The sequence below is a fragment of the Marseilla massiliensis genome (assembly GCF_016899855.1).
Lineage (GTDB): Bacteria > Bacteroidota > Bacteroidia > Bacteroidales > Bacteroidaceae > Prevotella.
In genome coordinates, this window is the sequence record NZ_JACJJG010000019.1 from 1 (window position 1) to 40,974 (window position 40,974).

Sequence of the window (40,974 nt, forward strand, 5' to 3'; positions counted from 1 at the left end):
GGCAACAACACCCCGGAGACGGCGCACGCCGGGAGCGGCGAACAAAAACGGCTGTGGAAAAGAAAAAAAACGGTGGGGCATGGAGGAAATGACAATGGAAGATAGTATCTTTGCTGCGATTTTGTCAGGCGGCCCCGCGGGGCAGCCTGACAAAGACCGGGAATGTAAAGTAAAGCAGCACATTTCCCGATGCGATGTCAACTATTCCAGTACCTCTATCCAGAGTGTGTAAAATAATGTAGTTTATTTAAACAAAAACTGTCAACCTATTTCAGGAAAAGACAGTCGTAAACAAGTCGTTTCCCAAAATACGGTCTTTTACCTTATAATTGATGGCCTTTTACAACATGAAAGACCGTCTGTTGCAAGCCCAAACATGCCGTTTTACGTAATGTCGCATATTTCATGAATAAGTGGTATGCCAATCTTTCGTGTATGCGCAGACATGCTTGGGCCGTCCGCAGTAAACGTAAAGGCCGCTTAAACACACCGTTAGGACGGCTCTCTTTGTGTGTATCGGTGACTGTCGTACCAGCTCATATTTATTTATAAATATGTTATTACTTGCATGTATTAAGAAAAATTGCTAAATTTGCAGGCTAAATAACTAATAGTAAACTTTTTATAAAAGATGAAAGCATTTGTTTTTCCCGGACAGGGAGCACAATTTGTCGGTATGGGCAAAGACCTGTATGACAACAATCCTTTAGCAAAGGAACTTTTTGACAAGGCCAACGATATTCTTGGTTACAACATTACCGATATCATGTTCAACGGAACGGACGAGGAACTCAAGCAGACAAAGGTTACCCAGCCGGCCGTATTCCTCCACAGCGTTATAAGTGCGTTGTGCATGGGAGATGATTTTGCGCCCTCGATGGTTGCAGGCCACTCTCTTGGCGAATTTTCTGCGCTCGTAGCTGCCGGTGCGTTGAGTTTTGAGGATGGCTTGAAACTGGTTTATGCCCGTGCTATGGCAATGCAGAAGGCATGTGACGCTGCTCCTTCGACAATGGCCGCCATTATCGGCTTGCCGGACGAAAAGGTAGAGGAGATATGTGCTGGGATCAATAAGGAAGGACATGTATGTGTGCCCGCAAATTTCAACTGCCCTGGCCAGCTTGTTATTAGCGGTAATATAGAGGCTATCAACGAAGCATGCGAGAAGCTGAAAGCTGCAGGCGCAAAGCGTGCTTTACCACTGAAGGTAGGTGGCGCGTTCCACTCTCCACTTATGCAGCCGGCAAAGGATGAGCTTCAGGCTGCGATAGAAAAGACGGAGTTCAACACTCCTAAATGCCCAGTTTACCAGAACGTTGACGGCAAGCCGCATACGGATCCGGCAGAAATAAAGGCAAACTTGATTGCCCAACTTACAAGCTCGGTAAAGTGGACATCATGTGTACAGTCAATGATTGCTGACGGTGCAGATGACTTTACAGAATGCGGACCTGGCAAAGCTTTGCAAGGCATGATTGCCCGTATAGACAAGAATGTAGCCGCTCACGGAATTGCTTGAACTAATTGTTAAATTAATAACTACAAAAGAGTAAGCAGAGACATGTGGCAATCATTCCTGCTTACTCTTTTTGTTTGATAAATATGGACCATGGAAAATGACAAAATAATAATATATCAAGTCTTTACACGTCTGTTGGGAAACCGTATGTGTAATTGTAAAGAGAATGGAACCTTGGCTGAAAACGGTTGTGGAAAGTTTGGTTTCTTTGACGGTACAGTTCTTCGAAGAATAAAAAAATTAGGCGTGACACACGTTTGGTACACTGGTGTGATAAGGCATGCTTCGAAGACGGATTATTCGAGATTTGGAATACCGAAGCAACATCCGGCCGTAGTAAAGGGTAATGCCGGCTCTCCGTATGCCATTGTGGATTATTATGATGTTGATCCAGATTTGGCCGACGACGTTAATAACAGAATGGGTGAATTCGAGTCGCTAGTAGAACGTACGCATAAAGCCGGTCTGAAAGTCATTATGGACTTTGTTCCAAATCATGTGGCAAGGCAATATAAGTCGATAAGTAAACCTGTAGGAGTTGTCGATTTAGGGGAGAATGATGACAAAAATATGGGATTCTCACCGAAAAATAATTTTTATTATTGTGTGAACACGCAGTTTGAGCCTTATTTCGACTTGAATGATAATGAAGGGATACCATATTATGAATACCCTTCCAAAGCTACGGGTAATGATCATTTTGACAATCATCCGGGGATGAACGACTGGTATGAGACAGTAAAACTTAATTATGGTATAGACTATTGTGATGCAGGTGGGCGTTCATCTCATTTTGACCCAATTCCGGATACATGGCTAAAGATGCTTGATATTCTTATGTTTTGGGCCGGAAAGGGGGTTGATGGTTTCCGTTGTGATATGGCGGAGATGGTTCCTACTGAATTTTGGTCATGGGTAATTGAAAAGGTAAAGTCCAAATATCCAGAGTTGTTATTTATTGGGGAGGTATACAATCCGTCTTTGTACCGAAGCTTTGTTTCAAGTGGTTTCGATTATCTGTATGATAAAGTGGGTATGTATGACTGTTTGTGTGGAATAATGAGAGGTGCATGTCCGGCTAAAGCCATAACATGGCAATGGCAAAATGTTGACGACATAAGCGGACACATGCTTTATTTTCTTGAGAATCATGATGAAGTTCGTCTCGCAAGTGATTTTCTTGCAGGAGATGCACGTAAAGGAATACCAGCCTTGATTGTTAGTTCCTTGATGAATAGAAATCCTTTTATGCTTTATGCCGGTCAGGAATATGGCGAGCGTGGAATGGACAAGGAAGGTTTTAGTGGTTGTGACGGACGCACTACAATTTTCGATTACTGGACGGTTCCCGCTTTATATAAAGGTTATGTAAATAGAAGAAAGCTGACGCTAGGGGATAAATATATAGAGGAAAGGTATTCGCGTATATTGAATTTGGCTAAAACTGAAAAAGCGATCCGTTTTGGGGCTTTTTTCGATTTAATGTACGCGAATGAAGAAAATTACGCATTTGACACATATCATCAATATGCGTTCTTGCGCAAGGCTGATAACGAAGTTATATTGGTTGTCGTCAATTTTTCTGACAAGGATGTCGAATGTGGAATACGTTTGCCCCGTCACGCGTTTGATTATCTTGATATGCCTGAAACCGTTGTCAGGGCATATAACATATTTTCAGATGATGAACCTGAGTGTTTTGACCTAAAGGCTGATGATTTAGTTAAAGTTAAAATCAAGGCTTATGATGGTGTTGCATATAAATTTTATATTGAAAATAATTGAGGTTTGTGATGGAAGATAAGTTCATTTTAAATTCGCATAACAAGGAAGAGTTCCCTCCAGCACATACTGCAGAACATCTGTTAAACCAAACTATGATAAGGATGTTTGGTTGTGAGAGGTCGAAAAATGCTCACATCGAACGTAAGAAAAGTAAAATTAGCTATATTCTTGACCATAAGCCAGACCGCAAGGAGGAAAAAGAGATAGAACGTAGAATGAATGAACTTATTGCGGAGGATTTACCTGTTACGTTCGAGTTTGTTAATAAAGACAACGTGCCAGCAGACGTTTCATTGGATAAATTGCCAGATGATGCATCTGAAACGATACGTTTGGTACATATCGGCGATTATGACGTCTGTCCTTGTATTGGTAAGCATGTACGTTCAACGTCACAGATTGGACGTTTCGAGATGCTTGGAACTAATTGGGATGAAATAACACATTCGTTCAGGATACGTTTTAAAATCATTCAATGAATGGAAATTCATTTTCATCCTCGTTTACGCAAAGATGTCGTCTTCTAAGTAAGAAAGACGACATCTTGTTATGATTTGCAATATGATACTTTGACAATATCTAATTAAATGAATTGTTGTTGTGGCATGCGATACTATTGTGCAGCCTCTATTTCGTAATTGTCGGGTTTTATTGCTGTGAAATGAAAATCGTTAGTGCTAACGCTTTTTATGTCGTAATTGCCAGCCTTGACGTATTTATTTTTCATTTTTTGGTATTTCTTTTCTATGTCCTTGCGTTTAAGAGCAAAACTGATAACGCATGTTCGATGTTCAAGACCTAAACTGGTGAAATAGTTTTTCAGTTGGTATGAATAGTTGTCACGGCTTACAAGAAAATCGTTTTTGTCATTAATCCAGGCACTGTCAATTTCTTGAATATCTGTAAAATAAACAGTTGAGTCGTTGAATGACGCTGCAAACCCGAAAGCATAAAGTTTTGGTACACACTTTAATTTTGCTGAAGCATTAATTGTCCAGCCACATATTATCATAACGGCAACGGCCATTATGAGATTCTTGTATGATTTCATTCTTACAAATTTGATTATTATCCTTAATTCTATCGTTTATACCTATTGTCCAAGGTATGACTTTAATAACTTGTTTTTAGTACTGTGGCGTAAGCGTCTTATCGCCTTTTCCTTGATTTGACGTACACGTTCACGTGTCAATCCATATTTGTCGCCGATCTCTTCGAGTGTCATTTCTGGCTGGTTAATACCGAAAAATGCTTCTATAATATTACGTTCTCGTTCATTCAGGGTTTGTAAAGCCCGATTTATTTCTTCACGCAATGATTCCAGTACGAGCTTTTTGTCTGCCATTGGTGAGTCATTGTTCGGTAGTACATCAAGAAGACTATTATCCTCGCCATCTGCAAACGGTGCGTCTACGGACACATGTCGGCTGCTTACCTTCATCGCTTCTTCAATCTTGTCTTGCGGTATATCCACGTTGTCGGCGATTTCGTCAATGCTTGGACGACGTTCGTGTTCCTGCTCAAACTTATTGAGTACACGATTGATTTTATTTACTGAGCCGACCTGATTCAATGGCAGGCGTACTATACGGCTTTGCTCGGCGATGGCCTGAAGTATGCTTTGGCGTATCCACCATACGGCATATGATATAAACTTGAAGCCCCTTGTCTCGTCAAATTTTTCGGCAGCTTTTATCAAGCCAACGTTACCCTCGTTAATCAGGTCAGGCAAGCTAAGGCCTTGATTTTGATATTGCTTCGCTACGGAGACAACAAATCTTAAATTGGCTTTTGTCAATTTTTCAAGCGCCTTGCGGTCGCCTTGTTTTATACGCTGAGCCAACTCAACCTCTTCTTCTACACTGATAAGCTCCTCATGGCCTATTTCTTGCAGGTATTTGTCCAACGAGTCACTCTCTCGGTTGGTTATTGATTTTGTGATTTTCAGTTGTCTCATTGCGTATAAATTTAAAGTATTTGCAAAAATAATGATTTTCCATTTAAATAGCAAATATTTTCTATCTTTTTATTTTCAAAAAATATTTATCGATTTGATAAAATAAAAAATCCTCATCCGTCAATTTTAATAACTTGAAGACGGATGAGGATCAGTTTGTTATTTAGTGTTTATCAGTCATTTTGCAGAGGTACTGCGAAGTAAGCTTTTTTGCCTGTAGGATAAATGCCTTGTATGTAAAGTACCGGCTCCTTGCTGGTCGAAGCTTCTCTTACAGCCTTTTGCAGGTCAGAGATGGTTGTCATTGGTATGTCGTTTACTTTCTGGATGATGAATCCTTTATTAATTCCGGCGTCCTTAAGGGCTCCGTTGTTGATTCTCATCACTACAAGTCCATTGTTTATGTTGAGCTGTCTCTTTTCCGAGTCGTTGATTTCACGGAAGTTCCCACCGAGAACGTCAAGGTCGGCATGCTTTACGACATCTGTATTGCCCTGTTGGTTTTTAAGGGTAAGGGTTGCGGTTTTGCTCTTTTTGTTGCGTAAGTATGTTATTGTAATCTTGTCGCCAGGGCGTTTGTTTGCCAGATACTCCTGTAGTTCGGCCATTTTCTTGAGTTTCTTGCCGTCAACAGCAGTTATGACATCGCCTTTTTGCAGACCGGCTTCGGCGCCAGCGCTTCCGTCTTCAACGTTGTCAATATATATTCCTTCCATTGTGCCAAGGTCAACTTCTTTACCTTCTTCTTTCATTTTGTCATAATAGTCGTTGGCGTTGATGCCTTGTATTCCGATCATGGCTCTTTGCACGGTTCCGTACTGTTTGAGATCTGCTACCACTTTATTCATGATGGTGGTCGGTATGGCGAAACCATAACCAGTGTAGCTTTGTGTCGGTGACACCAGCATGGCGTTTATTCCAACAAGTTCACCTTGCGTGTTAACAAGTGCGCCGCCGGAATTTCCAGCGTTAATGGCTGCATCTGTCTGGATGAACGATTCAACTCCGTTTGCGCCAATCGTACGTGCTTTGGCGCTTACAATACCAGCAGTAACGGTTGAGTTAAGATTGAATGGATTGCCTACGGCTAAAACCCATTCACCGACTTTCAATTTGTTGCTGTCGCCGATTGGCAGGGTGGGAAGATCTTTAGCGTCAACCTTTATCAGGGCGAGATCCGTCGTTTTATCGGTACCTACGATACGTGCCGAGAATTCACGGTTGTCGTTTAAAGTTACCGTAAGTTCATCTGCACCCTCTACAACGTGGTTGTTTGTCACGATGTAGCCATCTGCCGATATTATTACTCCGGAGCCGGCACCTTCGCGTTTAGGGGTTTGTACTTTACGCTTTGTTGTTCCTCCAGGATTGCCAAAGAAACCAAATGGGTCGAAGAAGTCTCCGAATGGGTCAGACTGCATTTCCACAGTCTGTATTTTGCTGTTTTGCAGATACCTGATGTGTACTACGGCAGGCAGAGCCTTTTCAGCGGCATATGTCAGGTCGACCGGTTGCCCTGGCATGCTGTTCACGTTATTGGTGTTTGCGTTCACCTTAATGAAAGCTCCTGCTGAAAATGCGATTGCGATAATGCATATCGCAGATACAAAATAGTTAGATAACTTTTTCATTTTCATTTATGTTATTTTTGATTGATACTTTCATTTTGATTTTCATGTCTGCAAATTTAGAAGCAAAAAATGTTAATCAGTCATTTTGTCCATCATATTTGTCCTCTTTTAACACTAAAAATGTCATCGTTAACGGCTCTTAGTGGGAAATAGATATAATTTTACATTCGTTTGAAATGGAGAAAATATGTTTTGAATGTGAATATATCAAAACTAAATGTGCCAATGTCATGCGATAGATGGTCTTTTGACAAATAAAAAGACGTCAGTCATCAGCCAAAAGGCCGTCTTTTGTGATGCAAAAAACGGCCTTTCGTAATTTGTTTGGTTTTAATGTATTATATGTGTTGTTGTGACTTGTCAGCAGAAGCATTTATGTGCGTTCAAAAAACTTTGTTACGTGCCGTTGTGTCAGAACTCGAAAGAAGCCCTTACATTGATTTGTCTGCCAGTAAGATAGTTAGGTACGGCATATTGCTGGTTTGTCACGTCGGTTACCCAATAATATGAGTTTACGTTGTTAATGCCCAAAAGGTTCAGGCAATCAACACCAAGCCAGATGTTTTTGAATATAGACTTGCGTTCTCGTTTGTCATTATCGAACAGGCGGTAACTCATTCCTATATCCGCACGTTTGTATGCCGGAGCTCTAAACGGCATAGTGTCAAGGCTGCGGTGGGGCGCTCCGAACGGCAGTCCGTCGGCATAGGCCAGTCTCAGTGACATCCGCCAGCGGGTAGTTCCCGGGAAATAGTCCGTAAAAAACAGGTTTAAAGCATATCTTTGGTCGGTAGGCATAGGTATGCTTTTGCCGTTTATGTTTATTCTTGTATTCATTAATGACAGACTGACCCACGAGTCGGTGCCAGGTACGAACTCTCCGTACAACTTTAAGTCCAATCCCATGGCATGGCCACTACACTGCTGGCTGGCATCATATACTATTTTTAAGTTGTCCACGGTGTATGGTATGATATTAGACAATGCCTTGTAATACGCTTCAGCCGTAAATTTGTAAGGTCTATTTTTCATCTTGAAACGATAGTCGAATCCAGCAATGAAATGTATTGAGCGTTGGCTCTTTATGTCACGATTAAGTGTTGCATATGTTATTCCGTTGACCGTTGTTGTATCACGAAGTTCTTTAAAGAATGGCGCCTGATAGTATATGCCAGTGGCAAATCGTAATGTTACGTCGTGGTTGAACGCAGGTATGATTCCAAGTGATACTCTCGGACTTATTATGCTTTCTTTATTGAAGTTCCAATGGCTGAACCTTATTCCGTAGTTCAGAGTGAAGAAAGTATGTCCGCCACGGCTGGTGAAGCGCCATGTATCTTGCGCATATGCTTCAATGCGGTTGGCATCCAGGCTGTTGCGTGCGTTAAGCGAATATATCATATAAAGGTCTTCACCGGTATGTGGTATGCTGTAACCACTTGAGTCACGCATTTCATATTCCTTGCTGTTTTCCTTTATACTTTCAATTTTGTATGTTAACCCGGCTTCGATGTCGTGTTTTTTTGTTTTATGGTTAAATGTGAGTTTCGCGCTTTTGACCGTTGCTTCAAGGTAGTTGCGGGCATGCTCCATGTAAGTTCCTACTCCAAGGTTTTCGCTCGTTTCTGTCTGTGTCAGCCAATATTGTCCTTGTATGTCGTATTTTTCCTGCTCATTTGTGTGGAATGCTGCTGCGCTGAGCGATAATTTTGTATTTTTTCCGAATTTTCTCGTTATGCTCAGTGAACCGAAATATGTACGGAATATATCTTTTTCCTGTCCGTCAAAGTATACCCTGAATGATTTTACGTTTTCCATTGTACCGAACCTTGTCTCCCTGTCTTCCGGGTAGAAGTTATAATGATTCTCGGAAATATCGCCCAACAGTTCTATTGACCATCGGTCACTCGGCTCGTATGTAAGGTAAGTTTGATAGTCAAGGAAGTTCGGTTGGTATTCGCCTTTTGTTTCAAGTGTTCCTAAAAGGTATTTGTTTGTTTTATATCTTATTCCGTTACTCCATGAAATTTTTTTTGTGCTGAAGCCAATATAAGCACTTGCACCTAACAAACTGGCAGATACGTTAGCCTCAAATTTTTTAGGTCTTTTGTATTTTATGTCAAGTACTGAAGACATTTTGTCTCCATATTTTGCTTCAAAACCACCAGTCGAGAAACCAACAGACTCGACCATATCAGGGTTGATTATGGATAAACCTTCTTGTTGGCCGCTACGTACAAGGAACGGACGGTATATTTCTACATTGTTAATATATACGCTGTTCTCGTCGAAGCTGCCGCCACGTACATTATATTGTGATGAGAGCTCGCTGTGAGTGGACACTCCGGCTTGTGACTGTATCATTTCCTCTACGGCATTTCCTGTTACACTTGGAGCGTTTTTCATGTCTTTTGTGTCCAGTTTCTGTGTGCTTCCCATTTGTCGTTTTTCTTCCGTAACAGTTACTCCTGCGAGTTGATTATCATCATACAACTGTATAAGCAGGGTCTGTTTACCTTTAGGCCGTCGTAGAACGCGGGTCTTTGTCTTGTAGCCAACCATGGAGAATCTTACTACAATACTGTCGCTTGATTGTAGTTTCATTGAAAATTCACCTTTAAGGTTGGTCATCGTCATTTTTCCTTGTTGGACAACTGCTACGGTTGCGAGTTCAACCGGATTCATTTCGCTGTCAGTGACCCTTCCTTGGAGCGTAAATGTCTGTGCTTTTATACCTGTAAAGCATAAAAGCAGCATTATTATAATGATGTTATAGCGTATTCTTGTCATTTGGTATATAACGAAGGATAATCGTGATTATTGTAATAAATCAGTCATTTACTCCCTATAACACCATGACAGAAAGTCGTTGATCCATTTTATTGAGCACCTGAACCATCGGTATGTACCGACTGGTTTGCCACCGAATCCAAGTATGAATTCACGAAATTTATTTTTCTTAAATGGCAACCCTACGTCCATGAAGTATATATGTCTGTAATGTTGTTGGTGAGCGTGTTTTATCGCAGCCCATACAGTGGCGGCGTTTGCTTGCTTTCTGTGTAATTTATGTTTTGTAGCGAGATACCACAGATAACAATTGTCGTCTGAATACACGCATAGGCAACCGCCGGTAACCTCACCTTTATAACGGGTGGTGAAAAAGTTGCAGTTGTTGCTTTTGATTAATTCGGTAAATAGTTTTGAATCAGGGATGTAACGCCTTATTTTTAGTGTTATATAATTTTTCAGGATTCTAAAGAATGCGTAGAAATCTTCTTTTGACTTCGAGATGCCTGCTGTTATACCGTATCGCCGTGAGTTGGTTATGTATTTTTTCATCTTCGGTGTAAGACGTCTTGTCGGACTCATACTGTGCAACGAGTTATGTATTTCCATCCAATGTACAGGAAAGAAACCATTGTTCCTGAACAGACGGTAACCGAACATTTTTGAGCTTAAATCGCTGAATTCTATATACAGGCATAAGTTGCGCCGTAGTTTTTTTATAGTTTCCTTGAGCATTAGCCCGAAAATGTTTTCTTTGTCGTATCCCGGTTTATATTCCCCTTCACCATAAACACGGCCTTGAGTAAAGAGGTACGGAGGAAGTAACGACCCGCGTCGACGTAACATCACAAGCATGTGGGCAACAATGTCGTTACCGTCATAAGCTATCGCCATGTATGGTTTTTGTCCATGAGTGTTTTCCATGACCCGGAACAGTTCTTCACTATGGAAGAAGTTGCGGCACTGCATTGGCGGTAGTTCTTCGCTTTTAGATATTATGACAACTTTAGTTTCGTTCATAGCGCAAAAATAATAAATCTTTTCTAAAAAACAATAAGTGTTCCACAAATTGAATTATAAATATATACCTTTGCGGTTAAATTATAAGCTTTGATAAAATTCGGGATATAATGGGAGATTTCATTAACTTGATTCAGAAACGACGGAGTTGCAGAAAATTTGCCGAAGGTGATATAAGTGCGGACAATGTCCAGTTGATATTACGCGCAGCCTTGATGTCTCCCTCCTCACGTAACCGTCAATTATGGGAGTTTGTAGTAGTCGATGACGGTATCCTGCTTGACAAACTTGCGGACTCAAAAGAAACCGGGGCTCAGTTTTTACGCCAGTCGGCATTTGCTGTTGTTGTATTAGGCAATCCTGCGGATAATGACTGCTGGATTGAGGATGGCTCAATTGCCGCTTATTCCATGCAGTTGCAGGCTGAAGACCTTGGACTCGGTTCTTGTTGGGCGCAAATGAGAGGGCGCAGCCTGTCAGACGGTACGTCTGCCGATGACGTTATTCATGGAATTCTGGAGATACCGGCTGAGATGAAGGTATTATGTGTTATCGGGTTTGGTCAAAAGGGAAATGCTTGTTCTTTACGTGATGAGGATACGTTGAAATGGGAAAACGTACATATAAATAAATATTGATAATGAAGATTGTTATGATAGGCGCCGGTAATCTTGCAACTAATTTAGGCAAGGCTCTGCTTGATTCCGGCAATGATATTTTGCAAGTTTACAGTAGGACCCTTCGTTCGGCCTCTGCTTTGGCGGGATTGTTGGGCGGCTCTCCTGTTACGGATTTTGGTTCGATTAGTAACGATGCGGACGTTTACATCGTGTCTGTAAGGGATAACGTCATTGCGGATATCGTCCCGAAACTATGCAGGGGGCGTGAAGAAAAGGTGTTCTTACATACTGCGGGAAGTGTACCGATGAGCCTGTTTGAGGGAATGGCCTTGCATTTTGGCGTACTGTATCCAATGCAGACATTCTCGAAGAGTAAATTATTGAATTTTAATGAAATACCATGCTTTGTTGAAGGAAATGATGATTTTGCCTTCGAGACAGTGAACAGCCTTGCAGGCAGTATATCGTCAAAGGTATATCTGCTAAACTCCGAAGCACGGAAACACTTACATCTTGCGGCTGTTTTTGCTTGTAATTTTGTTAATCATTGCTATTCCATATCATCTGATATATTGGCAAAGCATGATATCCCGTTTGATGTAATGCTGCCTTTGATTGACGAGACAGCGCGCAAGGTACATGTGATGTCGCCCAAAGAGGCGCAAACAGGTCCGGCAATAAGGTACGACCAGAATGTTATCAGGATGCAGTCGGACATGTTGAGGAACAATCCGCTCATCAAACAAATTTATGAATATATGAGCGTAAGTATTCATCATACGTATAAAAGTGAGGGAGAATAGGACATGATAAATTATGATTTGAGTAAAATCAGGGCCGTTATTTTTGATGTCGACGGTGTCCTAAGCGCTGAAACTATACCGTTGCATCCGTCAGGCGAGCCAATGCGTACTGTTAATATCAAGGATGGATATGCTATACAGTTTGCCCAAAAACAAGGACTAAGAATCGCGATAATGACCGGAGGCACAACTGAAAGTGTGCGCTTGCGTTACGAACATCTCGGTGTTGAGGATATATTCATGGGATGTTCCGTGAAAATAAAGACTTATGATGAGTTTATCAAACGTTACGGCCTGAAAGATGACGAGGTTATTTATGCCGGTGACGACATTCCTGACTATGAGGTTATGTGTCGTTGCGGTTGTCCATGTTGCCCTTCCGACGCATGTCCGGACATTAAGTCAATAAGTAAGTATATCAGCAGGCATGCCGGGGGCTATGGTTTCGGGCGTGATATTATAGAGCAAGTGCTTCGTTCACAAGACAAGTGGCTTAACGATTCCAAGGCTTTTGGATGGTAATGTGCAGGTAAACTGTTTATAAAATGCGTTTTTTCATGAAACAAAACATGGCCTTTAGCTTAATAAAAGACCGTAAATTACGACGTAAAAGGCTGTCGTTTGGATTTGAAAGAATTGTATGTTTAAATGCTTATGATTTAGTTTGAATCAGCATGTGATTCTGTTTGAATATATACAAACAGGCAGATAAATGTAATTGTTTTTAAACCATAGCTTGTTAAGGGTGAGGATATAAAGAATAATTTTAAAATGAAAAAAGAGTATCATCTCATTTTAAGCAGTAACAGTCCACGTCGCAAGGAGTTGCTTGCTGGCCTGGATTTAGATTTTGAGATTCGGGTTTTGTCAGGCGTTAGTGAGTGCTATCCTCCAGATTTGCCTGTTGATGAAATAGCTGAGTACATTGCAAAGGAAAAAGCAGAGGCTTATAGAAGCGGGTTGAACGGTGACAATCTTGTAATTACCGCCGATACTGTAGTAGTGCTTGGCGACAAAGTTCTTGGTAAGCCGAGGACATTGGACGAGGCAAAGGATATGTTGCGTATGTTGAGCGGGCGGACCCACCGTGTTGTTACGGGGGTATGCCTTAGCACGGCAGATAAACAGAGGAGTTTCTCCGTGGTGACAGAAGTCACGTTCAAGACCCTTTCGGATGTTGAGATAGACTATTATGTTGAGAAATACAAGCCTTTAGATAAAGCTGGAGCTTATGGAATCCAGGAATGGATAGGTTATGTTGGCGTTACATCAATCCGTGGAAGCTATTTTAATGTAATGGGATTGCCTGTACAGCGCATATATGACGAATTGCAGAATTTCTGATGTCGCATTGCCGTCATTAAGTGTTTCGAGCATGTATCATCGGCATTATTCGGCTATTTATTCGTTAATTACGTAATAAGTAAGTAACTTTGCACAAAAATTTTATAATTAGATGAATTCAGCAGAATTATTCAGATGGGTGTTGGAGAACCTTGATTATTGGGTCGTAACCATTTTTATGGCCATTGAGAGTTCTTTCATACCGTTTCCGTCAGAAGTAGTAGTGCCGCCAGCAGCTTGGAAAGCGATGGCCGACGGAAGTATGAACATCGTTCTTGTCGTAGTGTTTGCTACACTCGGTGCTAATGTTGGTGCGTTGTTTAATTACTATCTCGCACGTTGGTTGGGGCGACCGATTATATATAAGTTCGCCGATAGCCGTATAGGACACATGTGCCTGATTGACCGTAAAAGCGTGGAACATGCAGAGCAATTCTTCCGTGACCATGGAGCGGCCTCAACATTCTTCGGCAGGTTAATACCGGCTGTACGCCAATTGATAAGTATTCCGGCAGGTTTGGCACGTATGCGCATGGATCATTTCCTGCTTTATACGACCCTTGGTGCTGGCATCTGGAATTCTGTTTTGGCGTTGATAGGTTATTCTATTTACCGGTTTACGGATCTAAAGACAACTAACGATGTATATCTTTTAGCTACGAAATATAGCCATGAAATAGGGTATGTACTGTTGGCTTTGGCTGTTGTTATCGTCGCGATATTGGTCTATAAGGGATTGAAAAAGAAATAAACGGAATCAGTTTATACGCATTAAGGCCGCCAATACATTCTTTCCAATGACAGGAATCATGTATTGGCGGCCTTGTTTTTATAAATTTCAAGATGTTAAGTTGCAGCCAACTTACTTATCTTCATTCTTTATCTTGTCCGACATGTATTGGTAGTAATCTTTAGGATCCATATTTTTGGGAAACAGTTTTCCTAAGACAAGTTTTGCGTCTTGAGGCGTATATCTTGCTGCTTTGTCAAGATTATTCAGGAATTCGTCCCATTTGCATAATGAATAGCAGCATGCTGCATAGTAAGCATAGCCGTCATGCCAGTTTTTATTACTTTTGAAGAGCATGCCGAACATCTTGTAGGCCAGAATGTTATCACCGCTTTCAAAAACAGTTATTGCTATTTTTGTAAATATATTAGGTGAATAGCCTGACTCTTTCATGGCTTGCATGAAATACTTTTTAGCCTCCAAGAAGTGTCCGTTACCTATCAGCAAATTGCCTCTGTATACAAGCATTTCGTTGTGATCGCATGAGAGATGGTCTGTCTTATCCATTATTTTCATGCTTTCGTCAATCCTGTTGAGGCGGCAAAGGGCAAATGCCCAGTCCTTATATATGTCCACAAGATTAGGCGATTGAGGCGCTGACAGCCTTTCGGCTTTTTCAAAATGTATTGTGGATTCTTCGAACTTGTCAAGAAGGAGATAACAGAAACCTATAAGCATTTCCCCGTTTTCGTCTGTAGGGCATAGTTCGGAATAGCGAAGGTAATACTTTAATGCTTCTGTATAGTTCCCAAGATTGTACAGCCCGTTGGCCTTGTTCAGCAGGGCGGTGGCGTTTTGCGGATTGATGGCTATTGAGTATTCGCTGCTTTGTATGGACTCTTCAATATTGTTGCTGAAGAATTGGGCCGAAGCAAGTGAATTCCAATATTGAGTTGAAAACGGGTCATTGTCAATAAGGTTGTTAAACAGTTCCTTGCTCTTTTCATAGTCTCCACGTTCCATGAAAATTCTTGCAGCTTGTTCCTTATATTCAACGGATTCCGTATCCTCCGACTTTGCCAGCCACATTTCGGCTTCATTTACGGAGTCATAGTCGATGAAAAGCGCAGCCACGTCAATCGCATAGAAATCCTTGTCCTCATCGTCAACATCGGAATAGCGCTCTTCAAGATATGCATCCGCTTGTTTTACCAACCCTTGGGCCAGCAGGATTTCAGCCTTCATATAGAAATATTCCAAGTCAGACTTGTCTTCAATCATTTCCGTGAAGTATTCAGCCTGCTCGACATTATTATGCTCTATGAGCTCAAGCCTTGCCTTGAAAAGTAGGGGGGCAGCACTTCCTGGGTATATGGATAAAGCTTCTTCGATTATTTCAGAGGCTCGTTGGGCGTTGCCGTTATTGTAATAATATTCGGCAACGTCAACAAGTTCGTCAGAGTCAAGCATGGCGTAAGTGTCATGCTTTTCTGCTTCCTCATATTGTTTAAGGATATTCTTGAAATCCTTTGAACGGAAATAATCTTCGGAGTTGTATGCCATTATAGTTTATCCTTTGTTTATTTTCGACCATGTATCTTTTAAGCCGACGGTCTTGTTGTAAACAAGATGTTCGCTTGTCGAGTCAAGGTCTGCCATAAAATATCCTATTCGTTGGAATTGCAGATATTCACCTGGCTGTTTTTCGGCTGCATAATTTTCTACATAACAGTTCTTTAGTACCGTAAGAGAGTCTGGGTTAAGCAGTTCCCTGAAGTCGCGTTCATCAGCCGATGGGTTCTCTACATTGAACAGTCTGTCGTAAATCCTGATTTCAGCTTTCTTGCAATGATCGGCGCTTACCCAGTGGAGGGTGCCTTTTACTTTGCGGTTCGCCCCTTCCATGCCGCTCTTGCTCATCGGGTCATATTCTGCCTGTATTTCTGTTATGTTGCCGTTTTTGTCCTTTGTGCAGCCCGTACATTTTATAATATATGCATTCTTTAGACGTACTTCGCGTCCAGGAGTCATTCTGAAAAACTTTTTGGGCGCATCTTCCATGAAGTCTTCACGTTCTATCCATAGGTTCTTGCTGAATGTAATCTTATGTGTACCGTCAGCTTCATTTTCCGGATTATTGACAGCTTCCATATCTTCAGTCTGTCCGTCAGGATAGTTCGTGATTACGAGTTTAACCGGATTGAGTACGGCTGACACTCGGATTGCCCGTTTGTTTAGGTCATCACGTACGGCCGCTTCAAGCAGAGCCATATCGTTAAGGGCGTCAAACTTGGTGTAACCGATACTCCGGATAAAGTTCTTGATACTTTCAGGAGAGTAGCCGCGACGGCGCATTCCGCACAGTGTGGGCATACGCGGATCGCCCCATCCGTTTACCTGATGTTCGTCAACGAGCGCATGCAGTTTGCGCTTGCTCATTACAGTATATGTCAGATTGAGTCGGTTGAATTCAATCTGGCGTGGGCGAAAATCGTTTAGATTGTCGCCTTCACCCTTGTATATTTTCAGCTCGTCGATAAATTTGTCGTACAGAGGACGGTGGGGCACGAACTCAAGAGTACAGATAGAGTGTGTTACCCCCTCGAAGTAGTCACTTTGTCCGTGTGCAAAGTCATACATTGGGTATGCATGCCATTTCGTTCCGGTACGATGATGAGGCGTATGGATTATACGGTACATTATCGGGTCGCGGAAATGCATGTTCGGGTTGGCCATGTCGAGCTTCGCGCGTAGAACCATGGAGCCTTCCTCTACGTCAGGAGTGTTCATCTTATGGAAGAGTTCAAGATTTTCCTCAACAGGACGGTCACGGTAAGGCGACGGAGTTCCGGGTTGCGTAGGTGTTCCTTTTTGTTCCGCTATCTCTTCGCTTGTCTGTTCGTCGATATATGCCATACCTTGCTTTATCATCCATTCGGCAAAGTCCCAAAGTTGCTGGAAATAGTCTGATGCGTAATACACGTTTGCCCAATGGAAACCGAGCCACTTGATATCGTTGAGTATGGAGTCAACATATTCGGTATCTTCCTTGCTCGGGTTGGTGTCGTCAAAACGCAGGTTGCAGATTCCTCCATAGTTCTCGGCTACACCGAAGTCCATGCAGATAGCCTTGGCATGGCCAATATGCAGATAGCCGTTGGGCTCCGGCGGGAAACGTGTCTGTATACGTCCGCCGTTCTTACCTTCTTCCAAATCTTTCTCAACGAACTGCTCTACGAAGCTGAGGCTCTTTTTCTCTTCGTTGATGTTTTCCTCTATTATACTCATGGATATTCTTGTTTTATTTATTCAATGTTATGATTATCGGGCTGTTTTGGTGTCCTATTGCATATTTATAATGTATGTTGAGGTTATCAGGACATCTTTCGGCCTTCATTATTTTATACCTCTTTTATTCAGTGCTTCTGAGTATTTTGCCGCATTTTCCAAGTGCTCGCTGTATGTTTCGGCAAAATTATGCGTGCCGCTGAAGTCCTCTTTGGCGCACATGTACAGATAGTTATGGTGTACATGGTTAAGCACCGCGTCAATACCTGCCACAGTCGGAATCCTTATAGGGCCTGGCGGTAAGCCAGTGTTTTTGTAGGTGTTATATGGACTGTTGACATTCAACATGTTATGGTATATACGGCGAATGTCAAAATCTTTCATGGCAAACTTGATTGTAGGATCTGCCTGGAGTGGCATGTTTGCTTTCAGGCGGTTGTAATACATGCCGGCTACCATCGGTTTTTCGGCATCATTGGCTGTTTCTTCATCAACAATGCTTGCCAGTGTTATGACTTCCTCTTCGGTAAAGCCCATCGCCTCGGCTTTCTGTTTCCGTTCGAAATTCCAGAACTTTTTGCTTTCAGCATCCATTTTGTCGAGGAACTTGTCTACAGGAGTGTTCCAATACACTTCGTATGTGTTGGGAATGAACATGCACAACATCGTTTCGGGTGTGTATCCATACTTGGCGCAAGTGGTCGAGTCGGTAAGCGCTTTGTATATGCTGAGGCTGTCTGCCATAAGTTTTTTCGCCAATGCACCGGCCAGCCGGTCGGCAGTACGTACGCTCGGAATGGTTAGCCGTACGGAAGATTGCAGTCCGTTCTTAAGTTTCCTGAATACGGTAAAGGCGCTGTTGCCGTCTTCTATCTCATATCGTCCTGTGCGGATGTTCTCTTCGTATGAGCTGTGCCGTACCAAGGTCTTGAACCCCGACATGGCGTGATGTGACGCAATAGTGTCGAGTTTGGCGTAAACCGAGTCTATGTTGTCATCCTCGTCGATGTATACAACACGGTTTCCGCCATCGGCAATCATTGATGTGAAAAAGTAGTAATAGCATAAGAAAAGTATCACGCCAAGGCAAGCCACTGCCGGGATGACAAATTTCTTTGAGCCGATTTTTTTCATTTTATGTTGTTTTTGATGGCAAAATTACATTTATTTTTTGAAATATAGGTCTATATCCCATTATATTTTAGAGATTGTTTAATTGTTGTTAAGCATATCATGCCGTCTTGATTGCCATGCGCTATAAGTACGGTTGTTAGCAGGCAATGTTTTTGCCATATTGTCATAGTGCGTCTTTAGCGTTGCCAAAGACGGCAAACCGGAGCTCTAAAGACGGCGTTTCGACGGCTAAACGACGGCCTTTGGCAACCGTTTTGACGGTCTTTTATAAGGTTTTGATTATCAGTGTGTTATGAATTGAACCAACTGTGCCATTTTGTCATGCCTGTAATGTTGTTATATATAAATAGGTGGTATGTTGTAACCTTTGTTATGAAGTCTTATTTAGGACATAATGTACAATTGTAGCATATGTTACGTAATAATGTTTTTATTTATTAATTTCACGGTGAAATATTTGGCGGGAAACAATTTTATGCCTATCTTTGCAGTACAAACAGAGATATACAGGCCGTATTAGTTCGATCGGGATACTCATCAATAAAAAAACGAAAACCGAGATGACTTCTTTTGCTGATGGCGGGCCACATTGCCGTAAGGCATAGCTGTAAAGCCGGTGGATTACAAAGGCGGAGAGCTCTCAAATCTTATATAGCTCGGAGTTTTCATCACATCACTGGTACGGTCTTTTTTATAACAGTGGGCAGGACAAGTTCCTGCCCATATTATTAATGTAAAATACAAACAAACGTATCATGTTTTCCGGAATTGTTGAAGAGACGGCCATCGTTACGGCGGTAGAAAAGTACAAGGGCAATGTAGATATCACTCTAAAGTGTTCGTTTGCCGGTGATTTGAAGATAGACCAGAGCGTGTCGCATAACGGAGTATGCCTCACGGTAGTGCGTCTTGGTGAAGGATGCTATACGGTAACTGCGATGAAGGAAACTCTCGATCGCTCAAACTTGGGTTTGCTGAAGGCTGGCGACAAGGTCAACGTGGAGCGTTCAATGATGATGAACGGCCGTCTTGACGGGCATATCGTGCAGGGACATGTGGATATGACGGCCGAGTGTGTCAGCATGAAAGACGCTGACGGCAGCACTTATTTTACGTTCAAGTATCACTATGACAAGGAGATGGCACGCCGTGGTTATTTCACTGTTGACAAAGGCAGCGTGACAGTCAATGGTGTATCGCTTACCGTCTGCGAACCGACTGACGATACTTTTACCGTGGCAATAATACCTTATACGTTTGAACACACTAATTTCAGCGATATAACTGTAGGCACAAAGGTTAATATAGAGTTTGACATTCTTGGCAAATATATAGCAAGACTTCAGGAATTGAAGTAAAACATGATGTTTTGCTTTTATCACGGTTGCTTGCAGAATGTGCAATGTTAAATGAATTTAACATACTATTGAAAATATCGACAAAATGGATGTGAGTCTCTACTAACTTCGGACATATATCCATTTTGTTTTATTTATACTCTTTTTCTTTTTACTTTTGCATAGTGCAATCAATGCAAGAATATGGAAAAAGAGAAGATTTTAATATTTTGTACCTTGTTGTTTGCCGCAAATTATCTGTTTGCCGCAACTCCGAAACAATGGACGTTAAAGGACTGCATCGATTATGCCCTGGAGCATAATATTAGTGTTAAGACAGGTAGATTGTCCGTGCTGTCAGCCAATGAAGATATCAAAGAGGCGCGTGCAAAGCTGTTTCCCACACTATCGTTTTCTACTACGCATCAAGGAGGATATAGTCCGTTTGTGGACGGAGATGGCGGAACTGAAGACAAAGGCAGTTATTCAGGGGATTACGGACTAAATGCCAGCTGGACGGTATGGGACGGTAATGCCAACAGAAATACATTAAAACAACAGGAAATAATAGGACAGCAACAGGAATTGGGGCTTGAAGAAAATATTAATGATATCCAGGAGCAAATCTTGCAGTTGTATATCCAGGTGCTGTATGTTGCCGAAGCAGTGAATGTCAATGCCCAAATACTTGACATAAGCAGGCAAAACGCAGAGCGTGGAGCCGAAATGTATAATGTCGGTTCGTTGTCTAAGGCTGATCTGTCACAGCTCGAGGCGCAGGTCGCGACAGATGAGTATAATCTTGTTAACATGCAGGGCCAGCTTGAAGACTATAAACAGCAAATGAAATATCTGCTCAGGTTGGATTATGATACCGATTTCGATATAGCCGTTCCGTCTTCAACGGACGATCAGGCTCTTGCCATAGTGCCGTCATCACAGGAAGTCTTGGCGGATGCCTTAGTGAAGCGTCCCGAGATAAAGAAAGCCTTGCTTGACATAGATTGTAGTGAACTTGGCATAGACATAGCAAAGGCCGGGTATAAACCTACGGTTCGCCTTACCGGAGGTATTGGCACGAGCACTGTTACCGGGACTAACATGGCTTGGGGAAGCCAGATGAAAGGAAACTTTAACGGTTCTATAGGAGTAACTTTGAGCGTACCTATATTCGATAATCGGGCGGCAAAGACATCTGTAAATAAAGCACAGCTTGAGTTGCAGCAATCAAAAGACGAGATTGACGATGCCAAGAGTAATCTTGCGTTGACAATTCAAGGATATTGGATAAATGCCACTACCAACCAGCAGAGATTCAGGTCTGCTGTTGTGAGCGTAAATAGCGCGCAGGACAGTTATGACCTGTTGAGCGAACAGTTCAGGCTGGGACTGAAGAACATTGTTGAGCTGACAAATGCCAAGACCACTTTACTCAACGCCCAGCAGAGCCGTCTTGAAAGTAAATATATGGCTATACTTTACTTACAGATGCTGAATTTCTATAGAGGAGAAGAAATGAACCTGATATAATAAAGAATTGTTATGAATAAGAAATTTGTTGTATGTGCGGCCGTGATAGCGGTAATTATTGCATGTTGTTGCCTTGCGTTTTGCGGAAAGGAAAAGCATGAAATATCATTCGATACAGCTGAAGTAAAGGAGGAAAACATCTCAAACAGTGTTACGGCTACCGGCACTATTGAGCCGGTAACGTCGGTAGACGTCGGAACGCAGGTTTCCGGAATAGTTGCAAACATTTATGTCGATTACAACAGTGTCGTTAAAAAAGGACAGGTTATTGCTGAGTTAGATAAGACAAATCTCCAGAGTCAAGTTAATATTGCCAAAGCAAACCTTAATAACGCACTAAGTCAATTCACGTATCAAAAGGCGAATTATGAACGTTATGAAACGTTGTATAAGAAAGGGCTTGTTAGTGCAGATGAGTATGAAACAGCGTTGTTGTCATATAGGCAGGCGCAAGATCAAGTAAAGGAACATCGTGAAAGCCTGCAACAGGCACAGACGGATTTGGGTTATGCAACAATATCTTCGCCTATTGATGGTGTAGTTCTATCGCGTGAGGTGGAGGAAGGACAGACCGTTGCGGCCAGCTTTGAGACTCCTACATTGTTTACAATAGCTCAGGATTTGACTAATATGAGGGTTATTGCCGATGTTGACGAGGCTGATATAGGTGATGTTAAAGAAGGCGAGAGGGTATCATTTACTGTTGACGCATACCCTGATGATACCTTCAGTGGTACTGTTACCCAAGTACGTCAAGAAGGAAATACAGAGGATAATGTCGTTACTTATGAAGTCGTAATAAGTGCACAGAACAAAGACTTGAAATTGAAGCCCGGTCTTACGGCCAATGTCACCATATATACTCTTGACAAAAACGGCGTTTTAAGTGTGCCGAACAAGGCTTTGCGCTTTACTCCGACTAAAGAGCTTATCGGTGATGCGACAATCAAGGACTGTAAAGGAGCGAAAAAAGTGTGGACATTCAATAATAATGTATTTGAGGCACATGCAATTAAAGTTGGCATCAGTGATGGCATTAATACCGAAGTGCTTGGCGGTATAAGTAAAGGAACCAAAGTCGTCACAGAAATAAAGGTAGACCAAGGGAAAAACATTGAAAGCGGACAACCGGTGGAAAGCCAACAGGAATCGAGTCCGTTTGCGCCTAAAGGTCCTGGACAAAATAAGAAAAACAAGAAGTAAAGCATGGTTACAAATAATAATGAGGACCGTAAAGTCGTTATAGAATTACAGGATGTCCATCGTGATTTCATTGTCGGTGACGAAACCGTGCACGCATTGCGAGGTGTCTCGTTCAAGATACATGAAGGCGAATTTGTTACGATTATGGGCAAGTCTGGTTCAGGAAAGTCAACTTTGCTTAATCAGTTGGGATGTCTTGATACTCCGAGTAACGGCGAGTATTATCTTGACGGGATATCAGTGCGGCGTATGAAAAAGTCCGAGCGTGCAGTATTACGCAACCGGAAAATAGGCTTCGTGTTCCAGAACTATAATCTTCTGCCGAAGACTACTAGCATAGAGAATGTGGAATTGCCGCTGATGTATAATCCTGGAATTAGCGCAAGGGTACGACGTGAACGTGCGATACGTGCGCTTGAGGCAGTAGGGTTGGGCGATAGACTGTACCATAAGTCAAACCAGATGTCTGGAGGACAAATGCAGCGTGTGGCAATAGCGCGTGCATTGGTTAATAATCCTGCAGTTTTGCTCGCTGATGAGGCTACAGGAAATCTTGACACGAGGACCTCTTTTGAGATTCTTGTGCTATTCCAGAAACTTCATGCAGAGGGACGTACAATAATATTCGTGACTCATAATCCAGACATCGCGAATTATTCAAGTCGGAATATTGTGCTGAGGGATGGTAAAATCAGAAGCGACGAAATGAACGATAATATCCTTTCCGCTGCAAAGTCGTTGGCTGAGTTACCTCCGTCGAGGGATGATTGAAAATGTATATTCTATGAAAAAGGAAGGCTGAAAAGGTACAGACATGAGTATAACAAATCTTTTCAAAATAGCTTTGAGAGCCATTGCGGCTAATAAGTTGCGCTCGTTTCTCACCATGCTGGGTATTATTATAGGCGTTGCTTCAGTGATAACTATGCTTGCAATAGGGCAGGGCAGCAAGAAAAGTATCCAGAAACATATCTCCGAGATGGGGTCAAACATGATAATGATAATGCCTGGACAGGACATGCGTGGTGGCGTGAGACAGGATGCGTCGTCAATGGAAACACTTAAGCTTGCTGATTATGAGGCTCTGAAAGACCAATGTAAATATATCAGCGCGATAAGCCCTGTTGTGAATAGTTCAGGACAATTCATAAACGGGAATAATAACACGCCGTCAACGATATATGGTATCAACACTGATTATCTGACCATCAGGCAACTTTCGGTTGAAGACGGAGAGATGTTTACGGATGAGGATATCAAGGCAAGTGCCAAAGTATGTGTCGTGGGAAAGACCGTTGTTGATAATCTTTTTCCTGATGGCTCAGACCCGGTAGGTAAGGTTATCAGGTTCAATACAATTCCGTTCCGAATCGTCGGGGTATTGAAAAGCAAGGGATATAATTCTATGGGAATGGACCAAGACGACCTCGTGCTTGCTCCTTACACTTCAGTTATGAAACGAATTCTTGCTATTACATACGTGCAAAGCATAAACTGCTCGGCGATAACGGAGGATTTGACGGACAAGGCAACGGAAGAAATAACGCAAATTTTGAGGACTCAACATAAACTCAAGGATGCTACAGCTGAAAGTGAAGGTGACGAAGATGACTTCAACATACGTTCACAGGAAGAGTTGGCAAGCATGATGAATTCTACAACTGACTTGATGACAATCCTCCTTGCATGTATAGCCGGAATATCTTTGGTGGTCGGAGGTATTGGAATAATGAACATAATGTATGTAAGCGTTACGGAACGTACACGTGAAATCGGCTTGCGCATGAGTGTTGGCGCGCGCGGAATAGATATTTTGAGCCAATTCTTGATAGAATCAATACTTCTTAGCGTTACAGGAGGTATAATCGGAGTGCTCATTGGAATAGGTGCAACCTATGGAGTGAACATTTTTGCCAAATGGCCTGTATACATACAGCCGTGGAGTGTATTGCTTAGTTTCTGTGTATGTACTGCCACAGGAGTGTTTTTCGGCTGGTATCCGGCAAAAAAAGCAGCAATGCTCGATCCGATAGAGGCCATAAGATATGAATAGAACCATGACAAAAAAGACTTTCAATATCGTAGCTTTTCATGTTGTCTGCTGGATTCTTGTAGCTTCGCCTGCTATAATCTTCAGCCCTCAACATATGAGAAACAGTGGCGTAATGTGCCTTTTACGCCTATGCTTACCATTGTTTCTGTCGGCCATTTTCTATATAAATTATTTGTGGCTGGTGCCTGAATATCTTGTTAATGGGCGTCGGAATGTATATGTTTGTATAAATATTCTGTGCATATTATTATTTGCGTTTTGTACAGACAGGCTTATGGATATAAGTCGTATGCTTGAACTTGCGGCCGGATGGAATCCTCCGCCACCTCATGACCCAATGCCTGAAGGCATGGCTATGCTGCTTTCGTTTGTTAGGAATGTTTTTCCGTGCTTGCTGTCTGTAACTTTGGCTACTTCCGTGCGCCTGGCATTAAGATGGCAGACGGCGGAGAGTGAACGAAAAGAGATGGAGATACAGAAAACTGAGGCGGAACTGAGTAATCTCAGAAACCAGATAAATCCACATTTTCTGCTTAATACCCTCAATAACATTTATGCTCTTATATCCTTTGACAAGGACAAGGCTCAAAAGGCAGTGTTGTCGTTGAGCTCATTATTGAGGCAGATGTTATATGGCGCAAGGAATAATTCCGTTAGTTTGAAGGAGGAGACCGAATTCATTGGAAATTATGTTGAATTGATGAAAATACGTTTAAACAAGAACGTAAAAATAGACTTCAACGTATCCATCAAGACTGACAAGGAGTTAAGAATAGCCCCGCTTATAATTATTTCACTTGTTGAAAACGCATTCAAGCATGGAGTTGGAACTACCCGTCCGAGTTTCATCTCTATCAATATAATTGCCGATGAGAATAAAATTGAATGTGAGATACGTAATTCAAATTTCCCTAAAAACGACTCAGACAAGAGTGGTCATGGAATAGGATTGGAGCAAGTAGCAAAACGCCTGGACATGGCTTATGCAGGAAAATATGTCTGGGAACGTGGTACTGATGATAAAAACGAAGTGTATTATTCTAAAATTGTTCTTTATGATACTCAAATGTGCGATAATAGATGACGAACCTTTGGCTGCTGAATTATTGGCAAGTTATGCAAAAAAGACGCCAGAACTAAACCTTGTCGGCACGTACGACAGTGCCATAACTGCAATGAAGGAGCTAAGGGATAATCCCGTAGATCTTCTTTTTTTGGACATTCAGATGCCGGAATTAAGTGGATTGGAGTTTGCCAATTTGCTGCCTAAAAACACGAAGATAATTTTCACTACAGCTTTTGACCGTTATGCCATAGAAGGATATAAGGTAAATGCAGCCGATTATCTGTTGAAACCGATAAGCTATGACACCTTCTTAGTTGCTGTCAGCAAGGTTGCGGAGCTGTTCAAGGACAATGAACGGATGAAGTCTATGAACAGTGACGGGTTTATTTATATAAAGAGCGAATATAAACTTATCCGTATTGATTATGACGATATCCTTTATGTTGAAGGGGTCAAGGACTATATTAAGCTATATTTCACGGCTGGCAAGAAACCCGTTATGTCATTGATGAACATGAAAAAGATGGAGGATTATCTTCCTAAACCACAGTTTTTGCGTGTTCACAGATCGTTTATCGTAAATATGGCGAAGGTTGAAATGATAGACAGGGGACGTATTGTTATCGGTGAGAGCTTTATTCCGATATCCGAAAGCTATAAAGAGATTGTGCAGGATTACATTGATAACCATACGTTACAATAACGTGTGTAGGCAGTACAAGGCAGGGTGATGACGGTTGTGCCGGTTCCACTCTGCCTTGTCGTTTACGTCATTAAAAAATTTCGGACGGCTTTTCTACGAAAACATCGCCTCCGTTCTTGACAAGAAAATCTTTGTCACGGAATCCCCATAATACGCTGATACAGGGTATTCCACAATTTCTTGCCGTTGCAATATCAACCTCGCTGTCGCCAACATATACTGTTCCTTCCTTACCAACACCGAGCCGCCTCATAGCTTCAAGTACGGTGTCAGGAGCCGGCTTCTTACGTATGCTTTCGCTTTCGCCTATTGCAACGTCAATATAATTCTTGAAAAATGACATGCAAAGCTGTTCGGTCGCCTTGTAATATTTATTGCTGACTATGGCCATTTTCTTACCGTTTTCTTTAAGTTTTGCCAGAAGTTCCGTTATGCCTGGATACGGACGGGTGGTATCAAGGTTGTGTTCAAGATAGTGGGATATAAATGTAGAGTATACCTTCTCATATTTTGGATTGGATGCACCGCCAGGGATGGCCCTTTCGATAAGTTTCCTTATTCCGTTGCCAACCATGAGCCTTACCTCTTCTGTTGTGTGTTCTTTGAATCCATGTTCCCTCATTGCATAGTTCGTGCTTGATGTCAGGTCGTCAAGAGTGTACAGTAACGTACCGTCAAGGTCGAAAATATATGTATCGTATAGTTTCATTCAAATAATGTTATATTGTTATTTACCGTGTGCAAAGGTACTTCAAAAATATCGAAACACGAGTATATGCGTCCGTTTTTATCTCGAAATACATTCAAGAGGATAAAAATCGTAACTTATATGGCGGAAAAAGCTTTATATGTATGCATTTTACGCTTGATATTGTTATGGTATTATATAGTAAGTCATGTTGTAACTTACAATTTAAAAGGCCGTTTCTTGCGATGTAAAAGATGGCCTTTTAGCCTTTAAAACAGCACCTTTTGCGTGATGGTTTGCCTCTTGTTGTTTGCCCGTTGGATGTCAGATTGATATTAATTTGTATAAATCCGTTCAACATTCTTCTGATTTTATTCGTTAGTTTCGTTTATGTTTTGTATCTTTGCCAACATAAAACGTAATGCTTTGAAAAACCGGAGAACCATGTATAACGACGAAGATATATTGTCAAAATTGGGTATCGACGCCTTGAGCGACATGCAGTTGAGGATGAAGGATGTAATGCTTGGCGGCGTTTCGGATGTAGTACTGTTGTCGGCTACGGGCAGCGGTAAGACGCTTGCGTATCTTATTCCCTTGGTCAGGATGCTCGATGCTTCTTCAGACATGGTTCAGGCTGTAGTTATCGTGCCCGGCCGCGAGCTTGCCTTGCAGTCTTGTGACGTGTTCAAGAGTATGGGTACAGGATTTACTGCCATGTGCTTGTATGGCGGAAGGCCGGCAATGGACGAACACAGAGAGCTTGACAAGTTAAGGCCGCAGGTCGTATTCGCCACTCCGGGGCGTCTTGTTGACCATCTTGACAAAGGCAATTTCAGCCCGTTTAGCGTGAAATACGTAGTAATAGACGAATTCGACAAGTGTCTTAAGATGGGCTTTGCCGATGAAATGAAACGTGCTTTCAGTATGCTGCCCGGTGTCATCAGGCGTTTCCTTTTATCTGCAACAGATGCTGAAGAGATACCGTCATTTGTCAACATCGGCCATGTTGAACGTATAGATTACATTGGTTGCGATGACGCGGCGGGGCGTATTAAACTGCTGTATGTTAAGAGTCAGGAAAAAGACAAGCTTGAAACTTTGTACAGAATGTTGTGCGGTTTTGGCCAGGCGAGTTCTATCGTGTTTTTGAATTATCGCGACAGTGTTGAACGAACAGGGGCTTATCTTTCCGGCAAAGGGTTTACGATAAGCGTTTTTCGTGGTGGAATGGATCAGAAAGCGCGTGAAGCTGCTGTTTACAAGTTCGCAAACGGTTCAGCCAATGTGCTTGTAGCTACAGATCTTGCGTCGCGTGGCCTCGACATGCCAGAGGTTGATAACATAATACATTATCATTTGCCGGTAGGTAAAGACGAGTATGTCCACCGTACAGGGCGCACAGCACGATGGAAGTCGGAAGGCCGGGCGTTTTTCCTGCTTGGTCCGGACGAGACGGTGCCTGAATATGTAAGTGAGCCTGTTGAAGAGTATGACATACCTGAAAACGGTATATTGCCTCCACAACCACGCATGGTTACATTATATATAGGTAAAGGAAAGAAAGACAAGATTTCACGTGGCGACATTCTTGGGTTCTTATGCAAGACCTGCGGACTTGACGGTAATGACATTGGCAGGATAGACGTAAGGGAACGATGGGCTTATGCAGCTGTTGACAGTAGTAAATGGAAAGATGTAATAAAGCGCTCAGTTGGAGCTAAGCTCAAGGGCATAAAGACGGTAATAGAGCTTATAAAGTGACAAAATGACACTTATTTGCATATTTTAGTGAAATAATTTGCGGGAATGAAATAAAATAATTAATTTCGCAACTGCAAATTTGAACTATCGTTTTAATATAAAAATATTTTCATTATGAAGAAGTACAACTTTAACGCCGGCCCGTCAATGCTTCCGCGTGAAGTCATTGAAAACACGGCAAAGCAGATTTTGGATTTTAACGGAAGTGGCTTGTCATTGGCTGAAATCAGTCACAGGGCAAAGGATTTCCAGCCTGTTGTAGATGAAGCAATGGCATTAATCAAGGAACTGCTCAGTGTGCCAGAGGGCTATTCCGTGCTCTTCCTGGGAGGTGGCGCTTCGCTCGAATTCTGCATGATTCCCTACAACTTCCTTATAAAGAAGGCCGCTTACCTGAATACAGGTACGTGGGCAAAGAAGGCTATCAAGGAAGCTAAGCTGTTTGGTGAGGTGGTAGAAGTCGCTTCTTCTGCCGATGCGAATTATACATTCATTCCAAAGGACTGGACATGTCCAGCCGATGTGGATTATCTGCACATAACAACCAATAACACCATTTTTGGTACTGAAATACGCAAGGACCTTGATGTTCCCGTTCCGATGATTGCTGATATGTCGTCAGACATTTTCAGCCGCCCCGTAGACGTATCGAAGTATGAATGTATCTACGCCGGTGCACAGAAGAACCTGTCAATGGCAGGCGTGACGGTTGTTATCGTCAAGGATGACGCTCTTGGCAAGGCACCGCGTGAAATACCTACAATGCTGAACTACAAGACCCATGTAGAGAAGGGTTCGATGTTCAATACACCTCCTGTAGTACCGATTTACACGGCACTGGAAACATTGCGCTGGATTAAGAAGAACGGCGGAGTTGAGGCTATGGATAAGCGTGCATGCGAACGTGCAGACATGCTGTATACCGAAATTGACCGCAACAAGTTGTTCCGTGGTACGGTTGCTACTGAAGACAGGTCGGTAATGAATATTTGTTTTGTAATGAACGAAGAGTACGCTGAACTTGAAAAACCATTCCTTGAGTATGCTACTTCACAGGGTATGGTTGGTATCAAGGGACACCGTTCGGTCGGAGGATTCCGTGCAAGCTGCTACAATGCGCAGACAGTAGAGGGCGTACAGGCTCTTATAAAGTGCATGAAAGACTTTGAAGCACAGCATTAAATAATCTGATTTTACGGATAAAGGGGAGCATGTCGTCATCATATACTTGCGTTATGTGTTTAGGTGGGGCGTGTTTCTCTTTATCTTTTCAACCGATATAAGTATATAATTAACCAAAAATCTAAAGAGATGAAAGTTTTAGTAGCAACCGAGAAACCCTTTGCTCCAGTGGCAGTAGAGGGAATAAGAAAAGAAATAGAAGGAGCAGGAAACGAACTCGTACTTCTTGAGAAATATACTGACGTAGCACAATTGCTTGCCGCAGTGAAAGATGCGGACGCTCTTATCGTACGTTCGGACAAGGTTACACCTGCCGTGCTTGATGCGGCTGCTAATTTAAAAATAGTCGTGCGTGCCGGTGCTGGATATGACAATATTGACACAGAATATGCAAAAGGAAAGGGCGTTGTTGTTGAAAATACACCAGGACAGAACTCCAACGCCGTAGCAGAACTTGTATTCGGCTTATTGGTATATGCCGTACGTAATTTCTATAATGGTAAAGCCGGAACAGAATTGAAAGGTAAGAAACTCGGAATACTTGCTTTTGGTAATGTAGGACGTAATGTTGCCCGCATTGCTAAAGGATTTGGCATGGATGTATATGCGTATGACGCTTTCTGTCCGAAAGACGTTATCGAGGAGTCTGGAGTACATGCTGTTGGCTCACAGGATGATTTGTTTAAAGAGTGCGATATCGTTTCGTTGCATATTCCTGCAACAGCTGAAACCCGGCAAAGCATAAACTATGCGTTGGTAGGACAGATGAAAAAGGGCGGAATAGTGATAAATACGGCTCGCAAGGAAGTGGTAAATGAACCGGAATTGCTAAAATTGATGTCAGAACGTGAAGACTTGAAATACATAACGGACATCAAGCCGGATGCCGACGCAGACTTTGCGAAGTTTGAAGGACGTTATTTCAGTACGCCGAAGAAGATGGGCGCGCAAACGGCAGAGGCAAATATAAATGCCGGTATAGCTGCGGCAAAACAAATCAATGCTTATTTTAATGAAGGTTGTACTAAGTTCCAGGTTAATAAATAGTCTTAAATTATGGCAAGAATAAAACCATTCAGGGGTATACGTCCTCCACAACAGTATGTAGAGGAGGTTGAGTCGAGGCCATATGACGTGCTTGACTCTGAGGAAGCTCGTAATGAGGCAGGCAACAATGAAAAAAGTCTATATCACATAATAAAGCCTGAGATAGATTTCGAGCCGGGAACAAGTGAGTATGATCCACGCGTGTATGCCAAGGCAGCCGAGAATTTTAAGAAGTTCCAAGACAAAGGCTGGCTTGTGCAGGATGACAAGGAGCAGTATTACATCTATGCACAGACAATGAACGGCAAAACCCAGTACGGTTTGGTTGTATGTGCTTACGTTGATGATTATCTTAACGGTGTTATAAAGAAGCATGAGCTTACAAGGCGGGATAAGGAAGAGGACAGAATGAAGCACGTGCGTGTCAATAATGCAAATATTGAGCCTGTATTCTTTGCGTATCCTGATAACGACGCGCTTGATAGTCTCATAATGAGGTATGCGGCAACAAAACCTGAATATGATTTTATCGCTCCAGTAGATGGATTCCGTCATCAGTTCTGGATTATTTCTAATGACGATGATATAGCCGCTGTAACGAATGAGTTTGCAAAAATGCCGTCACTGTATATCGCGGACGGTCACCATCGTTCGGCTGCAGCCGCATTGGTAGGCGCAGAAAAAGCAAGACAGGATCCTAATCATACAGGAAATGAAGAATATAATTATTTTATGGCTGTATGTTTCCAGGCGTCACAATTGACGATTTTGGATTATAATCGTGTGGTCAAGGATCTGAACGGACTTACTACCGATGAATTCCTTAAGGCTTTGGCGAAAGATTTTGACGTTGAGGAAAAAGGAAGTGAAACATATAAACCTGCATGCTTGCATAATTTTTCATTGTATCTTGACGGCAAGTGGTTTAGCTTGACGGCTAAACCTGGTACCTATGACGATACCGACCCTATAGGAGTATTGGATGTTGACATATCAAGCCGTCTTATCCTTGACGGAATTTTAGGTATCAAGGATTTGCGCTCTGACAAACGTATAGATTTTGTGGGCGGTCTGCGTGGTTTAGGTGAGCTGAAGAGACGTGTAGATACAGGTGAAATGCGCATGGCCTTGGCCCTTTACCCTGTCACAATGAAGCAGATAATGGATATTGCTGACAACGGTAAGATAATGCCACCAAAAGCTACATGGTTTGAGCCAAAATTGCGTTCGGGACTTGTAATACACAAACTTTCGTAAAGTTCAGATTGATGTCGGATGAATTCTGATGAATTTAAGACAATCGTAAATATCGGTGAAGGGACTTATTCCGAAAAACGGAGTAAGTTCCTTGCTTTTGCGCATCATGTAGAAACGCTTGAAGAAATTAAGGATATAATTCAGGAATATCGGAAAAAATATTATGATGCGCGACATGTGTGCTACGCATATATGTTGGGGGCTAAACGTGAAGATTTCAGGGCTAATGATGATGGGGAACCCAGCAGTACGGCTGGCAAACCTATTCTTGGACAAATCAACAGCCGTGAACTGACCGATGTGCTTGTTGTTGTTGTACGTTATTATGGGGGCGTAAATCTTGGAACAGGCGGGCTTATCGTCGCTTATAAGACGGCAGCAGCTGCTTCGCTGGATGCTTCAGAGATAGTGATCCGCCAGGTTGAGTCTGTTATAACTTATGATTTTCCTTATGTCATGATGAATGCTGTAATGAAAGTTGTGAAAGATATGAAGCCCCGGATTATATCACAGACTTATAATGGAACGTGTGAAATAAAGCTTGGTATCAGGCAGAGTGAAGCAGAACAATTAAAGGAAAGGCTGAAAAAACTTTCATTCGAATGATTGTTTTTCTTGGTTATATCAAAAAATAATATTACCTTTGCAGTCGTAAACATCAAAGTTCAGGACTTTGTATGTTGAAAAGGAAGATTGGCAGAGTGACCGAATGCGCTGGACTCGAAATCCGGTATACCCTTTTCCGGGTATCGGGGGTTTGAATCCCTCATCTTCCGCATAATATAGAGAAGAAGAAGTTAAGGCTTCTTCTTCTTTTCTTTTATGTGGAGCATTTCTGTTTTTCCAAAACAAACGAAAGATTTTGATTTGCCGCATTATTTCCTTAACTTTGCAAAATAAATAAAGCATGATATAGATAGTGGAGTTTTTGTCATGATTCTATGCTTCAATATAAATGTGATTGATGAGAACCGTAAGACCGAAAAAAAATCTTGGTCAGCATTTTCTTACTGACCTGAACATTGCTAAGGCAATAGCCGACACTGTTGATGCATGTCCTGGTATACCTATATTGGAAGTGGGACCAGGTATGGGAGTACTCACGCAATATCTTATGCCGAAAGGTCGTGATTTAAAAGTTGTTGAGATAGACTCAGAATCTGTAGCTTACCTTAATGAGAAGTATCCGTCATTACGGCAAAGTATTGTAGGTGAGGACTTTTTAAGGATGGACTTAAACCTTTTGTTCGGAGGAAATCAGTTTGTGCTTACAGGTAATTATCCTTATGATATATCATCGCAAATATTTTTTAAGATGCTTGACAATAAGGAGTTAATTCCATGTTGCACAGGTATGATACAGCGTGAGGTGGCTTTACGCATGGCTTCAGCTCCAGGAACTAAAGCTTATGGAATATTGAGCGTGTTGATTCAGGCATGGTATGATGTTGAATATTTGTTTACTGTTGACGAAAACGTGTTTAATCCACCACCAAAAGTAAAAAGTGCCGTAATATGTATGAAACGCAACAAGACGGTTGATCTTGGTTGTGACTGGACTTTGTTCAGGCGTGTGGTTAAGACAGTGTTCAATCAGCGTCGCAAAATGTTGCGTGTATCACTTAGACAGATTTTGCCTAATGTGCAAGAACATGCTGTTTTTTATGGTAATGAGATTATGACATCCCGTCCAGAGCAGTTGTCAATACCACAATTTGTTGAGCTTACCAATATGGTGAAAGAGGAGATTGGAGATGAAATCGAGAACAGATGAAAGAGCAATAATATATTTCATAGTTAAATTGCTGTTCTTTCAGAATAAATCATTATATTTGCAAAACTGAAAAATATTTAATCATATGATAGACGTAAAAGCTACCTTAAAGGAAACTGAAGAGAGAATGGAGATGGCTGCTATGTATCTTGAAGATCAGCTGTCACATGTTCGTGCGGGACGTGCTAATGTTGCCATATTGGATGGTATCAGAGTAAGTTCATACGGTTCTATGGTGCCGCTTAATCAAGTGGCTAACGTATCTACTCCTGATCCGCGAACAATTGCCATACGACCTTGGGATAAAAAGATGATTAAGGATATCGAAAAGGCAATTATGGATTCGGACGTAGGCATTACTCCTGAAAATAATGGCGAGATAGTACGTCTCGGTATACCACAACCTACGGAGGAACGCCGTAAGGATTTGGCGAAGCAGTGTAACAAGATGGGGGAGAAGGCTAAAGTTGAGATTCGTAATGTACGAAGCGATATAAAGGATAAGTTGAAGAAAGCCATTAAAGATGGTCTTTCAGAGGATAATGAAAAGGATGCAGAGGTTGAACTCCAGAAAATTCATGACAAGTTTATTAAGAAAATAGACGACTTGCTTGCAGCAAAGAATAAAGAAATTATGACTGTCTAAAACGAATAAGAATCAAGAGTAAGAGCTTCATAAGAAACGATGGGCTCTTAACTCTTGATTTTATAAATGCAAAAAGTAATATCCGGAAGTGAATGGTCTTGTTATAAGAAATACAGGCAGTTGGTATACTGTAAAGACAGACGATGGCTCATTAATAGAATGTAAAATCAAGGGCAACTTTAGGCTTAAAGGTATACGCAGTACAAATCCTGTTGCTGTTGGCGACAGGGTGAAGATTGTCCGTAATGTTGAAGGGACAGCTTTTATTACCGACATAGGTGACAGGAGCAATTACATTATACGTAAGTCGCCTAATCTTTCTAAACAAAGTCACATTATCGCCGCGAATATTGATCAGGCGTTTCTTATTGTCACAGTTAATCATCCACAGACATCAACCACGTTTATTGACCGCTTTTTGGCTTCGGCAGAAGCATACCGTATTCCGGTGATTCTTGTTTTTAATAAGATAGATATATTATCACCTGAAGATGTAGAATATCAGAAAATGATGGTACACCTATATGAAACAATAGGGTATGAATGTTTGTCTGTGTCTGCATTTGACAACTCTATAATAGAATGTTTCAGACCGTTGCTTGAGAATAAAATTACCTTGTTTAGTGGTAATAGTGGAGTGGGTAAGAGTACGTTGCTGAATACGCTTATACCAGGATTGAATTTACGAACATCTGAAATTAGCGAGGCTCATGACACGGGTATGCATACAACCACGTTTAGTGAAATGTTGCCTTTGCCTTATGGTGGTTGGGTTATAGACACTCCAGGAATCAAGGGTTTCGGTACTTTTGACATGGAACCAGAGGAAATATGTGGCTATTTTAAGGAGATTTTCAAGTACTCAAAAGATTGTCGTTTCCGAAATTGTACACATACGCATGAACCAGGATGTGCTGTAAGAAAAGCTGTTGAGGAACATTACATATCAGAAAGCCGATATAATTCATATTTAAGTATGCTTGAGGATAAGAACGAGGGTAAATACAGAGAGGCTTTTTAATAGGGCTTTGTTTATATTCATAAACAGGAGAAAAATCTATCTGTCATCTGTGTTTATCTTTTTTTATTATTGAATTATGATAATGAATGCCGAGCTTGACCTTGCATGGGAAATCATTGAACATACGGGAGCAAATCTTTTTCTTACCGGAAAAGCAGGAACTGGTAAGACAACATTTCTTAAAGAATTAAAGGTAAAGTCTCCTAAACGTATGGTTGTGTTAGCGCCGACAGGTATCGCCGCAATCAATGCTGGTGGTGTGACTATTCATTCTTTTTTTCAGTTACCATTGTCTCCATTTGTTCCCGGAGTAACTTATGACCGTGCAGAGAAAAGATATTTTAGGTTTGGCAAGATTAAAAGGGATATCATACGTACGATAGATTTACTCGTAATTGACGAAATCAGTATGGTACGTGCTGATTTACTGGACGCGGTTGATTCTGTTATGCGTCGATATCGTGATCATGACAAACCTTTTGGTGGAGCTCAATTACTTATGATAGGTGATTTACAACAACTTGCACCAGTTGTAAAAGATGATGAATGGGCTTTATTAAGTGCGGTATATGACACTCCATATTTTTTTTCAAGCAAGGCGTTGGCTCAGGCTGGTTATCATACGGTAGAATTAAAAACTGTTTACCGTCAGCAGGATATTTCATTTGTGGCTTTACTTAATCAAATAAGGGAAAACAAAGCAACAGATGCAACTCTTGACACATTAAATCAGCGATACATTCCTGGGTTCAAACCGGATGCGAAAAGTGATTACATACGATTGACAACACATAATTTTCAAGCTCAGGCAATTAATGATTTAGAGTTGTCATCACTTCCTGGATATGAATATACTTTTAATGCAGAGGTGAAAGGCGTGTTCCCTGAAACTTCATATCCTGCAGATAAAGGTTTAATATTGAAACAAGGAGCGCAAGTGATGTTCATTAAAAATGATCCTGATAAACGTTTCTATAATGGCATGATAGGTGAAGTCATAGCAGTTTCTAATGACAATATTATCGTGAAAGGGAAAAACAGCAGTGAGGCTTTTAGATTGGAAAAGGCTGAATGGACAAACTCTAAGTATACGCTTGATAATGGAACAAAAGAAATTAAAGAAACAGTAGAAGGTGTCTTTAGACAATATCCATTGAAGCTTGCGTGGGCAATAACTATACATAAAAGTCAAGGACTTACATTTGACCATGCAATTATTGATGTTTCACATTCTTTTGCTCATGGACAAGCTTATGTCGCATTAAGCCGTTGTAAGACGTTAGATGGTATTGTTTTGAGTGCTCCTCTGCGACATGACTCTTTGATAAGTGATGAAATTGTAGAACGTTATATTGATGGGTTGGATTTATGTATTCCAAATAAATCAGAACTCTTGTCGTTAAAGTTAGCCTATTTTATAAATCTTCTTGACGAGCTTTTTGATTTTACGACGTTACATTCTTCGTTTAGATTATTGTTGCGAACAATTGATGAACACTTTTATAGTAAATATCCAAAGCTTCTCACCAATTATAAAAATGTTGGACTTATATTTAATGAACTTATAGATGTTGCCCGAAAATTTAAGGTGCAATATTCCCGTTTGTCAAGTGATGTATTAAATACCGATGATGCATATCTTTATGAACGTATACGAAAGGCCTCAAAATATTTTTCAGAGAGATTAGAAGATTTTTTGCTTTTGTTGGCGAAGACGAAAATAAGCACGGATAATAAGATTATAAAGCAGCAATTTGAAGAACGGTTTACGACATTTTCGGATGAACTAATAATCAAAAAGAAGCTTCTTGAATATGAAAGTCAAGATCATGTGTCTTTTTCCACAGGGGATTATCTTACGGAAAAAGCCAAGATTATATTGAATTTGAATGCAAATGACTCAACAGTGAAGCGTGAGAAAAAATTGCCCATAGCAAAAAAAACCGCTAAAAATACACGTGAAATTAGTTTTGATATGTTTAAATCAGGAATGACGATAGGGCAGATTGCTAAAGAGCGTGGGCTCGTTGCAGATACGGTAATGGGACATTTGGCTTATTTTGTTAAGGCTGGTTTGTTGGGTATAGACAAGGTGATTCCTCAAAGTCATATAGAAGAATTACAGACTTTCTTAGTAGCCCATCCACGCGTTACTTCCATATCAGAAGTGAAAGGAGCAGTAAATCCAGTAATTTCGTATTCTGAAATACGTTTGTTTTTTAATGTCAACAATGTCAAGTCGTAACTGAGCTGACTTTTGATATTTTTAATTATTGTGGAATATGGATGAATTGAGATATCATTACAAGTACCCTCATCCCAGTGTTACTGCTGATTGCGTGGTTTTTGGTTTCGATGGGGCGAATTTGATGATTTTGCTTGTTGAGCGAGGTCATGAACCGTATAAAGGCAAGTGGGCGTTTCCGGGAGGTTTTATCAATATTGATGAATCCGCGGAATCAGGGGCTTTACGCGAGTTGAAGGAAGAGACAGGATTATCAGATGTGGTTATAAATCAGTTTTATGCTTTCACTAATCCTGACCGTGATCCTCGTGAACGGGTTATAAGTATAGCTTATTATGCAGTTGTTCGTTTACAGTCTGTAACAGGTGGAGACGATGCAGCTAAAGCAAGTTGGTTTAAGTTTGATGAAATACCATCATTGGCTTTTGACCATCAAGAAATATTATGCCGTGCATGTGAAACTCTTTACAAGAAATTGTTATGCGAACCATTGGATTTTAGCTTTTTGCCAGATGGGATAACAATGCTAGAATTTCGTAATTTTTATTCTTTTGTACGTAATAATTTTGATTATCAAAAAAAACCAGACAGTAAACAATGACTGTCTGGTTTTGAATTTTTATTATATCTTTATACTATGCCTTGAGCCATCATGGCTTTTGCAACTTTAAGGAAACCTGCAATATTGGCACCTTTGACATAATTTATATAGCCATCCGGTTCGGTTCCATATTTTACACAATTCTCATGTATGTTGTTCATTATGCTATGCAATTTAGCATCAACTTCCTCGCGGCTCCAACTTAAACGTTCTGAGTTTTGGCTCATTTCAAGTCCTGATACAGCAACACCACCCGCATTTGCAGCTTTGCCAGGAGAATAAAGGATTTTTGCGTCCTGGAATATCTTGATAGCTTCCGGTGTGGTAGGCATGTTTGCGCCTTCACTGACAGCAATGACTCCGTTTGCTACAAGAGCTTTGGCTGCTTCTTCGTTAATTTCATTTTGTGTAGCCGACGGTAATGCAATATCAGCTTTTTCAAACCACGGCTTGGCTCCCTCGACATATTTAACATTATATTTTTCGGCATATTCGCGGATACGTCCACGCTCAATGTTCTTGAGCTCCATTATATAGTCGAGTTTTTCTCTGGTAATACCATCAGGATCATATATGTATCCGTCTGAATCGGAGCACGTTACGACCTTAGCACCAAGTTCTATACATTTCTCGATTGTGTATTGGGCAACATTGCCAGATCCACTTACGAGTACAGTTTTGCCTTTGATGTCTATACCACGCGTATTGAGCATATTTACGAGGAAGTACACATTACCGTAACCTGTTGCCTCCGGACGTATCAATGAGCCTCCGAATTGGATTCCTTTTCCTGTTAGTATTCCGCTCCATTCATGTGTCAGTTTTTTGTACATACCGAACATGTACGCAACTTCGCGTCCTCCTACGCCTATATCACCGGCAGGTACGTCTACATCAGCGCCGATATGGCGATAAAGTTCGCTCATGAACGCTTGGCAGAATCTCATTACCTCTGCGTCACTTTTACCACGTGGTGAAAAGTCTGAACCACCCTTTGCTCCACCCATAGGCAATGTGGTAAGTGAATTTTTGAATGTCTGTTCGAACGCAAGGAATTTAAGGATACCCAAGTTCACTGATTGGTGAAAGCGTAATCCTCCCTTATACGGACCAATTACATTATTGTGCTGTACACGATATCCCATGTTGGTGCGTACATTGCCCTTGTCGTCAACCCATGAGACACGAAATTCAATCACTCGGTCAGGGATACAAAGACGTTCAATCAGATTTGCCTTGTCAAACTCAGGGTGCTTGTTGTATTCCTCTTCTATTGTTCCCAATACTTGGCTTACGGCCTGGATATATTCAGGCTCATTTGGAAATCTCTGTTTGAGATTTTCTACAACTTGTACTGCATTCATAAGATATTGTTTTTATTGTTCCTTAATATGATATAGTCGTGTTGTCGTGAATTTTGCGGTTGCAAAGGTACACATTTTTATGTAAAAAACAAATATAATGATAATTATTTTATTAAAATTCTATCTAAATATAATATTTATGCCGTTTTAATGCACATTTGATTATAACTATATACCAGATTTGAATCTGGTGTTAAGTATAAAAGTTCTCATTATTTCAAGAAGATTATATTTTTTGTTTATATTTGTATTTAAATTAGGCATTAGTGAGAAATAAAGTATGAATGTAAAAAAAGAACTTGAAACTAAGGTTGGTATTGCTAATGGTTTATATCTTAATAATATTGAGATTGATCCTTTTACAATTAAAGCGGTTATGATAAATGAGGTTGTTCCGCCTGATCCCGTGCAAGATTTTTATGGCGAACCTTCAGCTGATTACCAGAAAACAATAATTCCATTCTTTCAATTTGCAGGAAACCATGTTTCCTCTATTTTTGATATTTTACAAATGGGTATTTATGTTACAAATGCTGTTAAAACGCCAAAAGTAGGATATTCTATTGATAGAAGTTGCATTGAAAATAGCTTGCCGTACCTTGAGGCAGAACTTTCTTTATTTCCTAATATCACGTGAGTTCGGTATAATAATCTTATGCAATAATCCTGCTTTTATCAATGATGTCAATATTGAGTGACGGTTTCTTAGGAAGCAGGTTGTATGCGATAAGCCCTGCAATCAGGTTGGAAGCAAAACCGTCAATGCTGCGGTGCCTGGTATGCTCAATGTAGCAGACGTTTTTGAGTTCGTCGTTGACGGTTTCAATGAGCGCCCTTTTCCGCAGCAGGATTTTGTCGTGCAGGTCCATGAG

At 41.3% G+C, this 40,974-nt stretch carries 35 protein-coding genes, 1 tRNA gene and 1 pseudogene; 26 read left to right on the forward strand and 11 right to left on the reverse strand.

Annotated elements, in window-relative coordinates; genetic code table 11:
• Positions 1-631: 631 nt before the first annotated feature.
• The gene (fabD, locus tag H6A34_RS05540) at positions 632-1,519 is read left to right on the forward strand and encodes an ACP S-malonyltransferase (protein WP_205104007.1); all 888 of its coding nucleotides are present in this window, start codon (positions 632-634) and stop codon (positions 1,517-1,519) included.
• A 90-nt stretch (positions 1,520-1,609) separates the two neighbouring features.
• Positions 1,610-3,783, forward strand: a pseudogene (locus H6A34_RS05545) (alpha-amylase family glycosyl hydrolase).
• Positions 3,784-3,917: 134 nt separating this feature from the next.
• Here the strand turns inward: H6A34_RS05545 and H6A34_RS05550 are convergent.
• From H6A34_RS05550 to H6A34_RS05570, 5 genes are all read right to left on the reverse strand, one after another.
• Positions 3,918-4,355, reverse strand: a complete 438-nt coding sequence (locus tag H6A34_RS05550; protein ID WP_021948209.1) for a hypothetical protein — start codon at positions 4,353-4,355, stop codon at positions 3,918-3,920.
• Between the two features lie 42 nt (positions 4,356-4,397).
• Positions 4,398-5,261 (reverse strand): sigma-70 family RNA polymerase sigma factor, encoded by an 864-nt coding sequence (locus H6A34_RS05555; RefSeq protein ID WP_205104009.1) that lies wholly within the window; start codon positions 5,259-5,261, stop codon positions 4,398-4,400.
• Positions 5,262-5,434: 173 nt separating this feature from the next.
• Positions 5,435-6,892, reverse strand: a complete 1,458-nt coding sequence (locus tag H6A34_RS05560; protein ID WP_021948207.1) for a Do family serine endopeptidase — start codon at positions 6,890-6,892, stop codon at positions 5,435-5,437.
• A gap of 411 nt (positions 6,893-7,303) precedes the next feature.
• Entirely contained in the window at positions 7,304-9,682 is a 2,379-nt protein-coding gene (locus tag H6A34_RS05565) for a TonB-dependent receptor (protein WP_205104011.1), read from the reverse strand.
• Positions 9,683-9,730: 48 nt separating this feature from the next.
• The gene (locus tag H6A34_RS05570) at positions 9,731-10,702 is read right to left on the reverse strand and encodes a GNAT family N-acetyltransferase (protein ID WP_021948205.1); all 972 of its coding nucleotides are present in this window, start codon (positions 10,700-10,702) and stop codon (positions 9,731-9,733) included.
• A 110-nt stretch (positions 10,703-10,812) separates the two neighbouring features.
• Between H6A34_RS05570 and H6A34_RS05575 the strand changes: the two genes are divergently transcribed.
• From H6A34_RS05575 to H6A34_RS05595, 5 genes are all read left to right on the forward strand, one after another.
• Positions 10,813-11,340, forward strand: coding sequence for a nitroreductase family protein (locus tag H6A34_RS05575; RefSeq protein ID WP_021948204.1), 528 nt, complete (start codon positions 10,813-10,815; stop codon positions 11,338-11,340).
• 2 nt (positions 11,341-11,342) lie between these two features.
• On the forward strand, positions 11,343-12,125 hold the full coding sequence (locus H6A34_RS05580; RefSeq protein ID WP_205104013.1) for a Rossmann-like and DUF2520 domain-containing protein: 783 nt from the start codon (positions 11,343-11,345) through the stop codon (positions 12,123-12,125).
• Between the two features lie 3 nt (positions 12,126-12,128).
• Positions 12,129-12,647, forward strand: coding sequence for a KdsC family phosphatase (locus H6A34_RS05585; protein WP_205104015.1), 519 nt, complete (start codon positions 12,129-12,131; stop codon positions 12,645-12,647).
• A 249-nt stretch (positions 12,648-12,896) separates the two neighbouring features.
• Positions 12,897-13,469, forward strand: a complete 573-nt coding sequence (locus H6A34_RS05590) for a Maf-like protein (RefSeq protein WP_205104017.1) — start codon at positions 12,897-12,899, stop codon at positions 13,467-13,469.
• 112 nt (positions 13,470-13,581) lie between these two features.
• The gene (locus H6A34_RS05595) at positions 13,582-14,220 is read left to right on the forward strand and encodes a DedA family protein (protein WP_021948200.1); all 639 of its coding nucleotides are present in this window, start codon (positions 13,582-13,584) and stop codon (positions 14,218-14,220) included.
• 111 nt (positions 14,221-14,331) lie between these two features.
• On the opposite strand, the gene H6A34_RS05600 is transcribed toward H6A34_RS05595, so the two are convergent.
• From H6A34_RS05600 to mltG, 3 genes are all read right to left on the reverse strand, one after another.
• The gene (locus H6A34_RS05600) at positions 14,332-15,762 is read right to left on the reverse strand and encodes a tetratricopeptide repeat protein (protein WP_205104018.1); all 1,431 of its coding nucleotides are present in this window, start codon (positions 15,760-15,762) and stop codon (positions 14,332-14,334) included.
• A gap of 6 nt (positions 15,763-15,768) precedes the next feature.
• Complete coding sequence (locus H6A34_RS05605; protein ID WP_205104019.1) at positions 15,769-17,487, reverse strand: glutamine--tRNA ligase/YqeY domain fusion protein; 1,719 nt, start codon at positions 17,485-17,487, stop codon at positions 15,769-15,771.
• Between the two features lie 108 nt (positions 17,488-17,595).
• Positions 17,596-18,621, reverse strand: coding sequence for an endolytic transglycosylase MltG (gene mltG / locus H6A34_RS05610; protein ID WP_205104020.1), 1,026 nt, complete (start codon positions 18,619-18,621; stop codon positions 17,596-17,598).
• A gap of 755 nt (positions 18,622-19,376) precedes the next feature.
• On the opposite strand from mltG, the gene H6A34_RS05615 reads away from it, so the two are divergent.
• The 7 genes from H6A34_RS05615 to H6A34_RS05645 all read left to right on the forward strand — a co-directional run bounded on the left by H6A34_RS05615 (position 19,377) and on the right by H6A34_RS05645 (position 26,513).
• A complete protein-coding gene (locus tag H6A34_RS05615) occupies positions 19,377-19,979 on the forward strand; it encodes a riboflavin synthase (RefSeq protein WP_021947413.1) in 603 nt (200 codons plus the stop codon).
• 183 nt (positions 19,980-20,162) lie between these two features.
• Entirely contained in the window at positions 20,163-21,488 is a 1,326-nt protein-coding gene (locus tag H6A34_RS05620; RefSeq protein WP_205104021.1) for a TolC family protein, read from the forward strand.
• Positions 21,489-21,500: 12 nt separating this feature from the next.
• Complete coding sequence (locus H6A34_RS05625) at positions 21,501-22,691, forward strand: efflux RND transporter periplasmic adaptor subunit (protein WP_205104023.1); 1,191 nt, start codon at positions 21,501-21,503, stop codon at positions 22,689-22,691.
• Positions 22,692-22,694: 3 nt separating this feature from the next.
• Positions 22,695-23,462, forward strand: a complete 768-nt coding sequence (locus tag H6A34_RS05630) for an ABC transporter ATP-binding protein (RefSeq protein ID WP_205104024.1) — start codon at positions 22,695-22,697, stop codon at positions 23,460-23,462.
• A 43-nt stretch (positions 23,463-23,505) separates the two neighbouring features.
• A complete protein-coding gene (locus tag H6A34_RS05635) occupies positions 23,506-24,744 on the forward strand; it encodes an ABC transporter permease (protein ID WP_205104026.1) in 1,239 nt (412 codons plus the stop codon).
• 289 nt (positions 24,745-25,033) lie between these two features.
• Entirely contained in the window at positions 25,034-25,828 is a 795-nt protein-coding gene (locus H6A34_RS05640; RefSeq protein WP_205104028.1) for a sensor histidine kinase, read from the forward strand.
• On the forward strand, positions 25,800-26,513 hold the full coding sequence (locus H6A34_RS05645; RefSeq protein WP_021947420.1) for a LytR/AlgR family response regulator transcription factor: 714 nt from the start codon (positions 25,800-25,802) through the stop codon (positions 26,511-26,513). The genes H6A34_RS05640 and H6A34_RS05645 overlap by 29 nt, the downstream gene beginning before the upstream one ends.
• A 70-nt stretch (positions 26,514-26,583) precedes the next feature.
• Here the strand turns inward: H6A34_RS05645 and H6A34_RS05650 are convergent, their stop codons facing one another.
• A complete protein-coding gene (locus H6A34_RS05650; RefSeq protein ID WP_205104030.1) occupies positions 26,584-27,222 on the reverse strand; it encodes an HAD family hydrolase in 639 nt (212 codons plus the stop codon).
• 423 nt (positions 27,223-27,645) lie between these two features.
• On the opposite strand from H6A34_RS05650, the gene H6A34_RS05655 reads away from it, so the two are divergent.
• The 11 genes from H6A34_RS05655 to H6A34_RS05705 all read left to right on the forward strand — a co-directional run bounded on the left by H6A34_RS05655 (position 27,646) and on the right by H6A34_RS05705 (position 38,738).
• Positions 27,646-28,965, forward strand: a complete 1,320-nt coding sequence (locus H6A34_RS05655) for a DEAD/DEAH box helicase (RefSeq protein ID WP_205104032.1) — start codon at positions 27,646-27,648, stop codon at positions 28,963-28,965.
• Positions 28,966-29,079: 114 nt separating this feature from the next.
• Entirely contained in the window at positions 29,080-30,147 is a 1,068-nt protein-coding gene (serC, locus tag H6A34_RS05660; protein WP_021947423.1) for a 3-phosphoserine/phosphohydroxythreonine transaminase, read from the forward strand.
• Between the two features lie 129 nt (positions 30,148-30,276).
• Complete coding sequence (locus H6A34_RS05665) at positions 30,277-31,194, forward strand: NAD(P)-dependent oxidoreductase (protein ID WP_205104034.1); 918 nt, start codon at positions 30,277-30,279, stop codon at positions 31,192-31,194.
• A gap of 9 nt (positions 31,195-31,203) precedes the next feature.
• A complete protein-coding gene (locus H6A34_RS05670) occupies positions 31,204-32,451 on the forward strand; it encodes a DUF1015 domain-containing protein (protein WP_205104036.1) in 1,248 nt (415 codons plus the stop codon).
• 18 nt (positions 32,452-32,469) lie between these two features.
• Positions 32,470-33,057: an IMPACT family protein gene (locus H6A34_RS05675; RefSeq protein WP_205104038.1), complete on the forward strand. Its 588-nt coding sequence runs from the start codon at positions 32,470-32,472 to the stop codon at positions 33,055-33,057.
• Between the two features lie 81 nt (positions 33,058-33,138).
• A tRNA-Ser gene (locus H6A34_RS05680) sits at positions 33,139-33,227 on the forward strand.
• 188 nt (positions 33,228-33,415) lie between these two features.
• Positions 33,416-34,225: a 16S rRNA (adenine(1518)-N(6)/adenine(1519)-N(6))-dimethyltransferase RsmA gene (gene rsmA / locus H6A34_RS05685; protein WP_021947427.1), complete on the forward strand. Its 810-nt coding sequence runs from the start codon at positions 33,416-33,418 to the stop codon at positions 34,223-34,225.
• A gap of 85 nt (positions 34,226-34,310) precedes the next feature.
• Complete coding sequence (frr, locus tag H6A34_RS05690; RefSeq protein ID WP_021947428.1) at positions 34,311-34,871, forward strand: ribosome recycling factor; 561 nt, start codon at positions 34,311-34,313, stop codon at positions 34,869-34,871.
• An 88-nt stretch (positions 34,872-34,959) separates the two neighbouring features.
• Entirely contained in the window at positions 34,960-35,892 is a 933-nt protein-coding gene (rsgA, locus tag H6A34_RS05695; protein ID WP_205104040.1) for a ribosome small subunit-dependent GTPase A, read from the forward strand.
• Between the two features lie 76 nt (positions 35,893-35,968).
• A complete protein-coding gene (locus tag H6A34_RS05700; RefSeq protein WP_205104042.1) occupies positions 35,969-38,137 on the forward strand; it encodes a helix-turn-helix domain-containing protein in 2,169 nt (722 codons plus the stop codon).
• 37 nt (positions 38,138-38,174) lie between these two features.
• On the forward strand, positions 38,175-38,738 hold the full coding sequence (locus H6A34_RS05705) for an NUDIX domain-containing protein (RefSeq protein ID WP_205104044.1): 564 nt from the start codon (positions 38,175-38,177) through the stop codon (positions 38,736-38,738).
• Between the two features lie 29 nt (positions 38,739-38,767).
• Here the strand turns inward: H6A34_RS05705 and H6A34_RS05710 are convergent, their stop codons facing one another.
• Entirely contained in the window at positions 38,768-40,102 is a 1,335-nt protein-coding gene (locus tag H6A34_RS05710) for an NADP-specific glutamate dehydrogenase (RefSeq protein ID WP_205104046.1), read from the reverse strand.
• A 280-nt stretch (positions 40,103-40,382) separates the two neighbouring features.
• Between H6A34_RS05710 and H6A34_RS05715 the strand changes: the two genes are divergently transcribed.
• The gene (locus H6A34_RS05715; protein ID WP_205104048.1) at positions 40,383-40,739 is read left to right on the forward strand and encodes a hypothetical protein; all 357 of its coding nucleotides are present in this window, start codon (positions 40,383-40,385) and stop codon (positions 40,737-40,739) included.
• A 16-nt stretch (positions 40,740-40,755) separates the two neighbouring features.
• On the opposite strand, the gene H6A34_RS05720 is transcribed toward H6A34_RS05715, so the two are convergent.
• Positions 40,756-40,974: transposase (locus H6A34_RS05720; protein ID WP_205104050.1), on the reverse strand; the 219-nt coding region annotated here is incomplete at its 5' end.

Excerpts from the sequence above, each read along its gene's own strand:
- H6A34_RS05620 (WP_205104021.1), top strand. The coding sequence starts at position 20,163 with ATGGAAAAAGAGAAGATTTTAATATTTTGTACCTTGTTGTTTGCCGCA.
- H6A34_RS05575 (WP_021948204.1), top strand. The coding sequence starts at position 10,813 with ATGGGAGATTTCATTAACTTGATTCAGAAACGACGGAGTTGCAGAAAA.
- frr (WP_021947428.1), top strand. The coding sequence starts at position 34,311 with ATGATAGACGTAAAAGCTACCTTAAAGGAAACTGAAGAGAGAATGGAG.
- H6A34_RS05650 (WP_205104030.1), bottom strand. The coding sequence starts at position 27,222 with ATGAAACTATACGATACATATATTTTCGACCTTGACGGTACGTTACTG.
- serC (WP_021947423.1), top strand. The coding sequence starts at position 29,080 with ATGAAGAAGTACAACTTTAACGCCGGCCCGTCAATGCTTCCGCGTGAA.
- H6A34_RS05710 (WP_205104046.1), bottom strand. The coding sequence starts at position 40,102 with ATGAATGCAGTACAAGTTGTAGAAAATCTCAAACAGAGATTTCCAAAT.
- H6A34_RS05640 (WP_205104028.1), top strand. The coding sequence starts at position 25,034 with ATGCTTGAACTTGCGGCCGGATGGAATCCTCCGCCACCTCATGACCCA.
- H6A34_RS05645 (WP_021947420.1), top strand. The coding sequence starts at position 25,800 with ATGATACTCAAATGTGCGATAATAGATGACGAACCTTTGGCTGCTGAA.
- H6A34_RS05715 (WP_205104048.1), top strand. The coding sequence starts at position 40,383 with ATGAATGTAAAAAAAGAACTTGAAACTAAGGTTGGTATTGCTAATGGT.
- H6A34_RS05630 (WP_205104024.1), top strand. The coding sequence starts at position 22,695 with ATGGTTACAAATAATAATGAGGACCGTAAAGTCGTTATAGAATTACAG.
- H6A34_RS05705 (WP_205104044.1), top strand. The coding sequence starts at position 38,175 with ATGGATGAATTGAGATATCATTACAAGTACCCTCATCCCAGTGTTACT.
- rsmA (WP_021947427.1), top strand. The coding sequence starts at position 33,416 with ATGAGAACCGTAAGACCGAAAAAAAATCTTGGTCAGCATTTTCTTACT.
- H6A34_RS05590 (WP_205104017.1), top strand. The coding sequence starts at position 12,897 with ATGAAAAAAGAGTATCATCTCATTTTAAGCAGTAACAGTCCACGTCGC.
- H6A34_RS05605 (WP_205104019.1), bottom strand. The coding sequence starts at position 17,487 with ATGAGTATAATAGAGGAAAACATCAACGAAGAGAAAAAGAGCCTCAGC.
- H6A34_RS05670 (WP_205104036.1), top strand. The coding sequence starts at position 31,204 with ATGGCAAGAATAAAACCATTCAGGGGTATACGTCCTCCACAACAGTAT.
- H6A34_RS05675 (WP_205104038.1), top strand. The coding sequence starts at position 32,470 with ATGAATTCTGATGAATTTAAGACAATCGTAAATATCGGTGAAGGGACT.
- H6A34_RS05600 (WP_205104018.1), bottom strand. The coding sequence starts at position 15,762 with ATGGCATACAACTCCGAAGATTATTTCCGTTCAAAGGATTTCAAGAAT.
- H6A34_RS05615 (WP_021947413.1), top strand. The coding sequence starts at position 19,377 with ATGTTTTCCGGAATTGTTGAAGAGACGGCCATCGTTACGGCGGTAGAA.
- H6A34_RS05655 (WP_205104032.1), top strand. The coding sequence starts at position 27,646 with ATGTATAACGACGAAGATATATTGTCAAAATTGGGTATCGACGCCTTG.
- H6A34_RS05555 (WP_205104009.1), bottom strand. The coding sequence starts at position 5,261 with ATGAGACAACTGAAAATCACAAAATCAATAACCAACCGAGAGAGTGAC.
- H6A34_RS05665 (WP_205104034.1), top strand. The coding sequence starts at position 30,277 with ATGAAAGTTTTAGTAGCAACCGAGAAACCCTTTGCTCCAGTGGCAGTA.
- H6A34_RS05560 (WP_021948207.1), bottom strand. The coding sequence starts at position 6,892 with ATGAAAAAGTTATCTAACTATTTTGTATCTGCGATATGCATTATCGCA.
- H6A34_RS05565 (WP_205104011.1), bottom strand. The coding sequence starts at position 9,682 with ATGACAAGAATACGCTATAACATCATTATAATAATGCTGCTTTTATGC.
- H6A34_RS05550 (WP_021948209.1), bottom strand. The coding sequence starts at position 4,355 with ATGAAATCATACAAGAATCTCATAATGGCCGTTGCCGTTATGATAATA.
- H6A34_RS05585 (WP_205104015.1), top strand. The coding sequence starts at position 12,129 with ATGATAAATTATGATTTGAGTAAAATCAGGGCCGTTATTTTTGATGTC.
- H6A34_RS05625 (WP_205104023.1), top strand. The coding sequence starts at position 21,501 with ATGAATAAGAAATTTGTTGTATGTGCGGCCGTGATAGCGGTAATTATT.
- H6A34_RS05595 (WP_021948200.1), top strand. The coding sequence starts at position 13,582 with ATGAATTCAGCAGAATTATTCAGATGGGTGTTGGAGAACCTTGATTAT.
- fabD (WP_205104007.1), top strand. The coding sequence starts at position 632 with ATGAAAGCATTTGTTTTTCCCGGACAGGGAGCACAATTTGTCGGTATG.
- H6A34_RS05635 (WP_205104026.1), top strand. The coding sequence starts at position 23,506 with ATGAGTATAACAAATCTTTTCAAAATAGCTTTGAGAGCCATTGCGGCT.
- H6A34_RS05700 (WP_205104042.1), top strand. The coding sequence starts at position 35,969 with ATGATAATGAATGCCGAGCTTGACCTTGCATGGGAAATCATTGAACAT.
- H6A34_RS05570 (WP_021948205.1), bottom strand. The coding sequence starts at position 10,702 with ATGAACGAAACTAAAGTTGTCATAATATCTAAAAGCGAAGAACTACCG.
- mltG (WP_205104020.1), bottom strand. The coding sequence starts at position 18,621 with ATGAAAAAAATCGGCTCAAAGAAATTTGTCATCCCGGCAGTGGCTTGC.
- H6A34_RS05580 (WP_205104013.1), top strand. The coding sequence starts at position 11,343 with ATGAAGATTGTTATGATAGGCGCCGGTAATCTTGCAACTAATTTAGGC.